We start from the raw sequence: 56,768 nt of genomic DNA, 5'->3' as shown, positions 1-56,768 counted from the left end.
GGCCGCGACGGTGGCGGGCTCCTCGCCGGTGACGGCGGCGATTCGGCCGGTGGGGGAGGCTGAGCTGTCGGCCTGCGCTACGGTGCGGACGAAGGCCGTCAGGAGACCGTCGTGGCGTGCCTTCCAGCGCCAGTTCGCGTACAGGTCGGGTGAGAAGCCGCCCGCCATCACCGCCATGCCGCCGTACCATCCGGCGAACCAGATGAACGAATTCGTGATCAGGCCGCCGCGCAGCAGAGCCGACGCGCAGCCCGGCACGCCTGCCACGCGGGCCGCCGCCGCGTCGGCACTCCGAAACATGCCGTCCACCGCCGCCTCGACCTCGTCCGGCACCGTCCGCCACCGCCACGAGTCCGTGAGCCACCACCTGTGCAGGGCGTAGGCGAGCGGGGACCGGCGCAGGGCGAGCAGCGCGAGTTCAAACGCGACCACGGCACGCAGTTCGTCGCGGTGCATCTCCGTCAGGTACGGCAGCCCAAGGCGTAACTCGTCTCTCCAGGGAGCGACCCGCACGGCCAGCGCGTCGGGACGCGCCCACGCGCACACCCGCCTCGGCCTGCGCACTCCCAGCTCGGCGGCCACCTCGGCGACCAGCCGGTGCAGTTCCTCGTCCGCCAGCGGCGCCAGGGACCCGTCCGGCTCCGCCGTCTGGAGTGCCACGGCCACCCCGCCCGCGACCAGACCGGCCGCCACAGCGGGAAGCACGTCAGGAACGAGCGCGGCCACGACCGCCCCCACGGCGCCCCCGGCCGCGACCGGCACCAGCCACCGCCACACCCACACCGGCACGAGCAGCAGCGGCCGCGCCTTCAGCGCCGTCCAGAGCGCACGCAGCCGCGCAACCGGGATGCGCTCTCCCTCCAACCGGGAGTTCACGAGCTCGATCTCCTTGATCAGACCGACCGACAGCAGCCGCCCCGCACACATCTCCTCGGCCGGCGCCACAGCAGGGTATCCGGATCATGCCGGAACACGATCGTGAGGGTTCGAGCCGCGGGGGCCGGACGACGTCAGCGGGCCCTACGGGATGCTTTCGAGGTCGATGACGACTCGCTCGACGCCCAGTTCGTAGCTCACCAGGCCGCCGCTCGCGACCAGCCCGACGATGACCAGCATTCCGTCGGCGCCGGGACGGATTCCGAAGTCGCCCGCCTCTCCGGTGGCCAGGTCGATCAGCGAGTAGCCGGCGGTGGCGCTCATCGCGACCTGGACTCGACCGGCGAACGGAACGTCCCTCCCCATGCCAGGCGCCTGGATCAGGGCCGACTGGTTCATGGGCCGCTCCTGGGAGCCGTCGCGGCGGCGGACGAACCACCGGCCCTCCCGCGACAGTACGCAGTAGGCGCTGTCGCAGACGACATCCGTCTCACCCGTGCGGACGACGGCGCGGTCCCGCTCGCCGGTCTCCAGGTTGAGGAGGTCGGTGAACCCGCGCGCCGCCGTTCCCACCCAGGGGTAGTCCAGCAGGGAGGCTTGACCCGCGCGGCTGACGGGCTCAGCGGCGCCGCCGGTGAGCGGTGCGGCGAAGAGGCCGCCCCCCGTGACGGAGAGGTAGACCTTTCCACGGGCGATGGCCAGCCGGTCGGGGACGCCGCGGAACGCGGTCACCTTCCTGGCCGCGCCGCCAGCCAGGGGCGCGGCCCAGACCGCCGCTCGGTCCCCGTCGATGACCCACCAGGCCACGTGCTCCTCACCTGTGGTGAGGTTCTCCGGCGACTGGCCGGCCACGGGCGTGAGCTGCCGGGCCGTGCGGGTGTCCAGGTCGTACGTGTGCAGAGCGTACCGTCCGTCGCTGTCCCAGCTCAGGATGAGCATTGTGCGGTCGTCGAGCAGCTCCACCGGCCGGTACCGTCTGCCGTCCGGCAGGTGGGTGGGGACACGGGTGACGGCCTGGGGCCAGACCTCCTCCAGCGGCGGGGGGTGGTCACTCGCCCGAGCCGACGGCGCGCCCCGCTCGGCCGTCAGGCCGGACGGCTCCGTTCGGTTCTGGACGACCACGGCCGTCGCGCCCGTCGCGGCGACCACGGCGGCCACGGTCACGGCCAGCGCCCTCCTGGCCCGCCGCCGGGCGCGATAACGCGTCTCCACGTGCGTGACCAGCGCCTCCGACGTGCGCGGAGCGTACGGGACCGCCCGGGTGAGCGTCTGGCGGAGAGCGTCTTCGAGGTCGGTCACGGGATGCTCCTGTCGGCGGCGGGAAGGACGGAGCGGAGCTTGTCCAGCGCCCTGGACGCCTGGCTGCGTACCGTGCCGCGCGAGATGCCCAGCACGGAGGCGATCTCGGCATCAGTCAGTTGCTCGTAGTAGCGCAGCACCAGCACCGCGCGCTGTTTGCGGGGCAGGTCGGCCAGCGCCAGCCACAGAGGATCGTCGGGGCCGGACTCCGGGACGTCGTGGTACGCGGCTTCCGGCAGGTCCCAGGACGGGCGCTCCCGGCGTCGTAACCGGTGGGCGGCCAGGTGGAGATGGGCGATGGTGGCCCGGGCATAGCCTTCCGGGTTGTCCTTCATACGGACCTTCTCCCACGACGTACGCAGCTTCAGCAGCGCCTCCTGAACCAGGTCGGCCGCGTCGTGCGGGTCACCGGCGAGCAGGTAGGCGTAGCGCAGCAGAGCGTCCCCCCGGTTGGCGACGAAGTCAGCGAAGCGCGGGTCCGTTTTCAACGCTGTCGCCCTTTCACCCCGGTCACCTTTCCTCGTCCATCTCTTCTTAGAGAAGGAGGGCCCGCGAAGTGTTGCATCACGATTCGGCCCGTCGCCGGGGCGCGGTGGCTCGGACGCGGGCCCCTGCTCGGCGGGCATCGGTTACCTTGGCCGCTATGTATTCCCCGATTGAGCCGTACGACCAGGGCATGCTCGACGTGGGCGACGGTAATCAGATCTACTGGGAGGTCAGCGGCGACCCGGCGGGCAAGCCCGCGGTGATCGTGCACGGTGGCCCGGGTGGCGCGGCGTCGGCGAACTGGCGGCGGTATCACGATCCCGAGGCGTACCGGATCGTGCTGTTCCACCAGCGGGGGTGCGGTCGCAGCACGCCGGACGCCGGGCTGCTGGACACGGACCTGTCGGTCAACACCACCCGGCACCTCATCGCCGACATGGAGCTGCTGCGCGAGCGGCTCGGCATCGACAGGTGGCAGGTGCTCGGGGTCTCGTGGGGCTCGACGTTGGGCCTGGCGTACGCGCAGGAGTACCGGCAGCGCGTGAGTGAGCTGATCCTGTTCGCGGTCACGGCGGGACGCCGCAAGGAGATCGAGTGGATCACCCGTGACGTCGGGCGGATCTTCCCGCAAGAATGGGAACGTTTCCGCGACGCCGTGCCCGAGCGGGACCGTGACGGCAGCCTGCCCGCGGCCTACGCCAGGCTCCTGGCCGATCCGCGCACCCGCGAGCAGGCGGCCCGCGACTGGTGCGACTGGGAGGACGCCCACGTGAGCCTCGACCCCCGGCATCGGCCGAGCCCGCTGTTCGAGGATCCCGTGCGCCGTATGACGTTCGCGCGGCTGGTCACGCATTACTGGGCCAATGACTGTTTCCTGGCCGAACGGGGTGACCTGGTGGAGGGGGCTCGCCTGCTCGAGGGTGTGCCGGGGGTGCTGGTGCACGGCAGGCTCGATGTGAGCGGGCCGCTGGAGACCGCTTGGGAGCTGCACAGGAACTGGCCGGGCAGCGAGCTGGTCGTGGTCGATGAGGGGCATGGCGGGGCCGGGATGGCGGCGGAGGTGATCGCTGCTACCGAACGGTTCCGCTGAGCCGTACGGGGAGCCGTGGTTCCGCGCCCGATCCTCGGCCTGGCCCGGAGGGCGGGCCTCGTCCCGGCATGGCCCGGAAGGCGGGCGGGGCGCTCAGATCTGGTCGAGGAGTGGGGCGTAGTAGCCGCCGTCGTCCTCGGCGAAGGCCGTGAGCATGGCGGTGGCGGTGGCGCGGTCGGTCTCGTCGGGGTCGTCGGAGGACAGCTCGTGCTCCAGCACCCACATCTCAAGCATGATCGAGTAGCCGATGAGCACGTCGGGGCCGCCCGCCGCGTCCAGCTCCGCGGCGGCGACGCGGCGGACCACGGGCTGCAGCGGGGTGCGTTCGCCGGGGTCGCCGGGGCCGAAGGCGATCTTGATGAGTTCGTTGAGGTCGATCGCGATGGGGGCGACGACGGCGAACTCGAAGTCGAGCAGCGCGACCACGCGGCCGTCGTGCCACAGGGTGTTGGGCGTGCAGAAGTCGCCGTGGTTGAGCGCCTCGGGCGCGGCGGGCAGCGCGGCCCAGAAGCGGTCGAGCGCCCGGCCGAGCCCCTTGGCCTGGGCCGGGGTGAGCCCACCGGCCGAGACGAGCCGGTCGAGTGCGGCCGTGGCCGCCGCCGGGCTCTCGGGGAAGAACGGCGATCTGGGGCGGGCGAACGGTGCCGCGGCGGCGACGTCGACGCGATGGACGTGGCGGACGCGTTCCCACATCTGCTCGATCGCCCGGGAGCGGGCCGCGTGGTCGAGCGACGGCCAGACCTCCTCCAGGCTCTGCCCGGCGACCCGCCGGGACAGCACCCACTCATGGCCGCGCAGGACACCCGCGTCGATCACGGGGGGATGGCCGACCTCGGCGGGCAGCAGCCGCACCAGGCGTTCCTCGCGGAGCAGGTCGGCGGCTCCTGGCCTGGTCGCCACGCGGACGACGAACTCGCCGGTCAGCCACGTGGCGTTGGTCCAGCCCCGGCCGCGCTCGGCGCCGCCGGGATCGGCCCCGTGCTCGCGCAGGACCTCCTCGGCCACGCGCCGCGGATCTGAGGTGCCGGTGTCGTCATGGGTCACGGCGGCACGTTACCAGCGGCGCGGGCCGCCCATCGAACCGTTATTCGAGCCGGAGGCGTGCCCGTCCCCGTCGGCCGGCTCGGCGCATGCGTCCCGCGAGGGTGGTGGCGTCCATAGTGGACGTCATGACGCTGCCGCCCGTCCCCAAGCTGGACGTTCACCGGGCCCTGCGCGAGTTGCCCGTGCCCCTCGCCTACGACGGGCCCTGCGCCGGAGGGGAGGTGGGCGCCGCCTACGTACGCTGGCCGGACGGCCACCGGTCCGTGCTGACCCGCGGTCCCGACGTGCGCGCCCTGCTGTCGGCGGCCAGGGCGGCGGGCGTCCCCGCGCCGGAGTACGAGCTGGTACACCCCCCGCTGGTCGTTCAGCAGGCGCTGCCCGGCGTGGCCCCGCACGCGCCCACGGCGGAGATCGTCGCGGGCATGGTCGAGATCAACCGGCGTTGCCGCGGCATCCTCGCCGGGCGCCAGGACCTGGAGCCGGTGCGGCTGCACCTGCGTACGGACGGCCCAGGCTTCTGCCTGCACGGATCGCTGCGCGCGTACGACAGCCGGACCCGCCGCCTCCTCGACCAGGTCGAGGAGATCGGCCGCGCGTTCCCCGACACGCTGGAGGGCGACGACCTGGTCCACTACGACTTCCACGCGGGCAACGTCCTGGTGGACGCGGCCGGGACCGTCACGGGCGTGATCGACTGGGACGGCGCCGCGCGCGGCGACGCGGACCTCGATCTCGTCACGCTCCGCTTCGACCTGGCCCGTCGGGCCCCCGGGCTGCGCGCGGGCGCGCCCGGCGCCGTGACCCCGGCCTGCTGGGCGCACATGAGCCTGCGCCTGGTCGACTGGGCCATCCGCCACCACGCCGACTCCGACGTCACCGCCTGGCTGGAGACGGCTCAGCGGCTCAGACCCCGCTGACGAGCAGCGCGGGAGGTCGCGTCAGGCGAGCCGTACCCCCGCGGGACGGGTGATGGACGTGATGAGGCTCTGCACGAAGCGCATGATCAGCGCTTCCAGGAGCATGAAGGCGGCCTTGGCCACCATGGAGGCCAGAAATTCAGACAACTCTCTACCTACCCGGTCAGAACAGCACTTACAGGCATGTTTCTGTCCAAAAGTGTATATATGGTATCAAGTAGTCTATCGATTTGGTGAACAGACGATGACTGTTCACTGCTCAGTCCGTGCTCAGTCCGTGCTCAGTACCTGCTCAGTCTGTGCTCAGTCCGTGTCCGGCCGCTCCAGGATCGCGGTCACCTTCGTCGCCGCAGCCGCGCAGCCCAGCCCGATCCCCCACGCGAACGGCCCGACCGGGCGGCAGCCGAAGAGCTGGCTGAGGCCGGGCACCGAGACGATCAACCCGAGCACGCCCAGCGACGACACCACGGCCGCCACCACCATCCGGTCCCGCCGGCCCATCGCCAAGGTCTGCAGAAGCTGCGCCGACACCAGCCCGATCAGCCCCACCGTATCGGCCCGGCCGCGGGTGCCGGTCACCCGGGCCAGCAGCCACGCCACGCCCGCCGCCGCCCCCGTGGCGACGGCCCGCCGGTAGATGTCGCGGGTCAGGGCGGCGCCCAGCGACGCCTCCGGCCCCTCCGCCAGCAGGCGCTCCGGGCTGGAGGCGCTCGGCGGCCGGATGGCCACCGCCATCGCGGGCAGCATGTCGGTGAGCAGGTTGACCAGCAGGAGCTGGCGGGCGTTCAGCGCGCTGCGGCCGGTCAGGAAGCTGGACCCGAGCGTGAACGCGATCTCCCCGATGTTGCCGCCCAGCAGGATGCCCAGGGCATCGCGTACGGAGGCCCACATGCCCCGGCCCTCCACGATCGCATCGATGATCGTCTCGATGCGGTCGTCGGCCATCACGATGTCGGCCGCGGCCCTGGCGGCGGGGGCGGCGTTCGTGCCGAGGGCGATGCCCACATCGGCGAGCCGGATCGCGGGCACGTCGTTGGCGCCGTCGCCGGTGACGGCCACGACCTTGCCGGCCTTGCGCAGGCAGGTGACGATCCGCGCCTTGTGCTCGGGCGTCACCCGGGCGAAGACCGCCACCTTCGGCAGCGCCTCGGTCAGGGCTTCGTCGTCGAGCCCCTCGAGCTCGGGGCCGGTCATCACGCGCAGGCCGTTCAGCGCGCCGATCTCCGCCCCGATGGCCTCCGCCGTGCTGGGATGGTCGCCGGTGACCATGACGACCCGTACGCCGGCCCCCACGAGCTGCTTCACGCTGCGCTTGGCCGTCGGGCGCACCGGGTCGGCCAGCCCGAGGAACCCACGGAAACACAGGCTCTCGATGCGGGACTCGTCGAGGTCGGCCCGGCTGGAGGCGGGCCGCTCGGCGACGGCGAGCACCCGGTAGCCCCGCAGGGCCAGGCGCTCCACCTCCTGCTCCAGCTCCTGCCTGGTGCGCTCGTCCAGCGGGACGCTGCCCCCGTCCACGGCGATGGAGGTCGAGCGGGTGAGCACGATCTCGGGAGCGCCCTTGACGCTCAGCATCTGCCCCGACTCCGACCGGCCGAGTACGGCGTGGTAGCCGCGGGCCGGCTCGAACGGCAGTTCGTCCACCCGCTGCCAGCTCTCCAGCCCGTCGCTGGGGGTGAGGCCGAGCCGCTCGGCGCCGTTCACGATCGCGCGGTCGGTGGGGTGCGGAACGGTGTGCCCGCGCCCGAACCTGGGCCCCGCGCGCAGCGCGGCCCCGACGATCGCCCTCAGCTCGGGCGTGGCCTCCTCCACGGCCTGCTCGGTACGGCCGTCCGAGACCAGGCGCAGGCTGATGTGCCCCTCGGTGAGCGTGCCGGTCTTGTCGAAGCAGAGCACGTCCACCCGGCCCAGGGCCTCGATCGTGGACGGGTTGCGTACGAGCGTGTTGTGCACGGACAACCGCTTGGCCGAGGCCAGCTCCGCCACGGTGGCGACGAACGGCAGCCCTTCCGGGACCGAGGCCACGATCATGCTGACCGCCGGGGCCAGCGCCTGCGACATCGGCGAGCCGCGCACCAGCTCGACGGCCATCAGCAGCGCCCCGGAGCCCAGCGCGGCCGGCAGGATCCGGCGGCTCAGCGAGCGCAGGCGCAGCTCCACCCCGCTCTGCGGCGGGCCCTCCTGGGCCAGCCTGGCCGTCCTGCCCGTCTCGGTCGCCTCACCCGTCGCCACGATCACGGCCAGGGCGTGCCCCACCGCGACAGTCGTGCCCTGATAGACCATCGAGGCGCGGTCCGCGACGGCCGAAGCCGCCGTCGGCGCGGCCGTCTTGGCGACGAGCTGGGACTCGCCGGTGAGGGTCGACTCATCGACCTCCAGCCCGGCCGCCTGGATCAGGCGCCCGTCGGCCGGTACGGCGTCCCCGGCCTTCAGCTCGATCACGTCCCCGGGCACCAGGGCGTCGGCGTCGCCCTCCACGACGCCGGTGGGGCGGCGCAGCCGTACCGGGACGGCGGTGGTCTCGGTGAGACGGTGCAGCGCCAGGGCCGCGCCCCGGCGCTGCGCGCCGCCGAGCAGCCCGCCCACGGCGGTCACCGTGCTGATCAGCGCCGCGTCGAGCACCGAGCCGAACGCGGCCGACAGGCCCGCCCCCGCGGCCAGCACCGGCGTCAGCGGGTTGACCAGGTCCTCCAGGGACGCCCTGATCAGCGACACCGGCTCGGCGGCGGCCTGCCGGGCGGTTCTGCGGAGTGCGGCCTCCGGCTCGGTCAGCCCGTTGGGGGACGTACGCAGCCGGTCAAGGACGTCGCGGACCGCCATGGCGTGCCAGGGCGTGTGGTCGGCGGGCACCGGAGGAGCCTCGCGGCCCACGTTCCAGCCCGCCCACTCCCCGGAGGCGAGGGCGGCCAGCGCCGTGCAGTCGCGGGCCAGGTTCGCGCGGGCGACCGCGGCCGTGGCGGGGCCGAGCAGCGCCAGCCCGGCTCCGGCGACAGAACCGGCGGCGGCCACGTACACGCCGCGCGTGCTCGCCGTCCTGGCCGAGGCCAGGAAGCGCAGGAGCAGGTGCACGGCGTCGAGTTCGCCGATCACGTCGGCGTCCCAGGGGACCCGCCCCCCTGCGGCGCGTACACCGCCGCCGAGCACGCCGATGCCCAGGTCGGCCTGACGCAGCCCGCGCCGCCCGCGCCGCGACACCACGGCCACGCCGTGCCCCTCCGCCTGAAGGGCCCGCACCGACGCGGCCAGCCTGGCCCCGCCCTCGACCGTACGCTCCACGCCCAGCCGTTCGGCCAGGCCGGGCTCCCCGCCGGCCAGGATCACCGTGCACGCCTCCTTGGGCGCCGCGACCAGGGCCTGGGCGAGGGGGTGCGGCTCGCGGGCCAGCCCGGCCAGGGCGACCGGCGTGCCGTCCCGCGACACCTCGACCGCGCGCAGCCCCAGCCCGCGCCACGGCCCGGGCACGCTGGGATGCGGTCGCACACTCCATCCGTCGCGTTCCCGCCTGGCCGCCGGGTCGGTGAGGTCGAGCAGCGTGTACAGGCGGGCGTGCAGGTCGTCCCTGTCCACCTCGGGGGTGAGCGGGTGCACGGCGTCGATCGTCCAGTCCCCCGTGGCGAGCACGGCGGCGTCCACGACGACGGTGTCGATGCGGTCCATGCGCAGCAGGGCCTCACGGCGCAGCACCATCGTGCCGCCCTCGGCCAGGCGGCGGGCGGCGGAGCTGGTGTAGGCCTCCCTGCCGAGGTTCGCCGCCTTGGGGATGGCGGTGATCAGCATGGACAGGCCCCGATGGTGGTTGCGGCTGATGAGCGTGGTCACGCCCTGCGCGGCCACGCCCGTCGTGGCGGCCGCGTCGCCGTAGCGTTCCACGGGCCCGCGCGCCAGCGGGACCGGCCGCGCCGCCACCGCCGTACCGGCGTGCCGGTACGCCCCGTCCTCCGCGGCGAACTCCTCCTCACGCCGCCGCCACGCCCTGCGCCCGGCGCGCGCCTCGACGTAACGTCCGGCAGCGGCCACCGAGTCGATCATCAGGCCCGCGGGCCGCAGGGCCAGCGTCTGCGAGGCGACCCGCCCGGTCGCGACCACCGCGTCCCCGAGGGACTTGCCGAGCCGACGCTCCAGCTCCACCCGGATGCGCGGGGTGTGCTCGACCAGCGCCATGACGCCGGGCACCAGGGCGGGCAGCCTCGGCAGGCGGGCGAGCCGGCCGGTCGTCGCCAGCCCGGTGCCGGCGATCTGCAGGCCCAGGCAGACGGCGGCTCTGGCCTGCTGCTCCACGCCGTCGAACACGCGGGCCTGGCCGGGCCGCCGTTTGCCGGCCTCGTCCTGCTCGTCGTACTCCTCGACGATGGTCACGAGCTTGTCGAGGTCGGCGGTCTCGTCGCAGGCCACGTACACGCAGCCGAGCGTGCCGTTCACCTCCGCGCGTACCACGCCGACCGCGAGCAGCCGGTCCTCCAACGTACGGGCGGGCCCCTCCGTCCGGGGCCCGCCGATGTAGCGCAGCTCGATGCGATAGCCGCCCGGGCACGGCGTGACCCGGCGGGAGCGCGGGAGGACGCCCCTCACCGGCTCGGGGAGCATGTCGAACAAGACGTCGGCGGAGAGCAGGCCGAACAACGCCATGGGTCCTCCCGTCTAAGGCGGCGTCGCTGATCACCTGCTCGGCGAGGTGCTCTTGCGTCTGCTGGTGCCTGTGGTGGTCGTGGTCTTCCTCGGGCTCGTGGCCGTGACGGCCCTCCGCCGGGCGGTACCCGAGGTCTTCGCGGTCGTGGTCTTCCTCGGGCTCGTGGCCGTGACGGCCCTCCGCCGGGCGGTACCCGAGGTCTTCGCGGTCGTGGTGGTCCTGCGGCGGCCGGTGCTCGAAGTCGCGGCGGCCGTGGTGGTCCTGCGGCGGGCGGTGGCCGAGGTGGTGGCTGTCTTGCGCCGCCCGTTGCCTGAGGTCGTGGTCGTCTTGCGACCGCCTGAGGCGGTGGTGGCGGCCTTGCGGGCGCCCGCGGTCGTGGCCGTCCTACGGGTGCCCGAGGTGGCGGCGGTCTTGCGGGTGCCCGACGTAGTAGCGGCCTTGCGGGTGCCCGAGGTGGCAGTGGTCCTGCGGGTGCCCGACGTGGCGGTCGCCGTGCGGGTGCCCGAAGTGGCGGCCTTGCGGGTGCCCGACGTAGTAGCGGCCTTGCGGGTGCCCGACGTGGTGCCTGGCGTGGTGGCGGCCTTGCGGGTGCCCGCGGTCGTGGTGGTCTTGCGGCGGGTGGTGGCGCGCGCGGTCGTGGCGGTCCTGCCTCGGCCGGTGGTGCCCGAGGTCGCCGCTGTCCGGCGCCGCGTGGCGGTGGTGGCCGGCTTCTCCGAGTCGCCGGTCTCCACCGACGCCGGAGTCTGGCGCCGTCCACCGGGCCAGGACGGCGGCTCCTGCCGCCGCCGCTGCGCGATGACCATTCCCGCCCCGATGGCGGCGGCGACGGGCCACTCGACGAGCCCGAGCGCCGCCAGCGCGCCGAGCGCGCCGTAGTAGGCGATGCGTTCGGGCGGCGGGACGAACGTCCGGGCGACATCGACGTAGTGGCCGATCTCCTGCCTGCTGATGTGCGGCATCTCGACGTGCGGCAGCTCAACTTGCGGCAGCCGGACCTCGGGCCGGCGGACCTCGATGCTGAGCATCGGCAGGTCAAGCGTGAACCGCTTGGGCACCTTGCCGTTGGATGCGGTGGCTCGGCGCCCTCGCGGCTGGGTGGCGGCCATGATCCCTCCTCCTTGATGAGGAAAACCTCATATCCCCCTTTCCGTAACCGCTCGGCTTAATTCCGGACAGCACAGATTTGGGCAACTTTGCACGCCTTATACCGGCTCGGCGAGTCGGGCCGGTACCGGCTTGCGTACCTGGAGGGTCAGGTGGCGCCGGGCCGATCGCGACTACGCCTTGGGCTCCTGGGAGATCCGCACCATGTTCCCCGAAGGGTCACGGAACGCGCAGTCACGCGGCCCCCACGGCTGGTCGATGGGCTCCTGCAGCACCTCGGCGCCGGACACCCGCACCCTCTCGAAGGTCGCGTCGAGGTCGTCGGTACGGAAGACGATCATCGGCAGGACGCCCTTGGTGAGCAGTTCCTGCAGGGCGTCGCCGTCGGACCGGGACCGGCCGGCGTGCGGATCGGAGAGCACGATCTCGAGGCCCGGCTGGGTCGAGCTGCCCAGCGTGACCCAGCGGTGGTCACCGGACGCCACGTCGTTGCGCACCTCGAGGCCGAGCGCGTCACGGTAGAAGCCGAGCGATTCGTCCACGTCGTTGACGGTGACGTGGCAGTACTGGAGTGCGATGGTCATGCCGCCAACGCTAGGCGGCGGCCTCGCGGCGCGCTTCTCCGATCCTGCTCGACGCGTCTCTCGTCGGACGGGTGTGCGCCTTCGCCACGCAGGCCGGCATCGCCGTCACGGCGACGTGCTCCCTGGCGCGATAGGCGCTCGGGGTCTCCCCCACCAACTCGGTGAACCGCGAGCTGAACGAGCCCAGCGACGTACAGCCGACCGCCATGCACGCGTCAGTCACGCTCGCGCCCGCCCGCAACAGCGCCATCGCCCGCTCGATGCGGCGGGTCATGAGATAGCTGTACGGCGTCTCCCCGTAGGCCGCACGGAACTGCCGCGAGAAGTGCGACGGCGACATCAGCGCGTGCCGGGCCATCGTCGGCACGTCGAGCGGACGCGCGTATTCGCGGTCGATCAGGTCCCGCGCCCGCCGCAGGTGCGCGAGGTTGGCGAGGTCTTGCGGGCTCATGGCGGCAGGCTACCACCGCGAGCCGACAAAGGCCGCTGACCTGTATAAACGCGATCTTCGCTACGGCGGGACAGACGCCCGGACTCGTCAGGAATCGAGAAGCGCCCGTCTCCCGGCCCTGCCTAGCGTGACAACCCGGGCCTCACCCCCAACCGCCGCGAGGCCCCCGACGCCCAAGGAGACGACCATGCCCCTCGCCCTCGACGTGATCACCCTCGGCGTGCCGGAGGTCCCGGCCGCGCACGCGTTCTACACCTCCGCGCTCTCCCCCACCACCGGCGGCCACGGCCAGGACGCGAACCTCGACCTCCACGGAACCGCACGGATCGCCCTGCACGCCACCGGCACGCTCGCCGCCGACGCGGGCACGGGCCCCGAGACCTCCGGCTTCCGCGGCTACGTCCTGTCCTACGTGGTCAGCCAGCCCAGCGAGGTCGAATCCCTCCTGCACGCCGCCGTCCGCGGCGGGGCGAAGGTGCTCAAGCCCGCGAAGAGATCCCTGTTCGCCGGATTCTCGGCCGTCTACCAGGCACCCGACGGCGCCGTCTGGAAGCTGGCCGCGCCCACCAGGAAGGACACCGGTCCCGCCGGCGAGCCCCCGGTGCCGACCGAGACCGGCGCCCTCCTCGGCGTGGCCGAGCCGACGGCGTCCAAGACCTTCTACGCGGCCCTGGGCATGACGGTCGACAGGGACTACGGCAACAAGTACGTCGACTTCCACCTGACCCCTGGATGCTCCCGGCTGGGCCTGCTGCCCCGCGCCACCCTCGCCAAGGACGCCGGCATCGGCGGGGACGGCGCCGGCTTCCGCGCGGTCGTCCTCCACCACCGAGCCGGGTCGCGCGCGGAGGTCGACGCCATCCTCGCCGCCGCGCACTCCGCCGGGGGCCGCATCGCGGTCGCGGCCGGGGAGGGCGCGCGGGGCGGCTACTCCGGGCACTTCGCCGACCCCGACGGCCACCTGTGGCGGGTGAGCGCCGCGTGACGGCGGCGAGCACCGCGCCCGGCGCCTTTACATTGTAGATCAACAGGTCGAGCAGGATTCGAGAAGCGCAGGTCACGGGGCCGCCACTAGCGTGGCACCACCTCGCCGACGACGGCGGGCGTGCCGGACCGCGATCGGGCTCCCCCAGCCGTCGTCACACCCGGCGATCCCGTCAGACCCACGAACACTCAAGGAGCGACCATGACCGCCACCCAGGGAATCAAGACCGTGCTGCACCCCGTCTCCGACCTCGCGAAGTCCAAGGCCGTGTACGCCGCCCTGCTAGGCATCGAGCCGCAGGCCGACGGCTCCTACTACGTCGGGTTCGACGCCGAGGGCCAGCACATCGGGCTGGTGCCCGGCGGCGGGCCGCAGGGCATGACCTCGCCGGTGGCCTACTGGCACGTGGCCGACATCGAGGCGAAGCTGGCCGAGGTGACCGCGGCCGGCGCCACCGTGAAGGAGCCCGCGCACGACGTCGGCGGCGGCCGCCTGGTGGCCACGATCACCGACCCCGACGGCAACGTCCTCGGGCTGCTCCAGGACCGGTGAGCCCGGGGCCAGGGCCGCAGCAACGGAGCGCGGGACGTACTCTGCTCGAAGCCGGGCGGCACGGGTCGGACGGCACGGGCGGCCACACCGAGGGTGGCCGCGGACCGCGCGGCCCAGCCCGGCAGACTGCGCCCGGCTCCCACCCGACACACTCCGCCCAGCGGATTCCGCCCAACAGATGGAGAGATGATGAGCACGGCCTCGAGGACGGACACGCAACAGCCCGCGCCGCACGTCGCCGACAACCACGATCGGATCCGCGTGCACGGCGCGCGCGTGAACAACCTCAAGGACGTCAGCGTCGAGCTGCCGAAGCGCCGGTTGACGGTGTTCACCGGAGTCTCGGGCTCGGGCAAGAGCTCGCTGGTGTTCGGCACGATCGCCGCGGAGTCGCAGCGGATGATCAACGAGACCTACAGCGCCTTCGTGCAGGGTTTCATGCCGACGCTGGCGCGGCCCGAGGTCGACGTGCTCGAAGGGCTGACGACCGCGATCATCGTCGACCAGCAGCGGATGGGCGCCGACCCCCGTTCGACCGTCGGCACCGCCACCGACGCCAACGCGATGCTGCGCATCCTCTTCAGCCGGATCGGGCAGCCCCATCTCGGCTCGCCCAACGCGTTCTCCTTCAACGTCCCCTCGGTCCGGGCGAGCGGCGCGATGACGGTCGAACGCGGCGGCGGCAGCAAGACCACGAAACAGACCTTCACCCGCCTCGGCGGCATGTGCCCGCGCTGCGAGGGCCGGGGCGCGGTCTCCGACATCGACCTGACCCAGCTCTACGACGACACCAAGTCGATCGCCGAGGGCGCGTTCACCATCCCGGGCTGGAAGTCGGACAGTTGGTGGACGGTGCGGACCTACGCGGAGTCGGGTTTCCTCGACCCGGACAAGCCGATCCGCGAGTTCACCGAGCAGGAGATGCGGGACTTCCTCTACCGCGAGCCGACCAAGGTCAAGGTCGAGGGCGTGAACCTCACGTACGAGGGGCTGATCCCCAAGATCCAGAAGTCGTTCCTGTCGAAGGACAAGGAGGCGATGCAGCCGCACATCCGCGCGTTCGTGGACCGGGCGGTCACCTTCACCGCCTGTCCCGACTGCGGCGGCACCCGGCTCAGCGAGGCGGCCCGCTCGTCGAAGGTCGGCGGGCTCAACATCGCCGACGCGTGCGCCATGCAGATCAGCGACCTGGCCGACTGGGTGCGCGAGCTCGACGAGCCGTCGATGGCGCCGCTGCTGGCCACGCTGCTGCGCACGCTCGACTCGTTCGTGGAGATCGGGCTGGGCTACCTCTCACTCGAACGGCCGTCCGGCACGCTGTCGGGGGGCGAGGCGCAGCGCGTCAAGATGATCCGCCACCTCGGCTCCTCGCTCACCGACACCACCTACGTCTTCGACGAGCCCACCACCGGCCTGCACCCCCACGACATCCAGCGGATGAACGAGCTGCTGCTCCGCCTGCGCGACAAGGGCAACACCGTGCTCGTCGTGGAGCACAAGCCGGACGTGATCGCCATCGCCGACCACGTCGTCGACCTCGGCCCCGGCGCGGGCACGGCGGGCGGCGAGGTCTGCTTCGAGGGCACCGTCGCGGGGCTGCGGTCGGCCGGCACGCTCACCGGCCGCCACCTCGACGACCGGGCCGCCGTCAAGAAGACGGTGCGCACCCCCACCGGCACCCTCGAGATCCGCGGCGCGACCAGGCACAACCTGCGTGACGTCGACGTCGACATCCCGCTCGGCGTGCTGGTCGTCGTCACCGGTGTGGCCGGTTCAGGCAAGAGCTCGCTCATCCACGGCTCGATCCCGTCCCGGGCCGGGGTGGTGGCGATCGACCAGGGCGCCATCCGCGGCTCGCGGCGCAGCAACCCGGCGACCTACACAGGGCTGCTCGACCCGATCCGCAAGGCGTTCGCGAAGGCCAACGGCGTCAAGCCGGCGCTGTTCAGCGCCAACTCCGAGGGCGCCTGCCCTGCCTGCAACGGCGCCGGAGTCCTGTACACCGACCTGGCCATGATGGCGGGCGTCGCCACCCCGTGCGAGGAGTGCGACGGCAAGCGGTTCCAGGCCGCCGTGCTGGAGCACCACCTCGGCGGCCGTGACATCAGCGAGGTGCTCGCGATGCCGGTGGCCGAGGCCAGGGAGTTCTTCGGCGCGGGCCCGGCGCGTACGCCCGCCGCGCACGCCATCCTCGAACGGCTCGCCGACGTCGGGCTCGGCTACCTCAGCCTCGGCCAGCCGCTCACCACGCTGTCCGGCGGCGAGCGGCAGCGGCTCAAGCTGGCCACCCACATGGCCGAGCAGGGCGGCGTCTACGTCCTCGACGAGCCGACCACCGGCCTGCACCTCGCCGACGTCGAACACCTGCTCGCCCTGCTCGACCGGCTCATCGACACCGGCAAGTCGGTCATCGTCATCGAGCACCACCAGGCCGTCATGGCGCACGCCGACTGGATCATCGACCTGGGGCCCGGCGCCGGTCACGACGGCGGCCGGGTCGTCTTCGAAGGCACCCCCGCCGACCTGGTCGCCGCCCGCTCCACCCTCACCGGCCGGCATCTCGCGGACTACGTCGGCGCCTGAACCGCGCCCCTGCCCACCATTCTCGTGACATGCTACCGTTCTACTATCACGAGAAAGGTGGAGGGCGATGGATGCGGAACCGGCGGCGGTCGCCGCGAGGGTGGTCGAGCTGTTAAGGGACGGGCGGTTCGCGGACGTCGAGCGGATGCTGGCGCCGCCGCTGCGCGCGGTGGCGTCCGCAAAGACGCTGCGCGCCGGATGGGAGGGAGGGCTCTCTGAGACGGGCCCGGTCTCCGCGGTCGGCGCACCGGTCTGCGAGACGCCCGCGGGCGGGCTGGTCCGGGTGGGCGTGCCGGTGACCGGCGAGCGGGGCGGGCTGACGGTGGTCATGTCGGTCGACGCGACGGGCCTGCTGCACGGGCTGCGGCTCGCCCACGGGCCCGACGCCGAATGGACGCCGCCCCCGTACGCCCCGCCCGGCACGTTCGACGAGGAGGAGGTCGTCGTGGGCTCCGGGCCACTGGCCGTCCCGGGGACGTTGAGCCTGCCGCGCGGGCCCGGCGCGGGCCCGGGGGTGGTGCTGCTCAGCGGGGGCGGGCCGTTCGACCGGGACGCCACCTTCGGCCCGAACAAGCCGCTCAAGGATCTGGCCTGGGGGCTGGCCTGCGGGGGTGTGGCGGTGCTGCGCTTCGACAAGGTGACGTACGCCCACGCCGAGCAGGTGGCCGCCCGGGGCGATCTCACCATGAGCGCGGAGTACGTGCCGCACGCCGTCGCCGCCGTACGCCTCCTCCAGGGCCATCCGGCCGTGGACGCCCGGCGGGTGTACGTCGCCGGGCACAGCATGGGCGGCAAGGTCGCGCCCATGGTCGCCGCCGCCGAGCCGTCCGTGGCCGGGCTGGCGCTGCTGGCGGGTGACGCCGAGCCGATGCACCGGGCCGCCGTACGCGTCGTGCGCCATCTGGCCTCGATCGGCGCGCTCCCCGCCGACGCCGTCGAGACGATACGGCGGCAGGCCGCCCTGATCGACGGCCCCGGCCTGTCGGCCGACACGCCCGCCGCCGAACTGCCGTTCGGGTACCCGGCGGCGTACTGGCTGGAACTGCGCGACTACGACTCCGTGGCCGCCGCCGCGGCGCTGGGCAAGCCGATGCTCATCCTCCAGGGAGCACGCGACTACCAGGTCACCGTGGCCGACGACCTGGCCCTGTGGCGCAAGGGCCTGGCCGGCCGCCCCGGCGTCACCATCCGCGTGTACGACGCCGACGACCACCTGTTCTTCCCCGGCTCAGGACCGTCCACCCCCTCCGGCTACCAGGCGCCGCAACACGTCGACCCGGCCGTGGTCGGCGACCTCACCGACTGGCTGACGTCGCCCCGCGGGGAGGCTCAGAGGGCCGGGGAGCGGGGCTGACGTAGCGGTGCAGCAGGGCGGGCTCGCCGGCCGCGTTCAGCCAGGTGGCGCGGGTGCTGCCGATCCTGCGCCAGCCGGAGCGTTCGTAGAACCTGATGGCGTCGGTCCCCTCGGACGAGACCTCCAGCCTGAGCGGGGCTCCGGCCGCCGCGCGAACGGTGTCCAGCAGCCGGGCGGCCACACCGCGCCCCCGGGCGGCGGGGACGACGAAGAGGCGGGTGACCTCCATGTCACGGGTCAGCGCCACATGACCGAGCACGGCCACCGCACTGCCCACCACCTCATCCGGACCCTGGCCGGTGGCCTCGCCCGTGGACCAGGCCCGCGCCGGGCCCGTCACCTCGGGCGTCGGCTCGACCGCGACCCATGCCCCGACCAGGTCGTCGGGGGTCAGCCAGCCGCCGGGGTCGTCCGGCCAGTGCACGGGGTAACGGTCGACGGCCTGGACCTGCGCGAGGGCCTCGACACAGGCGTCGAGGTCCATTTGCGCCCTGTCGCGAATGTGCACGCCGGCAAGCCTATGCGCCCGCCCCGAGCGCCTGGCCGACGGCCCGGGGCGACCGACAAAAGCGGATCAGGGGGATGCTCGTCACCATCGAGAGCCGAGCGCTCGCTTGAAACCGGGGAAATGGGCGCGGGCCGCGGCGGCTCCGCGTCGCACCGCCAACGGGTGTGAATCATGCGTGCGAAGCGAAGAACACCGCGACCCGCAGCTTCGTCGGGGTCGTCACCATCAACCCCAGCCGCCTCCCCAGGGGCCGCCCCACCACCGCCTGCGCCGGCGACAGCGGCCGCGACGCCAGCGTCGACGTCCGCAGCCCCCACTTTCCTGGAAACCAAGCGCTCCGTTCATGGGTTCCCCCCATCAATAGCGCCGTCGATTCAGACATTAACGCATAAATCCACTCGAAATAGGACATATCCGTAGATATCGATAGTTTTTGACGGTGAATTCACTACGTAAAACCCGCCGGACGCGGGATGCCCGCAGCGGCGCCGGGATTCGGGCGCAGCGGCATGGAGATTCGGGCGTGCCGCCGCCCTGCGCGCCTCGCCGGGGACACGCCGCCGGGTCGCGTTCATGGCCGTGGGCAGGCGTCGCGGCCACGGGGGTCCGGTTTCCTGCGGTCGGTTGCGCGGGAGTCCGGTTTCCTGCGGTCGGTTGGGCGGCCGTCCGGTTTCCCGGGCTCAGCGTTCCGCGAGGTTCTTGACCCAGGTGCTCACGCCGCCCAGCAGGGTGTCCAGTTCCCTGCGCAGTTCGGCGTTCTCCTGGCGTAGTGCGGTGTTCTCCTGGCGGAGCCGGAGCAGTTCTCGCCCTTCGGCCCCGGGCTGGCCGGTCGGAGTCTGGTGGGTGGCGGGGGGTTGGTGGTCGTGGGGGCGGAAGGCGTCCTCCCAGGGCCCCAGCTCCTCGTGGCCGATGGCGCGCACGTGTACGGTCGCCGGAACGCCGGGACGGGCCGTCTCGGCGCGCTCCCCCACGGGAGGCCAGACCCGCGCGGGCTCGGGGGCCCGGACGGCAGCGGCCGAGGCGACAGCAGCCGGGGCGACAGCGACCGGGGCGGCGAGGGCCGGGGCCGGTGCGGGCTCGGGGCGTTCCGGTTCGGCGGCCGCCTGGGTTCTGGGCAGGGCCAGTGTCACCAGGGCCGCCAGCAGGGCGACGCCGCATCCGATCAACAGGGCCGTACGGAAGCCGGACTCCGACGGGAGCGCGTGCCCGCCCACCGTCACCGTCATCTGGGACAGCACGACACCGATCACCGCGGCCGACATGGAGGTGCCGATGGAGCGCATCAGCGTGTTGAAGCTGTTGGCGGAGGCGGTCACGGTACGCGGCACGGCGCCCATGATCAGCGCGGGCATGGCGCCGTACGCGAGGCCGACGCCGACGTTCGCGACGCAGGTGGCGATCGCCAGGCCCCAGGCCCAGTCCATCAGGCCCAGTGAGGCCCCGTAGCCCAGCGCGATGATCAGCGCGCCCAGGAACAGGCTCGTCCTGGGCCCGCGGGCGGCCGACAGCCGGGCGCCGACGGAGGAGACGGCCATCATCGTCAGCCCGGCCGGGGCCAGCCACAGCCCGGCGGCCAGCATCGACTGGCCCAGCCCGTACCCGGTGGCCTCGGGCAGTTGCAGGAGCTGGATGACGACCAGCGACTGGGCGTACATGGAGAAGCCGACGAGGATCGAGGCCAGGTTGGTGAAGAGCACCTGGGGCCGGGCGGTGGTGCGCAGGTCGACCAGCGGGTCGCGGACGCGCAGCTCGTACAGGGCCCACAGCAGCGCGATGACCACGGCGGCGCCGAGCAGTCCCAGGGTGGTGCCGCTCCCCCAGCCCCACTCGCCGCCCTTGGACACGCCCAGCAGCAGGCAGACCAGCGCCACGCCCAGGCCGATCGCGCCGATGACGTCCAGACGGCCACGGGCCGCGGCGGGCGTGGCGGGCACCAGCAGCCAGATCAGCAGGCCGACGAGCAGGCTGAGGGCGGCCGAGCCCCAGAAGAGCACCCGCCAGTCCGCGTGTTCGGCGACGGCGGCCGAGAGCGGCAGCCCGAGCGCGCCGCCGATCCCCAGGGACGAGCTCATCAGGGCGATCGCCGGTCCGACCCGGCCGGGGGGCAGCAGGTCGCGCAGCGCGCTCACACCGAGGGGGATCATGCCCACGCCCAGCCCCTGCAGGCCGCGTCCGACGATCATCGGGAGCAGCGAACCGGCCAGCGCGCACACGACCGAGCCCGCGACCAGCGGGACGGCGCAGGCGAGCATCATGCGGCGCTTGCCGTAGAGGTCGCCGAGCTTGCCGACGACCGGCGTGGCGACCGCGCCCACCAGCAGCGTCACGGTGATCACCCACGAGGTGTCGGCGGCGTCGGCGTCGAGCAGCCGGGGCAGCTCGCCGACCAGCGGCACGACGAGGGTCTGCATGAGTGCGGCGACGATGCCGGCCACGGCCAGCACACCGGCGATCCCGCGGCCGGAGCCCTCACGGGGCGCGGAATGCACCATTTATCCCCCAATTTTATTAAAAGTCCGAATGCACCATACTCCCGTTGTGCTTCATGCACAACATGTGCATCATGCACACTCGCGGCCGGGATGAGGGGACCCGCACGAGGCGTCTGCTCCGCGTGCTCGGTCAGGCGCGGCCCGGAGCGGCTGCTGTCGGAGTGGGCTCGCCGTCCCGGCCGACGTACTCGTCCAGCCAGGCGACGATGTGCTCGACGTAGCTGTCCACGGAGGACAGGGGCTCGCCGCCGAGGATGAAGACCGCGCCCAGGAGGTTGATGCCGAACAACCGGTCCCAGACGCGGGCCCGCCGGTAGGTGTCCGCGTCCACGGCAGCCCGTAGGTTGTGCCAGCCGTGCCAGCCCATCATGGCGGCGTCGACCGCCGGGTCGAACAGGTGGGCCCGGTCCCAGTCGAGCACGCCGATGAGTTCGCCGTCCTCGCCCCAGTGCACGTTGTCGGCGACGAGGTCGCCGTGGACGAGCACGTCGGGCACCGTCTCCAGGGCCATCGCCGCCTCCAGCCGCCGTTCGGCCTCGGGCCGCCACTCGTCCGGCAGCCGGGGCAGGACGTCGTCGGCCAGCACGCGAGCCCAGTGCCCGTCGTGGGCACGGGGGGTGGGCAGCAGGGCGCGCAGCTCAGGAGTGACGGGCAGCTCGCGGAGGGCGGCGAGCAGACCGGCGATCCGGTCGGGGTCGCCCTCGCCCTCGGGCAGCCCCGCGCCGTCGATCCAGGAGACGGCCACGGCCGTACGCTCCCCGAACGTCGTCACGGGCGTCAGCGGCTCGGGCACCGCGAACGGCGGACCGGCCGCGCCGACCGCCCGCAGGATCTCGATCCGCCCGGGCATGGCCCGCGCTCCGGACGGTCGCCGCGCCACCCGTACGGCCGCCACGCCCGGAAGCAGCACGACATCGTGAATCCCGCCGTGAGCCAGCCGCGCCCGGTCCAGCGACGCGCCGGGCACGAGCGCGTCGGCGATCTCCAGCAGCTCCGCGGGAACGCCGTCGGGCGCGCCCGTGGGGACTTCGGCGGGCACGAGGGTGGACTCGCGGTCGTTCATGCGGAGGTGACTCCAGGTCGCGGGAGAAAGGGCGGAGATCGTGAGGGTATCCGGTCCGCGGAGCACCCGATGCCTCAGGCCGCCCTGCCGTCGAGCCGACCGGGGCGACGGGCGAACGGCGGAAGGTCAAAGGCTCCATCACGAGGCGCGTGTCAGCCACCGTGCTCCGGCAGCGGCAGCCGCAGCGCGAACGTGGCGCCGCGCGGCGCGTCCTCCATGGTGAGCGTGCCGTGGTGGGCATGGGCGATCGCCCGGGAGATGGCCAGGCCCAGCCCGCTCCCGCCGGGGTCGCGATCGCGCGCCTCGTCCAGCCGGACGAACGCCTCGAACACCCGCTCGCGGTCCTGCGGCGCGACGCCCTTCCCGTCGTCCGCCACGGTGACCACGGCCTGGCCGTCCGAGTGCCGTACGGTGACCTCGACGCGGGTGCGGGCGTGCCGCTGGGCGTTGACCAGCAGGTTCGTCAGCACCTCCGCGAGCTGGACCCGGTTGCCCATGACCTGGAGGTCGTCCTCGACCCGGGCCCGGATCATCGGCTCGGCCCCGCGGCACGCCACCTCGTCGCGTACGAGCGCGCTCAGGTCCACCCGCTCCCGGCACTCCGGGGTGGCGGTGCGCACCTGGGCGAGCATGAGCATCGCGTCGATGATCGTCTGGAAGCGTTCCGCGCTGGCCAGCGCGTCCTGGACGGTGGCGCGGAGATCGACGTCGGGGTACGCAAGCGCCTCCTCCAGCCGGGTGAGCAGGCCGGTCAGCGGCGTACGCAGCTCGTGCGAGACCATCGAGGCATAGTGGCGCTGCTGCTCGACCGCCTCCTCCAGGCGTGACAGGGTGTCGTTGGCGGTGTGGGCCAGCAGCGCGATCGAGTCCCGGCCGGGCGGGGCCCGCACCCGCAGGCCCAGGTCGGTGAGCGTGATCTCGGCGATCCTCGTCCGCATCTCCTCCACCGGGCGCAGCGTCCGCCGGATGAGGAACGTGGCCGTGCCGCTCACCAGGGCGGTGGCGGCGAGCACTCCGGCGGCCAGGCCCAGCTCCAGCCGCCCCGTGCCCAGGACGGCGGGCTCGGTCCGGCCCGAGTACACCACGTGGGAGGCGCCGCCCCACAGCAGCTCCTCCTCCTCGGGCGACGGCCTGGTGGCGGTGAACAGCACGCACTCGCCCACGCTGCACGACCTCCCGTGCTGGATCCGGTTGTCGGACGAGGGCCACAGCGTGCTGATGGGCGGACGGCCGGCGGCGGCGGGGTTGGCCGCGACCACGTTCCCCATGGCGTCGACGAGCTGGAGGAAGTCGACCTCCGACGTGGTCGCGGTCGTCGGCATCGCTGTCCCCATGGCGCCGATCCACTCGATCGCCGCCTTCTCCGTACTCCGGTAGGTCTCTTGCCTGACTCTGTCGCGGACCAGCACGTCCACGACGACTGCGACCGCCGTCAGAACGATCAGCGACAGGATCGCGGTAGCCAGCGTGAGGCGCCCATGGACCGAGAGCCGGCGGGGATACAGAGGCATCATCACCTCCCCGACCGGTCACGCCAGTCGTCACACTTGCTTCAGTTCATATGCTTCCAACCACGGGTTCACGAGGAACCCATGAGCCCGCAAGGAATCCATTGCGGTGCGATGACCGAGGTCACGCAGAAATTCCTAGTTTTCCTATTGCATTTGTAGGGAATTCTGCGGAAGATCTGAGCTGTGAAGAGCAGCGAACTTCTGGTCGCTCGGCTCCACGTCGATCTCAGACGGCAGGCGAGCGCGCTGTGTGCCGGGCGGTGACCTGACCGGTCCCGCCCCCCGTGTCTCCCCTATTCACACTCCTCGACCTCAGGAGCGCTTCAGCATGCCCACGACCAGCATTCTGACCGTCAACCGCGTGGCCGGGCACATCGGCGCCGAGATCACCGGCATCGACCTCGCCCACCCGCTCGACCCCACGACCGTGGCGGAGATCCGCCAGGCCCTGCTCGTCCACAAGGTGGTCTTCTTCCGCGGCCAGACCCTCGACCACGGCGCCCAGATCGCCTTCGCCCGCCAGTTCGGCGAGCTGACCCACGCCCACCCGCACGAGGACGCCCCGCCGGAGGACCACCCGCAGATCCTCACCATCGACCCGCGCCGCTACGAGCAGCGCTACGGCGCCGACTACCGGCAGCTCCAGCGCAGGCGGCGCTACTCCTACAACTCCGGCTGGCACACCGACGTCACCGCGGCCGTCAACCCTCCGGCGGCCTCGATCCTGCGGGCCGAGACCGTGCCGGAGTTCGGCGGCGACACGACGTGGACCAACCTGGTCGCCGCGTACGAGGGGCTGTCGGCGCCGCTGCGGTCCTTCGTGGACGGCCTGCGCGCCGAGCACCGCTTCCTCGCCGGATACCAGCCCGGCCAGGACGACGACAAGCTCGTCAAGCGGGTCAACGACAACCTGCTGGTCTCCGTGCACCCCGTGGTGCGGGTGCACCCCGAGACCGGCGAGCGCGCGCTGTTCGTCAACCCCGGCTTCACCGACCGCGTCGTCGGGCTGTCCGCCCCAGAGAGCAGGCGCCTGCTCGACCTGCTGTACGAGCAGATCACCCGCCCCGAGTACACCGTCCGCTTCCGGTGGCAGCCCGGCAGCGTCGCCTTCTGGGACAACCGGGCCACCGCTCACCTGGCCCCGTCGGACCTCGACCACCTCGACGTCCAGCGGACCCTGCACCGGGTCACCCTGATCGGTGACCGCCCGGTCGGCCCCGACGGCTTCGTCTCCGAGATCGTGGCCGGCCGCGAGTTCAGGGCCGAGTCGCTCGTCGTCGCCTGACGAGCCCCGAGAACGTGCGGGCGGGACTGGGGGTGCCCGCCCGCACACCCTGCGAACGTCCCACCCGGGACAGAAGGGTCAAATGGAGGAGATGGCGTACTGGGCCGTTCCGTGGCCGAAGGACCAGTCGATCGACTCGTTCTCGGTCAGGAAGACGAACACGTTGCGCGGTTCGGTGCCGGCGTAGTCGAGGGCCAGCTCCGCGATGCGCCGGTAGAGCGCCTGCTTCTGCGCCGGGGTGCGGCCCCTGCGCAGGGTGATCGCGACGTACACGAGGTCGTCGTCACGGTCCACGCCGGGGAAGGTTCCGTACCTCAGGGTGCCGTGGGTGCCGTCGTGGGCGGTGAGGACCTGGAAGAGGTCGTCGGGCGGGATGCCGACGGTCTCGACCAGGGCGTCGTGCACGGCGCGGCCGAGCGCGGCGAGCCGGTCGGCGTCGGCCCTGAGGGCGTCGATGCGGACGAAGGGCATGTCAGTTCCTCTCGGACGTACGGGTCAGCAGGGCGAGTGCGCCCTCGACGGCCCTGGCGTAAGCCTCGGGGTCGCCGGCGGCGCGAGCCAGGACGTAGCCGCCCTGCACCATCGCGACCAGCGCGGCGGCGGTCGCGGCGGGGTCGAGCCGGGCGTCGAGCTCACCTGCGGCGCGGCCCTGGGCCAGCAGCCCGGCCAGCCGGCCGGTCAGCCAGGCGAACGTCTCCTCGACCGGCCGCCGCAGGCCGGGATCGGCCATCACGTCGGGGTCCTGGGTGAGGCGGCCGACCGGGCAGCCCTTCAGCGCGTCGCGTTCGCGCCGCAGGTAGGCGGCCACCCGCTCGGCCGCGCCGCCGGGACCGGTGAACGCGGCCTCCGCCCGGTCGCGCAGCTCCTCCGCGCTGCGGGTGATCGCGGCCAGCGCCAGATCGGGTTTGCCGTGGAAGTGGTGGTACATGCTGCCCTGCCCGGCGCCCGCGCGCCGCTGGATGGCCTTCGGGCTCGTGCCCACGTAGCCGCGTTCCCACAGCAGCTCGCGGGTGCTCTCGATGAGCCGCTCCCTCGCGTCCATTCTGGACATACTAGACATACTAGTAGGTACAGAATCGGGAGCCCGGCGCGGGTCACAGCTCGCCGCGGTACCACGCCTCGGCCTCGGCCGCGAGCGCGTCCAGGTCGGGGCGCGGCGGGCGGGCCCGTTCGGCCCAGCGGCGCAGCAGCCGGGCGAGCGGAGCCAGGTGCTCCGGCCGCGCCGACCCGTGCACCGCGAAGTACGCCACGATCGGCCCGGTGACGGGGTCGCCCGCGTCGCACCGGCCGCACACGGCGATCTCGCTCATGACCCGGACCCGCCGGCCCGCGGCGTTCGACCAGGTGTACGGCAGGCGCAGCACGGCGAGCACCTCACCGGTACGGCAGCGCGGACACGGCTCGATCATGCCCCGCCGATCGCGTCCGCGCCGAGCAGGGCCTTGACGTCGCCGTAGAAGGCCGCCTCCGGGGTGACCTGGAAGGGCACCAGGTCCACCAGCAGGCTCCTGGCGCCGCGCCGGTACAGGCGCAGGTGCACGGGCGCGCGTCCGGGGTGGGTGGTCAGGATGTGCTTGAACTCCCGCACCAGGCGCGCGTTCACCTGGCTCTCCCTGACCGAGATCACCACGGGCGGCTCGGCGTCGCCCCGCAGCACGTCGAGCACGGTGATCTCCTCGCCGTAGACGCTCATCGTCTCGTCGCGGACGTTGACCCGCCCCCGTACCGAGATCACCCGGTCCTCCGCCAGCGCCTCGCCGCACAGCGCGTACGTCTTGGGGAAGATCAGGCACTCCACCGAGGCGTCGTGGTCCTCCAGCGTGACGATCGCCCAGGGGCTGCCCTGCTTGGTGACCTTGCGTTGCAGGCCGGAGACGATGCCGCTGACGCGGGCCGGGCCGTCCTGCCGCCCGGAGGCCAGCAGTTCGGCGATCGTGGTGTCGCGGTGGGCGTCGAGGACGCGCTCCGCGCCGTCGAGCGGGTGGCCGGAGACGTACAGGCCGAGCATCTCGCGCTCGAAGGTCAGCAGGGTGGCCTTGTCCCACTCCCCCTCCGGGATCGTGATCGACGGCTCCGCGCCGTGGCCCGCCTCCCCGAACAACGAGTCCTGGCCGTACGCCTCGTTGCGCTTGACGTCGACGACCGCGTCCACGGCCGGCTCGTGCACCGTCACCAGGGCCTTGCGGTGGTGGCCCAGCCCGTCGAACGCGCCCGACTTGGCCAGCGACTCGATGACCCGCTTGTTGCAGACGACGGTCGGCACCTTGGCCAGGAAGTCGTGGAAGCTCGTGTAGGCGCCCCTGGCCTCCCGGGCGGCCACGATCGCCTCGACCACCCCGCCCCCGACATTGCGTACGGCGCCCAGGCCGAAGCGGATGTCGGAGCCGACGGCGGCGAAGTCCTTCTGGCTGGCGTTGACGTCGGGCGGCAGCACCTTGATGCCCAGCCGCCGGCAGTCGGACAGGTAGACGGCCATCTTGTCCTTGTCGTCCCGCACCGAGGTGAGCAGCGCCGCCAGGTATTCGCAGGGGTGGTTGGCCTTGAGGTAGGCCGTCCAGTACGAGACCAGGCCGTACCCGGCCGTGTGCGACTTGTTGAAGCCGTAGCCGCTGAAGGGCACGAGCACGTCCCAGACGGCCTTGATCGCCTCGCCGGAGAAGCCGCCCTCGCGCATGCCCGCCTCGAACCGGTCCCACTCGGCGTCCAGCACCTCCTTCTTCTTCTTGCCCATGGCCCGGCGCAGCATGTCGGCGGCGCCGAGCGAGTAGCCCGCCAGGTGCTGGGCGATGGCCATGACCTGCTCCTGGAAGACGACCAGGTGGTAGGTGTCGCCCAGGATGGGCTCCAGGACCGCGGCCAGCTCGGGGTGGATCGGCTCGACCGGCTGCTTGCCGGTCTTGCGCAGCGCGTAGTTGGTGTGGGCGTTCATCTCCATCGGGCCTGGCCGGTAGAGCGCGTTCACGGCCGCGATGTCGGTGAACGTGGTGGGCTGCATGAGCCGCAGCAGGGTGCGCATGCCGCCGCCGTCGAGCTGGAAGACGCCGAGCGTGTCGCCGCGCGCCAGCAGTTCGTACGTGGTGGCGTCGTCCAGCGGCACGTCGAGGATGTCGATCTCGACGCCCTTGTTGGCGCGGACGTTGGCGACGGCGTCGCCGATGACGGTCAGGTTGCGCAGCCCCAGGAAGTCCATCTTGAGCAGGCCCATGTCCTCGGCCTGGGTGAAGGGGAAACCGGTCACCACCGGGCCGTCGGCCTTGGGCCTGGCCAGCGGGATCACGTCGATCAGCGGCGCGCTGGACAGGATCACGCCGGCGGCGTGGATGCCGGTGCCCCGGGTCAGGCCCTCGATGCCGACCGCGGTGTCGATCACCCGTTTGACGTCGGGGTCCTGCTCGTACATGGCGCGCAGCTCGGCGGCCTCGCCGTGGCGCGGATGGCCGGGGTCGTGGATGGCCGACAGCGGGATCTCCTTGCCGCCGGCCGCCGCGGGGAACGCCTTGGTGATGCGGTCGCCGAGCGCGTACGGCAGGCCGAGCACCCGGCAGGAGTCCTTGACCGCGGCCTTGGCCTTGATCGTGCTGAACGTGACGATCTGGCAGACGCGGTCGTCGCCGTACTTGCGGGTGACGTAGTCGATCATCTCGTCGCGCCGCCGGTCGTCGAAGTCGAGGTCCACGTCGGGCATGGTGATGCGCTCGGGGTTGAGGAAGCGTTCGAAGATGAGCTTGTGCTCGATCGGGTCGAGCTGGGTGATGCCCGTGCAGTACGCGACGATCGAGCCGGTGGCCGAGCCGCGGCCGGGGCCGAGCCCGATGCCGCGCTCGCGGGCGTGGCGGCAGATGTCGGCGACGACCAGGAAGTAACCGGGGAAGCCCATGGCGTCGATGACCGACAGCTCGTAGTCGATGCGGTCGAGCACCTCGCGCGGCGGCGGGGCGCCGTAGCGGTGGCGGGCGCCGTCGAGGGTCTCCTTGCGCAGCCAGCTCGACTCGCTCTCCCCTTCCGGCACGGGGAAGCGCGGCGTCAGGTCGCGGTGGGCGAACACCTCGCCGTAGTCGCCGACGCGCTCGGCGATGAGCAGGGTGTTGTCGCAGGCGCCGGGCACCTCGGCGTCCCACAGGGCGCGCATCTCCCCGGCGGGCTTGACGTAGTAGCCGCTGCCGCTGAAGCGGAACCGGTCGGCGTCGGCCAGGCGCTTGCCGGTGCCCACGCACAGCAGCGCGTCGTGGGCCTGGGCCTGGCCCTCGGTGACGTAGTGGGAGTCGTTGGTGGCCAGCGGCGGCAGCCCGAGGTGCCGGCCCAGCCTGAGCAGGTCCTCGCGGACGCGGCGCTCGATGGCCAGGCCGTGGTCCATCAGCTCCAGGTAGTAGTTGCCGGGGCCGAACAGGTCGCGGTAGCGGGCGGCGGCCTCGACGGCGCGGTCGTACTGGCCGAGGCGGAGCCGGGTCTGCACCTCGCCGGAGGGGCAGCCGGTGGTGGCGATGATCCCCCGGCCGTGCTCGGCGAACAACTCATCGTCCATGCGCGGATATTTCTGGACGTGTCCCTCCAGCCAGGCCCGCGACTGCAGCCGGAACAGGTTCCGCAGCCCCTCGGCGTCGGCCGCCCACATGGTCATGTGCGTGTACAGCCCGCGTCCCGAGACGTCGCCGCCCTCGCCGGTGTCGTCGTTGGAGCGGCGCAGGGCCAGGTTGTCGCTGTAGAACACGGGCCGGCGGTGGTGGCGGGAGGCCGGGGCGACGTAGCTCTCGATGCCGATGATCGGCTTCACCCCGGCCTTGCGCGCCGTCTGGTAGAACTCGTACGCCCCGTGCACGTTGCCGTGGTCGCTCATCGCCACGGCCGGCATGCCCTGCCGCGACACCTCGTCCATGAGGCGGCCCACCTTGGCGGCGCCGTCGAGCATGCTGTACTCGGTGTGCACGTGCAGGTGCACGAAGGACCCCACCTGATCACTCCCCCTGGTTGTAGGCTCTGGGACCGGCCCGCGTAATTCGACCCGAGAGCAGGTGGGGTTGTCCAACAATCGACACGCCGCCACGGCACAACCATCGGATGTGACCGCAGATCTGGACCTCGGCGCGGTCCGGGCCTTCGTGGCCGTCACGGAAGACCGATACTTCAGCGAGGCTGCGGCCCGGCTGGGGATCAGCCAGCAGGCCGTCTCCAAGCGCGTCGCGAAGCTGGAGTCCGACCTCGGCCTGCGGCTGTTCTTCCGCACCCGCAACGGGGCCGACCTCACCTCCGACGGCCGGGCGTTCCTGCACTACGCGCGCGCCCTCGTCGGCCTGGGCGACCAGGCGCTCGAGGCGCTGCGCGGGCGGCGCCGCTCGCTGCGGGTCGACGTGCTGGACACCCGGCTGGTCGCCGTCGACCTGGTGCGGGCCTTCCACCAGGGCGCGACCGACGCGGACGTCGAGGTCGTCACCTCCAACGGGCTCAGGTCCGCCCTCGGCACGCTCTCCGGCGGCTCGGTCGACGCCGCCTTCGCCCGCGTGCGCGGCGCGCTGGACGAGGACCTCCGGCACGTGCCCGCCTACCTCGAACCGGTGCACCTGCTGGTCGGCCGCGACCACCCCCTCGCCGGGCTGGCGCAGGTGGAGCTCGAACGCCTGTCGGGCGCGACGATCTGGATGCCGGGCAACGCCCCGGGCAGCGAGTGGCGCGACTACTACCGGCTCCTCGGGGCCGCCTTCGACCTGCGGATCGACGACTCCGGGCCCGACTTCGGCTGGGAGTGGTTCGTGTCCGAGGTCGGCTCCGGCGGCCGCATCGGGTTCGTGGGCGAACGGTGCCGGGTGCCCTGGCATCCGCGTACGGTGCAGATCCCCGTCGTCGCGCCCGTCCCCGTCTACCCGTGCTCGCTGCTGTGCCACCGCCAGAACCACCACCCGGTGCTGGCGCGGCTCGTCCAGTTCATCGCCGACGGGTTCCGCCCGTACGACCCGCGGCTGCAGTGGCTACCGGAGCCCGACCGCGCCGCCTTCCTGACTCCCGCCGCCTGAGACCTCGCGCTCGACGAGACGAGGCTCTCGGCGTCCTGCGTAACCACCTGGCCCGCATCGCCCGCTGACCGCGCTTGTACTCTGGCCGGTTTTCGGGTGGACGCTCCCGGATCGACGCTCTCGGTTTGACCTGGAGCACACTCCAGCGGTCAAGCTGGCTCCATGCAGAACGCCATGACAACGCGCACGATCGGAAACCGCAGGGTCGGGGCCATCGGACTCGGGGCCATGCCCATGTCGGTGGCCGACCACATGCCGGACGAGGCACAGTCGATCCGCACGATCCACGCGGCCCTCGACGCCGGTGTGACCCTGATCGACACCGCCGACGCGTATTCGCCCTCCCACCAGGACGTCGGCCACAACGAGCGGATCGTGGCCCGGGCCCTGTCCCTGTGGTCCGGCGACGTCGGCGCCGTGCTCGTCGCGACCAAGGGCGGGCACACCCGCACGCCCGGCGGCGGCTGGGACCGGGACGGCAGGCCCGCGTACCTGAAGAGCGCGTGCGACCGGTCGCTGAAGGCGCTCGGCGTCGACAGCATCGGCCTCTACCAGCACCACCGTCCCGACCCGGACGTGCCCTACGAGGAGACGATCGGGGCGCTGAAGGACCTGCACGACGCCGGCAAGATCCAGATGGCCGGCATCTCGAACGCCAATCCCGAGCAGATCAGGCTCGCCCACGGCATCCTGGGCGACCGCCTGGTCAGCGTCCAGAACGAGTACTCCCCGCGCTTCCGCTCCAGCGAGCCGGAGATCGACGTCTGCGCCGAGCTGGGGCTGGCGTTCCTGCCGTGGTCGCCGCTGGGCGGCATCGGGCGTACCGGGGAGCTGAGCGGGCACAACGCGGCCTTCGCCGAGATCGCGGCGGCTCGCGGGGTCTCGCCGCAGCAGGTGTGCCTGGCCTGGGAGCTGGCCCGCAGCCCGGTGGTCGTACCGATCCCGGGCGCCAGCCGTCCCGAGACCATCCTCGACTCCGTCGCCGCGGCCGGTCTCGAACTGACCGAGGAGGAGCTGGCCCGCCTCGGCTGAGGCACGCGGGTCGCACGACGGGCCGGGCTGACAATCCCGGCTGACGGGCTGACAAGGTCGCGCGCGTGGACGACGATGAGGGACCGGATCTCCCACACGAAAGGCAGTTGCCATGCGCTTACGTACCCGGCTGGCACTGGGCGCCGTCCTCACCGCGGGTCTGATGGCCGCCCAGCCCGTCGTGGCGGCCCAGGCGGCGGCGGTGGACTTCGCCGCCGACTCCGGCGACCAGTGCCGCCGCGGCGTCACGGAGGGAACGCTCGACTGGGTGGAAGGGCCCGTCATCCGCCCCGCCGTCCAGGTCAAGGGCACCCTCGCCGACGACCCCGCCACCTCCGTCTGCGCGCCCGACCAGATGCACTCCCAGGCGGTCTTCCACGCCTACCACGGCGCGTCCCTCGTCGACTCCGAGGTGGCCAAGGCGGACGACGGGACGGTCGAGCTGGCCTTCGACCTGTCGGACGCGAGCGGGGTCAGGACGATCGACCGGGTGGTCGTCCAGGTGTGCCGGTACAGCAACACCCCGGTCGGGATCGGCTACTGCGGCAAGGCGGTCGAGTACAAGTCGCCCTGAGGCCGGACGGGAACGCGTGACGGCACGGCGAGGCCCGCCCGGCCTCGCCACCGCGCGAGGATCCACGCCGCCGGATCGGGGATCCTGGAGCCCGGCCAGGCCGAACGGCCGGGCCGGGCCGGGCCGGGTCAGGTCGCGGTCTTGGACTGGGCGGCCTTGGGCTGAACCGTCCTGGACTGGGCCGTCTTGGGGCGGGCCGCCCGGTCGCGGATGAGTTCGGTGGCGGTGGCGGCCCGCAACATCTGCGGATCCAGCAGTTCGGCCCGCCGCCGGGGCAGGCCGCCGGCCAGGGCGGCCTGCGTGAGCGCGGCGCCGAGCCAGCGCGCGTCCACGGGCTGACCGTCAGGCCGCCTGATCAGCGGCTCTCCGGCGGTCCCCGCGCCGTACCTCTCCACCAGCAGGGGGCGGGCCAGCGGCGGTATCGGAAAGGCGACGAGGTCGCCGCGGCTGTTGTGCACGGTGACGATGGCGGGCTCGCCGTCCACCACCGCGCGCAGGTCTTGCAGGGTCAGCCCGGCCAGGGACGCCGGGGGCGCGCCGGTGGCGTCCAGCAGCGCGACGGCGGCGGCCTCGGCGGCCCTGCCGTCGGCGGCCAGCCGGGCGATGCCCCGGCGCAGCAGCAGCCGTTCCTTCCGGGTGAGGGCGGCCGGGCCGGGGTCGGTGAGGTCGTGCCGTACCGCGCCGCTACGCCAGGCGAAGGTGTAGAAGGACGACAGGACGGCGCGTTTCCTGGACACGGTCGTCTTGGCGAGTGGCCTGCCGGGGGTGCGTACTCCGGTGATGAGGGTCCCGGCGAGCGCCCCGTCGCAGTAGGCGTCGAGGTGGGCGCCGGTGACGGCGAGCAGGTCGAGCGCCGGTTCGGTGGCCCGCAGCCAGCGCAGGAACGCGGCCAGCACCTGCAGCCGCGCCTGCCGGGTGGCCGCCGACGACCTCTCGGCCAGCCAGTCGGCCACCGTGCGGTGGGTCGTCGGGGCCAGGGCGTCGACCAGGTCGACATCGTCCCCCGACGCCTCCCCTCCGTCACCGGGCCGCCGACGCGGCAGCAACCCGCCGATCCGCCCCACGCTCCCGGCCCCGGGCCCGCCGCCCTCAGGGTCGCCGCCCTCCGGCTCGCCGATCGCCGACCCTGCCGCCTTCACCGCACCCTCCGGCCCACCCGCGACGACCCCGTCCACCTTCACACCATCCGCGTTCGCACCGCTCGCCTGCACACTGGTGGACTTCACCCCTGCCGCCGTCACCCCGGCCGCCTCCGCTCGGGTGGGCGCCTGGTCGGCGGTCGCCGTCCGGGAGGTGATCGTGCGAGAGGTGGACCTGTGGGCGGGCGCTCTGCCTGCGCCCTCGCCCGGGTGGCCGTCGGCCGGGTGACTCCCGGCCGCGTCGCGCTCGGCCTGGAAGGCTCCAACCGGATCGCCGTGAACCGGGTTCGCCTCGGCCGGGTCGCCGTGTCCCAGGGCGGGAAGAACCTGGTCGGACAGGACGTCCTCGGGGGTCGCCGGGATGAGCCGATCCGGGGCCTGGCGTTCGTCGGCCACTAAGGACGCGCCCCGAGCCCTCACGGCGGAATCCGGAGCGGAGGCGTCGTCGGTTCGGGGCATGCTCAGCACTCGACCCTACCCGCCCCCACCGTAGCCGCAGCCGTGCCCGTCACAGGCATGGGCGTCACAGAGGTGCAGGTGGCCGTCGTGCGGGCGGGAGCGCCCCGGCGGCTTGAGCCAGGCAGTCCAATCATGATCTCGATCTTCTCACGGAGCGGCCCTTCACTCCCCGTTCATGCGCGAATCCCACCCAAGCGCCCACTCTGCCACGAACGAACGGCTGACGCGCGACCACCTACCACGGTGGTGGCGACGCGCTCGACCCGGCGCTCGTCAGGAGGGGACCGCGCGGATCTCCGTCACGGTGAACGCGTCAACGACGTGCCGGTTGTCCAGGAGGAACCCGACCAGCCCCGCGACCGCTTCGGTGCCCGTGGCGGCCCGCGCCTGTCCGCTGAGGAGGTACACCAGAGGTGTGGACGGCTGGTCGAGCGCGAGGTGGCGGCCATGGCGGCGGACGTCCTTCAGTGCCCTGATCGGCATCGGCCGCTCCGAGGTGAACCACACCGCGATCCTCCACAACGGCAACGCCGGGTCTGCGTCGGCGCAGGCGTGGTAGCAGGCGACGCAGCCCTTGCCGGCCTGCAGTCCGTGTGGGCAGGTCCACCGGACGACGTCCTCGGTCAGTTGGCCGCGCGCGTTCAGCTTCGCCTCGCTGACGTGGCGGCGTACTGGTCGTGCCGGCTGCTCGGACGGGGTGATGATGCGGGGAACGATGATCTCTTTCCTTCGGTGAGGTGCTGCGGCGGCAGGTACGGACGGCCGTGGCCGGAACTCGCGACCTCCGGGTCTCGCACGAAAGGGCCGCAGAGGCACAGAGTTCGGGCGAGGTCAGTCGGCGGAGGCATACAGCCGGGTGAAGGAGACGAGATGGTCGATCTTCGCGAAACCGGCGGCCTCGAACAGCTCCCAGGATGGTTCCGGGTCGCCGGCGGCGTACAGGACCGTCTCCGAGGCCGCGTGTTCGCGTAGCAGGGCGTCCGCCTGGAACAGCAGCGCCCGTTCGAGCTCCTCGTCGGCGTGGCCGGCGGCGGCGCCGAACCACCACAGGACGCCGAGGCCGTCGTTCGGTTCCTGGGCGACCAGTTCGGCCGAGGCGTCGTCGTCCCGGGCCTTCAGCCACCAGCCCGGCGGGGCGGTGCTGGCGACGACCTCAACCATCGGGCACCCGGGAGCACGGGGATCGCTAGGCGTCGTACGGCGCAGGTAACGCCAGGAGTCCCGCGCGACGAAGCCCGCGTTCTCGAGGACCTTTCTGGTCACGGGCCGGCGTCCCGTCGGCAGGCCGGCCAGTCCGAGGCCCGGCGCGAGGGCAGTGGCGAAGGCGTGCACGGGTGCGCCGCCGCCCAGCCGGTGGAGCGCGTGGCGGACGAGGGCCGCCACGACGTCCAGCATCTCGTGCCCGTGCAGCCAGAGGATCTGCCCGGCGCGGCGATCGCGGTGTGTCGCGTACGACACGGCTCCCGCAACGTGGCCGTACGGATTCACCAGCACGTCGGTTCGCGGATGTTCGATGTCGTCGCAGGGACCGGGACCGGGACCGGGAAGAGACGTGCCGGTCATCGCCTGGTCGAGCATGTGGGACGTGCACGACGGCTGGCCGGGCAGTCGATCGGCGTCGACGAGGGCGAGTACCGCCTCTCTGTCGGAGTCCTGATAGCGGCGCATTCTCATCCCCGACACGGATGGATGCGCGAGCAGGTCGAAAGGGGCGAGGATCTCGTTCGCGGACAGGGAGTTGCCCGTGCGCGCGGCGGTGCTCATCGCGGCGGACGCGATGGGGCCGGCGGTGTGCGGCGGGATCACCAGGAGCATGAAGCCGTCCTGGCTGCCGCGAATCACCCTGATGGTGTTCGGCGTTGCCGAGAAGCCGCTGACGCGGACGAAACGGCCGTCGACGAGCAGGTGGGCCGGGACGTCGTACCAGGCGGCGGTGTCGAGTCTGACCCGCAGGATGGGACCGAGCCGGTGCTCCAGGAAGCGGACGAGGACGGGCAGCTCATGGTGAAGGTCGGAGGAGTGCGGCCACCAGGCCCCGTCGAGGGCTCCGTCGCGGGTCAGCGTGGGTTCGAGGGACACCCGGGCCGGACGCAGGGTGATAGGCGTGACTGAGGGATCTCGGTTCGGCATCGGTGTGCCGCCTGTCTCCGGCGTTGCGGGCCGGGCGTATCCGGGGCGACGCCGACGCGGTTGCCGACATGCGAAATGTCCCAGGCAACTCACCATACGCCGCCCCGGCCCCGCTCCCCCGTCAACCCACACGGGGATACGAAGGTACGGCCCGAAGCTGATCCGGGCCCGCATCCGGTCATGGGCGCGGGCCGGGCTCAGGACCGCGCCAGGTCAGGCGGCGACGATGTTCTCCGCCTGCGGGCCCTTCTGCCCCTGGGTGATGTCGAAGGACACCTTCTGACCCTCGCGCAGCTCACGGTAGCCGCCGTTGGCGACGATGTTGGAGTAGTGCGCGAAGACGTCGGGGCCGCCGCCGTCCTGCTCGATGAAGCCGAAGCCCTTTTCGGCATTGAACCACTTGACGGTTCCGGATGCTATGACGATCTCCTTCAGAGATTACCGGGACGCAATTCGCACCGCGCGAATCGCCGGGTCGCCGCAATGAGAGCCCATCCGGAGATGACCGGATACAAAAACGCACCTGGAAATAAACTCTGCCAGGTGCGTACAAAGTCATTTTATGGGTAGACTATTGCAACGGCTTCGAGGTTACCACAGCTTTTCGGAGCGCCGGACCGGTCCCGTCCGCAGGCGACCACGCAGCACTCGAACGCTGTGCCGCAGGGGCGGCCGATCCGCTGCCCACGGGCCATCCGGGCCGCTCGGCAGCCAGCGGGGCGCCGTTGACGCCACCCGCCTACTCCTCCTTGTGGATCGTGACAGCTTGCACCGCTGTCAGGAGAACCGTGTGCACGGGCGATTCGTGCCGCGTCGCGGCGGAGCCATGCGCGTACTCGTCGAGCACGACGGTGTTGCGGGATCGATCCAGCTCGACGACAGCCCCTTTGAGCGACTGCCCGCCGTACAGGTGAAGTGTCACCCGCTGCTCCTTGCCTTCCACGCTGGACAGCGCGTACACCCACACGTCCACGTTCGCCATCTCGTCCTCCACGACTCTCCAGCCAATCCCCCCGCGCCACCGCGCACACCCCGATCTCCCTGGACTCCCCGGACAAGCCGTGACCCGAGCATGGCAGGCCCGTCCTACCCAAAGCAGGACTTCCATCTACAGAGACGACCTTAAATGAGGAATCAAAACCGGAGACTATCAGCAGAAATCATGCCCTTGGCTTTAGGCTCAGTTGGGGTTGAGCGTCCGCACAAGGATGTTCAGGTGCGAGCAGGAACCATCGTGCAGCGTCCCGGCCTGGAGAGCCGGACGCGTTTTTCCTGAAGCTGGTCCGGCCGGCTCCGTGATCCCTGAGCCGAGGGCGGTGTTTCCGGAAGTCGCCTATACACCTACTTCCGGAATTAGGGAATTCCGGGAAGTACAAGGTAGAGTGAAAACACCGAGGACTTTTCGAGCGTTGGCATTCAGGTCGGCGTCGCCCCCGGCGAACCATCACCGGCCCCTTCAAGTGGGGCCCGGACAGGTCAACGACCATGACGCCGGCACTTCTTTCTCAGTCCGCACCGCTCAGTCCCGTCTCGTCGGCGATTCCTCGGGTCGATTCCGTGCTACGGCTCAGTCTCCACCCGGTGCTGGATCGGCGAGCCGCGGTGGACGGCGCCTGGTGGCCCTTCTCCCGCGACGCGGCCACCGAGTTGCCCGGCCTCATCGCCGCCGTCGACCAGCGGCTGGGGAGGACCACGCTACTGGTAGGCGTGTGCCGGGACGCGTGGCAGCACATCCCGCGCCGGATCCCGGCACGCGGGCGGCCGGTACGCATCAGCTGGTTCCGCCACGCCGACCCGCGCCTGGTCGCTCTGTTCTTCGCCACCGGCGAGCCCGTCGTCCTGCTGGTCATCCCACCGGACACCGCCGCCGGCCCTGCCGAGGCCGCGCTCAAGCTCACCGCCCAGAACACCGCCGACCTGACAGCCGATGACATCGTCACCTTCGCACGCTTGCCGCCCGGCCCCGCTCCGCCTCTGCGCGGGACGGCCACCGAGAGCGCGGCCTGCTGGGAGAACGAGTGCGGGTCGGTCACCGACCAGGAGACCCCTCCTTCAGCGGACAGCCCTTGGCCGGTGTGACCCGTGTGCCGTCTGCCGGCCGGATCGAACAGTTCAAGGACCGCCCGATCCAGGCGGACCGACGTTCTGGTCAGCAGGCATCTCATCCCATCTCAGCTTCTCCAAAAAGGAGATATTCCATGACTGTGACCGACACCGCCCCTTTCGGCGTGGCCGACTCCTCGCGGCCGACCACCGTCCGCCTGTCGGGCGAGATCGACATCTTCACCACCGCAGCGCTTCGCCAGCAATTGCTGAACACGCTGAAATACAGCACGAGCCTGCTTGTCATCGACCTGTCGCAGGTGTCGTTCTGCGACGCCGGCGGCTTGGCCGTCCTGGTCGGCATCCGGCACCGCGCCCGGACGATGGGAATCACCTTGGTCCTGAGCGGGCCCCGCCCGTTCATGTCCCGACTGCTTCGCCTCACCGGCCTGGGCCGCAGCTTGCCGGTGGTGGTGGCCTGATCCGGGTGCGCGCCCAGACCCCGCTGGCCCGGGTGGGATCGCCGTTCCCGCACGCCCAGGAGCGCCACTGACGATCCACTCCGGAGCTGAATGCTCGTCGGCACCCGATAACGGCATATGAGGCACCTCAGACCACACGTCCACTTGCTCATCGGCGGTCAAGAACGCGCCGAACTCCCCAGTACAGCCCCCTCCCCCGGCCTGGGCCACCGGCTCGCCGACCTGCTGCCCGGTGCCGCGTCTGAATTCCTGCGCGGACAGCTCGTTCCTGGTTGACGCCGTCGTGCTGCGCTCGGTGGCTCAGCCTTGGGCGCGGCCGGATCGAGCGGCTTGGCGACACGGCAACCCCAGATCAAAGGCGACGACACCGTCAAGCGCCGGCCGGGTCGCGGGCCATGGCGAGGACCGTCCCCCGGTAGAGCGATCCCGGGTCGCGGCCCAGCGCGGCCCAGGCTTCGGTGGCCTCGGCGAGCCGGTGGTGCAGGCGCAGCCCCTCGCGGTCCTCGTCCAGCCAGTCGTGCAGGCGGGGCCAGGACCGGATGAGGGCCTCGTGGCCGATCTCGACGCCGTCGCGGTCGAGGGTGATCAGGCGGGCGCGGGCGAGGTGCTCCAGGACGGCGCCGGTGTCCGGGTCGTCGTCGAGCTGGTGGCGGCCGATGCGGCGCTTGGTGTCCTGGGTGCCCTCGCCGAGGGCGGTCAGGCGCGGGAAGACCTGCCGGGCCAGCCGCCGCCGCCCGGGGCCGAGCGCGGTGTAGGTGTCCTCGGCCGTCCTCGCGACGGCCTGGCTGAGGCCGCCCGCCGCCTCGTACGCGGCCGGCGTCAGAGCGACGCCGCAGCGCCTGAGCCAGGTCTCCAGCAGGGCGTGGGAGACCAGCGGCAGGGCGCCGGGCTGCCCCGCCGCGTCGGCGACGATCCGCGCTGCCGGCGCGCCCTCCACGATGTGCCCGGCGCGCACGCCGGGCTGCATGACGGCCTCGCGCAGCTCGTCGGCGGTCATCGGGCCGAGCGGCAGATGAGCCTCGGGCAGTGCCGCCAGCAGGGCAGGATGGCCGGTGCAGTGGGCGTAGAAGTCGGCCCGCACCCCGATGACGAGCCGGCATCGGCTGTTGCCGCCGGTGGCCGCGGTGAGGAGCAGGTCCAGGAAGCGGGCGCGTTCCCCCTCGTCGCGGCAGAGGGTGAAGACCTCTTCGAACTGGTCCACGATCAGCAGGATCTCGGCCTCGGCCGGCTCGCCGTCGAGGGCCTGCCCGGCCAGGCGGTACAGCGCCCGGGGGTCGCCTGCCGGCTCGTCGCGCAGCGGGCCAGGGGTGCCGCCGACGACGCCCGCGAGCCGGATGGCGCACTCCTCCAGCGGGTGCGTCCCCGGCGTGAACAGCAGAGCCCGCCAGGACGGCCGCCCGGCACGGACCCCGGCCAGCAACCCGGCGCGCAGCAGCGACGACTTGCCCGCGCCCGAGGCGCCGAAGAGCATGACGATCCGGCGTTCGGCGACACGGGCCAGCAGCTCGTCGTCATGCGTTCGCGACCGAAGAACCGCGCCGCGTCCTCCTCCTGGAAGGCGGCCAGGCCCACGTACGGGGAGGCGGCGTACGGAGAAGCGGTGTCGTCATCGCCGGGCTTCGCCGCTTCCTCGCTGATACGCCGCCAGCGGGCCTCCAACTCGGCCTCGTCACCGCCGCAGGCGCCCACAGAGGCCAGCGTCACCGCCAGCGTGGGCGGCTTTCGGCCCGAGGCGGCCTCCGACAGCGTCGCGGCGGAGTAGTGGGCACGCTGGGCGAGCACCCGGTAGGTGGGATCGCCGGCCTTCCTGCGCAGGGCGCGCAGGTCGGCCGCGAAACGTGACGACGAGCTGTCTCCCGTGTCCAGCGGACGCTCTGGCCGAGGCACCTGCGCTGTCCCTCCTCCGGGTCCGCCGCCACGCCGACGAGGTGATCAGCTCGATCTAACAAGCGCCGCTTACCTCGCGCAAGTGACTCAGTGGAATCCGGTGCGGGGTTCGCATGGGCCGCCGGGTCCGCGTCTGGCCGGGACGTCTCGATTCCGTTGTGGCCTGGCATTCCCGGTAAAGTGCGCGTTCCATGAGAGAAACCGCACAGGACGACATCGGCCAGGCGCTGCTGCGCGCGTTCGCCGAGCAGGGGTACGAAGCGGCGCTGCCCGACCTGCACACCATCAGCGTGCGACTGCCCGACGGCACCACCGCGAACGCCGACATCAGCGCCTGGCGCGACCACGCCGCGAATGCGGGCCCCGGTGCGCTCCAGGAGGCCGCGGCCGGGTACGCCGCCCAGGCCGCCGCGGCGTTCGGCCGCGGCTCGGAGCGGATCCGGGACCAGGACCTGCGCATGCGCCTGTACACCGACGACGCCCTCGGCGAGATGCGCGACTCGCTGGTGACCAGGCGGCTCGCCCCCGGGCTGATCGAGACCGTGGTCGTCGACTACCCGGACTCGATCATGCCGCTCGACCGGGCCCGGCTCGGCGACGCGCCGCAGGACGCCGCCTTCGGGGCCGCCGTGGCGCATTCGCTGGCCGAGGAGCACTACGCGAGCACCAGCAGCGTCGGGGGCGTGCCGGTGACGCACATCGGCGGCACGCACCGGTACGTCGGCGCGCACGCGCACGTCCTGCGCCGCCACACCGGCCAGGCCCCGTACGGCGCGCTGGTCTCCTTCCCGTTGCCCGAGTACGTGCTGGTCCACGAGATCGGCGGCGAGGCGCACCTGTTCGCCGCGATGGAGGCCGTGCAGGACCTGTCGCGGCGACTGTACGACACGGGCGACAAGGCGCTCTCCCCGCAGGTCTACTGGTGGCGTCCCGGCCGCCACGAAGAGCTGCCCGAGGCCGAGGCCCTGCGCAGCGGCCTGGTGCCGGACCTGCGCCCGGTCGGCGTCCAGGTGGACCACCAGGAACGGAGCGTGGCGTTCCAGAGCGCGGACACCGGCGAACTGGCCGAGCTCTGGATGCGCGACCACGGCTGAGCACCCTGCCGGGCGCCCGCCGTGGTTCGTTCCCGTCAGGAGGGGAGCGGCGAGCCTGGGCAGGTGCCGGTGCGCCGCCCGGTCTCGAAATAGTCGACGATCTTGGTGATGCAGCCGGGCACCCGGGCCGCGGAGCCGTGCACGTCGTCGTCGATGGTCGCCAGGGTCCCGCCGATGGTGTCGTGCATGTCCAGCGTCCCCTCGTACGGGGCCAGGGTCTCGTACCGGTGGCCGGACAACATCAGCGAGCCGCTCCCGCGCCTGACCGAGGTCTCGTCCGCCACCGGCGGCCAGCCCGCGCACGTCGGCACGTAGGCGCTGGATCGGCCGGTCACCGGGTAGAGCCGCACGCGCCGCTGGTACGCCTGCCACGCCGGCTCGAACGCGCGCGAGCCCGAGTCCTCGTTGCAGACGTAGGCCAGGTTGGCCGTCCTGTCGGACCCGTCGCCGCGCGAGCCGCCGCCGAACACCTTCTTGACGGCCGGCGGCGCCGTCGGCCCCTTCGCGTCCGCCAGTTCCCTGACCGCCTGCGCGACGTCGGGCCAGCTCGTGCTGGAGCGGCCCGCGGCCTCGGCGAGCCGGCCCCCGTCCACGGTGAGGCCGGGGTCGGTGAACGTCAGCGGCTCGGCGTCGAGCGACTTCCGCAGCGCCGTCAGCGCCGACACCACCTCCTCACGGGACGCGCCCAGCCCGTAGGCGGCGTCGCGCTCGGCGATCCAGGCGGCCATCCGCTGGAAGACGCGGTCGCTCGCCATGGCGCGCAGTTCGGCCGCGTGGTCCCGGCCGCGATCGGGCGGCGCGACGCTGTCGAGCCACATCCGGTGCACCTTGTCGCCGTACAGGCTGCGCAGGACGGCCCCGAGCCAGGTCCCCCAGGAGACGCCGTAGAAGCTGATCTTCGGCTCGCCGAGCGCGGCACGGATGCGGTCGAGGTCGCGGGCCGCGTTGGCGGCGGTGAGCTGCCTCAGGAAGGCGGGGTTCGAGCGGGCGCACGCCTGGTTCCTGGCGGCCGTCTCGTCGTAGACCCTTCTGGCCCGCTCCTCGGTGACCGGTCCTGGCTGGCTCTCGCCCGGGCTCAGGGCGCAGGCGGTCTTGGTGCTGCGGCCGACGCCCCTGGGGTCGAACCCGATCAGGTCATGGCGTTCGTCCAGCGGCACGCCCTTCGTGACGAGCTCGATCGGCATCAGGTAGCCGCTGCCGCCCGGCCCGCCCGGGTTGACCGCCAGGCTCCCGATCCTGCGCTTCTGGTCGGTGGCCTTCAGCCTGGTCAGGGCGACGGTGATCGGCGTGCCGCCCGGGTCGGCGTAGTCCTGGGGAACGTTCAGGGTGCCGCACTCCGCGCGGCCGAGCACCCGCCTGAACGTCGCGAACTGCTCCTCCGTCAGCCCTCGTGAGCGCAACTCCTCGTCGGAGTACGCCGGGCACTGTCGCCACACGATGGAAGCCGGCCTGACCTCGGCGCCGGCCGGGGCGGGCGGCGCAGCGACCAGGGAACTCGTCAGCAGAGCGCCCAGCGCCACGCCGGTCGCGGTCGCACGGTTCACGAATGGAGTCCTTTCCTCGGCGAAAGGACCAGTCATGCGCCATCGGCCGTTTCCTCGGCGTTTCCGTTCGAGGCCGTGCCGGTCCCGCGCGCGTCCGCCGGAGTCCGTGTGGCTCAGGGTGAGCGGGCCGGGTTGTCGTCGGAGTCGTGGGTCATCCATTGCACGAGCCTGGCGAGCCCGGCGCCCACGTCATGGGCGGGCTCGTCGGCGGCTGCCTGCTGCCGCGCCTGCCGGTACACCTGCGCGGGCGAGACGGGGGTGGTGTCACGCCGCACCACGAAGCCCGGCGTCCGACGCTCCGTACGGCTTCCCGGGCGGCGTCCGACGTCGGTCCCCGCTCGGACGGAGGCGAGCACCCGCGCCTGCGGACCCGAGCGTGCAGGTTCGGGACCGAGGTCGAGAACCTCGTCGATCTCCGCTTCGGTCAACGGCCTGTCGAACGTGGCCACCGCCGCGAGGAGCCGCCCGTAGAGCTCCATCTCATCGAGAAGCACGCGATCATTGATCCGAGGATCAAAGTTCCCCCCCACTACCCCTCCTTCCTGTGATCGTTTCCACTGCCCGCGCTGTCTTCCTGATCGTCCAGGAAGGGGACGTCGGCACCTATCTGTTCGACCAGTTGATCTCGCGCGACCTTGATGTACCCGCGCACTGTTCCGGGGGCGACTCCCAGCCAGTCGGCTATCTCGCGAGTGGTCCACTGCTCGTTCCAGCGTAGGAAGGCGACGCGCTGCCGCATCGGCGGCATCTGCTCGACGGCCGACCAGCACCTCCGCAACGCCAGCGTGGACAGGACCTGGTCGAAGGCTCCGCCGCCGGGTGGACGGGCTCGGGGAGGTCGGCGCAGGGCTGCTGACGCCGGTTCCTGCGCCACTCGTCGATCGCCTTGTTCCGCAACACGGCGAACAACCACCTGCGCCGGCCCTCCAGATCCCGGGCGGCGAGTTCGTCCCAGCACAGCGCGGCCTCCTGGAACGCGATGTGCACCAGGTCCTCTGCGTGTGCCCGGTCCACCTGGGGGAGCTTGCAGGCGTATCGGAACAGTGCCGATGCGGCCTGGACATACAGCCTTCCCACTTGGTCGGCGATCTCCGGGGGGATCCGGGCGGTCACCCGCCGTCCTCGGCTCGTGGCCGAGTGCGCTGCCTGCCCAGGGTGATCCTCATCATCTGGCCTCCGGGGCCATCCTGCTGTACGACCACGGTGCCCGGGGGAGCGTCGGTCACCAGTGCCACGAAGGTCCGGCGCCGCTGCCGTTCGATGATGATCCGAAAGGCCCCGCTCAAGGCCATGATCGCCAGCAGCGTCGCAACGGCCCGCCAGGAGATGAGCCCGAAGATCGCGCCACCCGTCACCGTCACCCCCCACGCCCCGCCGAGGTTCTTGTCTGCCGTCACACTCCTACATCGGACGAAACCACGAAACCGTTCGGCCCGGCGTGCCGAACATGGAAACAGGCCCGCTCAGGGGCGCTGCGGCTGGTAGTGCAGGGCGGTGATCCCGCACTCGAACGGACGGGCCGTGACGAGGCTGAAGCGCTGGGCGGCGGCCAGGTCGGGGAAGACGGGCATGCCGGTGCCGATCGTGGCCGGGTTCACGAACAGGTGGAGCTCGTCGAGCAGTTCGTGGGTGATCAGGCTCGACACCAGGGTGCCGCCGCCGTAGGCGATGAGATCGCCGCCGGGCTGGGACTTGAGCCGGTTGACGGTCTCGACCAGGTCTCCCCCGGCCACGGTGGCGTTGGGCCAGGGCGACTCGGCCAGGCTGTCGGAGATGACGACCTTGGGGGTGTCGTTCATCCAGGCGATGCCCTCCTTGGTCTCGCCCTCAGGCCCGGCCGCCCAGGCGGGGATGAACCCCTCGGCGAGCCTGCGGCCCAGCACGATGTGGTCGACCGACTCCATCAGGGCCTCGACGTAGGTGTTGAGGTCGTCGCTCCAGGAGGACGTCACCCAGTCCATCTCGCCCTTGGGACCGGCCATGTAGCCGTCGATGGTGGTCTGGACCTGGAGCTTGAACGTACGCATGAGGTGTTTCCTTCTGGTCGGCGCTTCATGTGCCCCCCAGCGTGGCGCACACCCCTTACGAAAGGGTTACCGTGTGCCGCTCCCCGACCGTAAGCCGGAGCCGTCCGTGGCGCGACGGTCAGGAGCGTGGCGCGTACATGATGACCGCCACCCCGGCCAGGCAGATCAGCGCGCCGATCACGTCCCACCGGTCGGGGCGGAACCCGTCGGCCACCATGCCCCAGGCCAGCGACCCGGCCACGAAGACGCCGCCGTACGCGGCCAGGATGCGGCCGAAGTTCTGGTCGGGCTGGAAGGTGGCCACGAACCCGTACGCGCCCAGCGCCAGCACCCCCGCGCCGATCCACCACACGCCGCGCCCTTCGCGCCAGCCCTGCCAGACGAGCCACGCGCCGCCGATCTCGGCCAGGGCCGCCAGGACGAACAGGGCGATGGACCGCAAAACGGTCATAGAACCTCACCTCGGGTCAGACGCCGACGGGCAGCCCGTGCCGCTCGCCGACACGGCGGATCTCCTCCAGCGGGTACGGCGCCTGCCTGCTCTCGCGCTGCAACCTGCGGTAGAAGCCCCTCATCACCGCGGCCAGCGGGCTGTACCTGGTCAGGATCGCCGCCACCCCGGCCGGCACCCCGCCGGGCCGTTCACCGTCGGCCCAGGCCCGCACCAGCGCGTCGCGCTCGTCGGTGTCGGTCGTGTGGAGCGCCCAGGCCAGCCAGCCCACGAACTGGCTCATCGTGTACGTGCGGTCGTAGGAGGCGTGCACCCGCAGGAAGGCGCTCTCCTGCGGCGACAGGGCGAAGCGCGAGGAGGTGGCGAGCCCGAAGTCGGTGAAGTAGAGGCTGTGGCCGTCGGTGAGGATGTTCTCGAAGTGGGCGTCGAAGTGCAGCAGCCCCCGCGCGTTCATGAACGTCACCCCCTCGCGCAGGCCCCGGTCCACCATGGCGCAGGCCCGTTCGGCACCGTCGGAGCGCACCTGGGCGGCCAGCCAGGTGTGCAGGTCGTGCGGGAAGTGTTCGAGGAACAACGTGAGGCTCGCCGAGGAGGTGCGCAGCGCGTGGAGCCGGCGGCGCACCTCCTCGCCGCCGCCCCAGTAGGCGACGGTCCGTTCCTCGTCGGCCAGCTCTTCGGGCAGGGCGGGCGCGGGTTGCGGCAGCACGCGCCAGTGGTACATGAGCGGGAATCCGGTGAACTGCCCGGACAGCACCCAGTCCGTGGTCATCGTGTGCGCCGCGAGCTCCCGCCAGGCGCCGAAGCCGGGTGAGCCGATGCCGTACTGGCAGAAGGGCGGCAGGCCGAACACGTTGGCCGTGGAGCGCGCGTGGACGGGCTGCCGTTCGAGGTCGGTGAGGGTGACACGCTTGACGAAGACGGGGGTGCCCTCGACCTCCAGCAGCGCGGAGGTGCCGCCGATGCCGCTGCCGAGCGGGACCGCCCGCTCGGCCAGCAGTTCGGCCAGCTCGTGGTCGCCGCGCAGGGCCAGGGACGTGGAGACGGCGGCGTAGCCGCTCAGGCGACGCTCGCGTGACCTGGGCTGGTCGTCGTCCACCGGAGTCCTCCGTGATCTGCTGGCTCGGCCGGGCGGCCAGCCTAGCGGCCACGCCGCCCGGGCGCGTCAGCAGGAGACGACCAGCAATGTCATGATCACGCACAGGAGCACGACCATGGCCAGCACCCCGGCCACCTCCCAGCCGCTGACGTGCGCCGCGAAGCGCTGGGGCCCCTGCCGGGCGGCCTGGGCGTTGAACGCGTCCAGCCGGTGGGCCAGCCCCGGCCCGCTGTTCTTCAGCTCCACCTCGATCGCCTCCAGGATGAGTCGCTCCTGGGGTGACAGGCCCTCCACGGCCGTCACTCCGCCTCGATCGCACGTCCGCCGACGTGGGGATGGTGCAGGTCGAAGGCGGGCCGTTCGGAACGGATGCGGGGCAGGCTGGTGAAGTTGTGCCGGGGCGGCGGGCACGAGGTGGCCCACTCCAGCGAGTTGCCGAACCCCCAGGGGTCGTCGAGGGTGACCCTCTTCCCCTTCCGATGCGTGTACCAGACGTTGTAGAGGAACGGCAGCACCGAGGCGCCCAGGAGGAACGATCCGATCGAGGAGATCCGGTGCAGGTCGGTGAAGCCGTCGACGGCGCTGTAGTCGGCGTAGCGGCGCGGCATGCCGAGCATGCCCAGCCAGTGCTGTACGAGGAAGGTGGCGTGGAAGCCGATGAACAGCATCCAGAACTGCACCCTGCCGAGCCCGTCGTGCAGCATCTTGCCGGTCATCTTCGGCCACCAGAAGTAGAACCCGGCGAACATGGCGAACACGACGGTCCCGAAGACCACGTAGTGGAAGTGCGCCACGACGAAGTAGCTGTCGGTGACGTGGAAGTCGAGCGGCGGTGAGCCCAGGATCACCCCGGTCAGCCCGCCCAGCAGGAAGGTGACCAGGAAGCCGACCGAGAACAGCATCGGCGACTCGAAGCTCAGGTGCCCGCGCCACATCGTGCCCGTCCAGTTGAAGAACTTCACGCCGGTCGGCACCGCGATGAGGAAGGTGAAGAAGGAGAAGAACGGCAGCAGCACCTGCCCGGTGGGGAACATGTGGTGCGCCCATACGGTCATCGACAGCCCGGAGATGGCGATGGTGGCGCCGACCAGGCCGATGTAGCCGAAGATGGGCTTGCGGCTGAAGACGGGCAGGATCTCGGTGATGATGCCGAAGAACGGCAGCGCGATGATGTAGACCTCGGGGTGGCCGAAGAACCAGAACAGGTGCTGCCAGAGGATGGGGCCGCCGTTGGCGGGGTCGTACACGTGGGTGCCGAGCTTGCGGTCGGCCTCCAGCGCGAGCAGGGCGGCGGCCAGCACGGGGAACGCCATCAGCACGAGCATGCTGGTCAGCAGCACGTTCCAGGTGAAGATCGGCATCCGGAACATGGTCAGGCCGGGCGCGCGCATGCAGATGATCGTGGTGATGAAGTTGACCGAGCCGAGGATCGTGCCCAGGCCCGCCAGCGCCAGCCCCATGATCCACAGGTCGCCGCCCGGGCCGTGCGAGAAGACCCCGTCCGACAGCGGCGTGTACGCGAACCAGCCGAAGCTGGCCGCGCCCGAGAAGGTGAAGAAGCCGCTGACCGCGATCAGCCCGCCGAACAGGAACAACCAGAAGCTGACGGCGTTGAGGCGGGGGAAGGCCACGTCGGGCGCGCCGATCTGCAGGGGCATGACGACGTTGGCGAACCCGGCGAACAACGGGGTGGCGAACAACAGCATCATGATCGTGCCGTGCATGGTGAAGAGCTGGTTGTACTGCTCGTTGGTCACCAGCGCCAGGTCAGGGCTGAACAGCTCGGCACGCAGGATCATCGCCATGACGCCCGCCCCCAGGAAGAACGCGAACGAGGCGATCAGGTACAGGTAGCCGATGATCTTGTGATCGGTGGTGGACAGCCAGCTCGCCAGGCGCCGCCCGAGGCCCTTGGACGGGTCGGGCGGCGAGGTCGACGGTTCTTCGGTACGCGCTTCGTCTATAGCCACCGAGACCCCCCATTTGCCCCGTTGTGCTCGCGACGCCCGACCTGAATGGCGTTTTTCCAGGTCAGAACCGCTATGACGGGCTTACCCCCTGCACTGGGACCTATGCTCGGCCCTCATCCCGCCGCCCCTCATCCCCGGCGGAAGCCCGGGAGAGCCCAGGGGGGAGGCGCCGCACCGGCCGCCCCCCGCCGGAGGGCCTCCGATAACCTCCTGAACGTCCAGTTTTGGAGGAAACGACTTGTCGGGGGTTGTCGCGGCGTTCGCCGCCTTGGTGTCGGTCGCCGTACTCGGCTACGTCATCGGCGTCGTCGGGCTGCTGCGGCCCAGCGACGAGCTGGTGCTGTCGCGGCTGGCGTTCTTCGTGGCGACACCGGCGCTGATGTTCGCCACGGTGTCGCGGGCCGACCTGGGCGCGCTGGTGTCGCCGGTGCTGCTGACCGAGGTCATCGCGGTGGCGTTCACGCAGCTCGTGTTCGTGCTGGTGGCCACGCTCGCGTGGCGGCGCACCGCGCGGCAGGCCACGATCGGCGCGCTGGCCTCCTCCTACGTCAACGCCGGCAACCTGGGCGTGCCCATCTCCCTGTACGTGCTGGGCGACGCCGCCCTCATCGCCCCCATCCTGCTCTTCCAACTCCTCGTCCTGACGCCCGTCTCCTTCCTGATCCTCGACAAGGGCTCGCGCTCGCCGCGCGCCGCCCTGCTGCTGCCGCTGCGCAACCCGCTCACGGTCGCCTCCCTGCTCGGGCTCGCACTCGCGCTCAGCGGGATCTCCCTGCCGGTCCCGGTGATGCGCCCGATCGACCTGCTCAGCGGCGCGGCCGTCCCCGTCGCGCTGCTGGCGTACGGACTGAGCCTGTACGGCTCGCGCCACGCGGCCCCCACCCCCGAGGAGGACGGCGTCGGCAAGGACCTCGGCCTGGCCGTGGCGCTCAAGGCCGTCGCGCAACCCGCCGTCGCGTACGTCACCGCCCGCTTCGCCCTCGGCCTCGACGGCACGCACCTGCTGGCCGCCACCCTGTTCGCGGCCCTGCCCACCGCCCAGAACATCTACGTGTACGCCGTCACGTACGACACCGGCAGGCGTCTGGCCCGCGGCGCCGTGCTGGTGACGACGGGCCTGTCCATCCCGATCATGACCGCGATCGGGGCGGTCCTGGGCTGAGCGGAGTCCGCCGGGAAAAATTTCCCGGAATCCGGGTCGATCCGTGTCGATCCACGCCCGGCCCGTTCGACGCCTGGGTGACGGACAACGACAACCCCGATGAAGGGACCGGTCATGCAGAAGATCACCACGTACCTCTGGTTCGACAACCAGGCCGAGGAGGCCGCCACGTTCTACAGCTCGCTGTTCGCCGACTCGCGGATCCTGGAGGTCCAGCGCTACGGCGAGGCCGGGCCGGGCCCGGCCGGCACGGCGATGACGGTCTCCTTCGAGCTGTCCGGTCAGCGGTTCGTGGCGCTGAACGGCGGGCCGGAGTTCACCTTCACCGAGGCCATCTCCCTCTACGTGGACTGCGAGACGCAGGAGGAGGTGGACGAGCTGTGGGCCAGGCTCACCGCGGACGGCGGCCAGGAGTCGCAGTGCGGCTGGCTGAAGGACCGGTGGGGGCTGTCCTGGCAGATCATCCCCCGCCAGTTGCCCGAGCTGCTGGGCCACCCCGACCCGGCCAAGGCGCAGCAGGTCATGAAGGCCATGCTGGGCATGCACAAGATCGACCTCCAGGCGCTGCGCGAGGCGGCCGGGTCGGCGTAGCGGTCCTCGGCGCCGCCCGGCGGCGCCGCGACGGGCCGGTGTGCGCCGCGCCGGGGTCACGGCTCAAGCGTGTCCAGGAACTCCCGTACGGCGGCGGCGAAGGCGGCCGGGTCGTCGTCGTGCGCCCAGTGGCCGCAGCCGGGCAGCTCGCGCAGCACGGTGCCGGGGCGGCGCGCGGCCATCTCGCGGGCCATCGCGGTGGGCAGGACGAAGCTGTCCAGACCGTGCACGAGCAGCGCCGGGCAGCGCGAGCCGAGCCAGTCGGCCCACCAGTCGCCGACGAGGGCCTGCTGCGAGGCCATCATGTCGTCGTGGTCGAACAGCAGCCCCCAGCCGTCGGGGTGCTCGACGGCGCTCTCCAGGAAGTAGCCGGCGTCGGGGATGCCCTGGGCCTCGATGGCGCGGCGCAGCGCGGCCAGGGTGGGGGCGCGGCGCGGCCAGCCCCGTACGTCGAGGACGGGGTGCGGGATGTCGGGCCGCCGGTTGAACGCGCCGCCGTCCTCGACGATCAGGGCCCGGACGAGGTCGGGGTGGCGGGCGGCCAGCCGGAACGCGGTCACGCCGCCCATGGAGTGCCCCAGCACGACGACCGGTCCCAGCCCGAGCCCGCGCAGGAAGTCGGCGGCGTCGGCCACGTAGGCGTCGGGGCTGAAGTCGCCGTCACCCCGTCCGCTGTGCCCGTGACCGCGCTGCTCAAGAGCGATCACGCGGTGACGCGGGGCCAGCGACTCGGCCAGCGCCGCGAACGCCCGCCCCCTCCCGAAGTGCCCGTGCAGCGCCAGCACCGGCACTCCGGTCTGCCGGGCCTCGAACCAGGCCAGGCGAACACCGCGAACGTTCGCGAAATGCTCCGTCAGCACCGTCTCCCCGTGGGTCTCCGCGCTCGTCACCGCCGCCGCCTCCGTGATCGTTGGAAGCCGTTAGCATAACGATCGTCATGTCTATTCGGCAAAACAGTCGTCATGCAAATAGGCTGTGCACTCTTGCCCACCCGTCCGGCCGACGGGCCCGCCGCCGGTCGTCGCGGGAGGAAGGAGCCGAGGTGGCCAGGCCCCGCGACCCGCGACGCCGTACCGAACTGCTCGACGCGATCGTCGCCTATCTCGCCGAGCACGGCATCGCCCAGCTCTCCCTGCGCCCCCTCGCCAAGGCGCTCGGCCACAGCACGTACGTCCTCACCCATCACTTCGCCGGGAAGGACGAGCTCATCAGCGCCGTCCTGGCCCACCTCGACCGGCGGCAGAAGGCCCGGTTGGCCGCCCTGCCCGCCCCGGAGACCGGTCTCGGCGACGTCGTCCGCGCATCCTGGGCCTGGCACGTCGGCGAGGACCTGCCCATGGTGCGGCTGCTGCACGAGATCGAGGGCCTGTCCGCCGCCGGCCGGCTCACCGGCCCGTACGTGCCCAAGATGCTCGGTGACCGCGCCGAGTACGTGGCGGAGGTGCTGCGCGCCCACGGGGTGCCCGAGCAGGACGCGTTGCGCAAGGCCACCCTGCTCAACGCCGCCTACGCGGGCCTGCAGATCGACTACCTGACCACCGGCGACGAGGAGCGCGTGCGGGCGGCGCTGGACGAGCTGGCCGACACCGCCGACACCTGGACCCGCCGCTCCTGACCACCGTTCGGCCCTTGGATGCCACCGTTCGGCTCAGGCGCGCAAGAGCCTGCGAGCGCACGTCACCCAACTGCGCTCAAGGCGCCCGCCACGATGGGGGGTGGGAAGGATGTCCCTGGGCCGGATGGTCAGGGGGTGCCGACGAGTCGCAGCAGCCGCCGCGCCTCCTGTACCAGCCTGGTCGACCCCTTCCTGGCCGCGACCGCCGCCACCTCGGGCAGCTCCGCCTTCGCCCCCGCGATCCTGGCCGCCCGCGCCCCCGCCGCCAGCAGGTCGGCCGCTCCGGCTCGGGGGCGTTCGCCGTCGCCGGGCAGCAGCCCCGCCAGCGTACGGGCGATGATCGCCCACACGGCCTCGTGCGCCCCCGCCTGCGTGGCGTCGTCGAGGACGGACACCACCCGGTTCAGCTTGACGAAGTCCGCCGTGACCAGCTCCGTCACCGCCTGCGCCAGCTCCGGCACCGGCACCTCGCCGCGCGCCGCCAGGGTGAGGAAGGCGTCGGTGGCGATGCCTCGGTCGGCGGGGTTCACGTGGCCCATGCCGCAGACCAGGGCGGCGGCGGTGGCGGCGCCGAGCGGGCCGTCGCCGTGGACCAGCGCGGCCAGCGCGCGGGTCTGGCCGTCACTGGAGTCCATGGACCACTGCACGTAACCGGACAGGTGGGCCGCGGCGAACTCCCGGTGGGCGGGCATCGCCAGGGGCCACCACGTCAGCGTGTAGGTGTGACCGGACTTCGTCTCGTACAGCGCGCGAAACTCCTCAAGCAGCCGCGGATCGGACGGGCCAGGGCCGGAGCCACTCGTTCCCGGCAGGCCGGAGTCGGGCGGGGTGAGCTGGGCGCTGAGTTCCGGCCAGTCCGAGCCCTCATGGCCACGGCGGCGGTGCACGGACACGCGCACGCCGGGGTCGGCCGGCCCGCCGCCGCGCATCCACCCCGCGCACACGCGCCCCGCCTCCGACGGCACCCGGACCGCCCGCTCGACGTCGTCAGGCGCGAACGCGCGCGGCAGCCGCAGCAGCGCCTGGGCCAGGTCGGCGGGCAGGGCGGGGACGCCCGCGGCCGCCAGCCGCTCCAGACGGTCGAGCAGGACGCCCGGGTCGAGGTGACCGGTGCCGGACGTGGGCGTGGCCAGCAGCACCGGACAGCCCGTGCCCTCCTCGAACGGCGTCACCAGCTCCAACGCCCGCCGCAGGTAGAGCCGGTCGATCGGGCCCGGCTCGACGGGACGCCGCCGCCGCTTGACCGACTCGCGCGTCACCTCCCTGCTGTGCTCGGGGGCGGCGAAGGCGAGGAAGGCACGGTTGACGGCCTCGATGAGACCCTCGTGGATCTCGCTGCCGTAGAGGCCGTACTGATAGGGCTCGAACGGCTGCCACCACGGGCGCAACGCCGCACGAAGCCTGTCGGGCTCCCGGTGCGACCACTCGGCCAGGCCGGAGAGCAGGCGTTCGTAGGCGTAGACGTCGGACCGCCAGCCGAGGGCCGTCAACTCGTGGGCCAGCTCCTCCGGCGAGGCGATGGGCGGCGGCATCGACGGGCCCTGGGCGACCGCCAGCACGGGCGCCTCGGGTGACGGAGCCGCGAGGATGCCGCCGCCGTACGCCTCTGACACCCGCTCCCGCAGCTCGTCGGGCAGCTCAGTCGCCGCCTGCCGGACCGCTTCGCGGCCCACCGGCCCCGCCTGCGGCGCCAGCTTGACGGCCAGCCGTACGGCGCGCTGCTGGAGGGCGAGCGTGTCCTGCGTGAAGATCGGCGACAGCGCCTCCAGCACGGTGTCCACCCGCCCCGAGACGCGCAGCACCGCGTCGCCCGCCCACGACACCGCCGCCCGCTGCAGCTTCTTCTCCGGACGGAACGCCAGCGCCGCCAGCGCCTCGGCGAACAGCTCCTCCTCCAGCCGCCCCGCCTCCTCCAGCCGCCGTAACTGCGCCAGCGCCAGATCGGCCACCGCGACCGGCCCCGCGGGCAGCAGCCGCGCGTAGTCTCGGGCATGCCCCGCGGACTCGTCGAGGTCGAGGTCGAGCCGGTCGTGCAGGCCCGCGAGCTGGACCGGCGCCCCTGGGCCGTCGCGCAGCAGGCGTCGGACGAGCGCGTCGACGACGGCAACGCGATCGAGCCGGCCGTCGCCGAGCAGCCCCATCACCGTCTCGGCGAGCTCCCACAGGTTCGCCTCGGGCAGGCCGTCGATGTCGAAGAGCCTGTCTCGGTAGGCGGCGAACAGCGGGTCACCGGCGGCCGTGCTCGGGCGCAGCGCCTGCAGCCAGCCCACCATGAACGCCGCGTCGCCCGGCGCCTCGATGCCCGTCTCGCGGACGAGCTCGGCCGCCACCTGCCAGTGCCGCAGCTCCGGCAGCCGCATACGGGCGGCCAGGCGGCGGGCCACGTCGGCCTGCCACTCCACGGGCCGCCGCCGCAGCAGGCCGAGCACCTGCCCGCTCTCGCGCCCACCACTCCCCCAGCGGAACTCGCGCCTGCACAGCCACGCGGTGACCGCCGCCGCGCCGCTCATGACGCCCACGCCCGCCAGCAGCAGCGGCCTCGCCTCCCGGCTCCACTCCGTCCAGTCGGCCGCGCGGCCCCGCCGGGTGACGTGACCGGGCAGCTCCGCCGCGACCGCCTTGCGGCCGGACGCGTCCAGCTCGGTGATGAACCGCACCGTCCCCGGCACATCGCCCGCCTGGACCAGCTTGAGCAGGTCTTCCCACACGTTCACGCGCACGCCTCCCGGCCAATTCACCTGGAACCACCACAGACGGCGACCACGGCGGGCTCGGGCAACCATGCGCGTGAGCGCACGCGCGCCCGCCGCCACCGCATCGACCATGGCCGGGACCCTAACGAAGGCCCACGACAATTCCGGGATCATGCCCTGACCCCATAGAACGTGTTATGATCATTTTGTCATGGATAGTCATGACTCATCAGCGCCTCGCATGATCCTCACCGGTGACCCCGACAGCGCCGCCGCCCTCTTCGTCGCGGCCATGAACACCGGCGATCCCCGCGCACTCGACCACGCCTACGAGGACGCCGCCGTCCTCGTCCCCGTGCCCGGCCACCCCGTCACCGGGCAGGCCCGGCTGGCCGCCAACCGGCACTTGCAGAGCTTCGGCCTGCCGATCGAGGCGCGCCCGCGCCACGCGTACGTGGCCGGTGACATCGCCCTGCTCATCGTCGACTGGTCGACGCGCGGCACCGAGATCGACATGAGCGGCACCGCCTAACCCCGGCGGGTGTTCCCGGGGTGGCGGGCCCGCCCGCTCGACCTCGATCGCGCTCCCCGCAGGACGGCGCTACAGTGGCGTGCCTTCCCGTCCCCGTCCCCCGGTCCGGAGCCGCCGCCGATGACGTACGCCCCGCTCGCCGCCGCCTACGACGCCGTGGCCGCCCGCTACGCCGAGTGCATCCCGGGCCGCTACCACGAGACCCCGCTGCACCACGCGATGATCCCCGCCTTCGCGGCCATGGTCCTGGCGGGCGGCGGCGGCCCGGTGGCGGACGCCGGCTGCGGGCCCGGCCACGTCACCGCGCACCTGAGCGCTCTCGGCGTGGACGCGTTCGGCGTGGACGTGTCGCCGGAGATGGTCGCCCGCGCCCGCGCCGACCATCCGGGGCTGCGCTTCGAGGTCGGCCTGATGGGCGCGCTCGACGTGCCCGCCGCGGCCCTGGCCGGGGTGGTCGCCAACCACTCGATCATCCACACGCCGCCCGAGCTGCTGCCGGAGACATTCGCCGAGTTCGGCCGGGTGCTCGCCTCCGGCGGTCTGCTGCTGCTCGGCTTCCCCGGGTACGAGGGGCCGGAAGGGCTGGCGGAGCCGTTCGACCACATGGCGTACCCGGCCCACCGCTACGCGCTCGACGGGGTGGCCGGGTTGCTGCTGGAGGCGGGGTTCGCCGAGGTCGCGCGCCTGGTCGTCGCGCCCGGGGAGGACGCCAGGCGCGGGTTCCCCACGGCGTACCTGCTGGCCCGCCGCACCACGGGCTGAGCCCCGGCCCGCGCGCTCAGGCCGCGGGCGCGGGGTCCACGTCGAGGACCGCCTTGCCCGCGACGCGCCGGTCCAGCAGCGCGCGGGCGGCCTCCTCGACGCGGTCCCAGGTGCCGCGCCAGTCCACCTCCGGCGACAGCCTGCCCTGCGCGACGAACGCCAGCAGCGTCGCCAGGTCGGGCCCGAGCCCGTGGACGTCGCCGAAGGTGCTCATCGTCTTGGCGGGCCCCACCGAGAACAGCGAGTACGGCTCGAACACCGCCGGCTCGCCGGAGGCCCACCCGATGTTCTGCACGCCTCCGCCCGGCGCGAGCAGCTCCCAGGCGGCGGCGAGCTGGGGCCCGCCCACGTTGTCGAGGACGAGGTCGACGGGCCGGTCGACGCCCTCCAGCCCGACGACCACCGCGTGGGCGCCCAGCTCGGCCAGCCCTTCCGCGCGGGCCGGAGAGCCCACGGAGGCGATGACGTGGGCGCCGCCCAGGGCCGCGAGCTGGACCGCGTACCGGCCGACGCCGCCGGCCGCGCCCGTGACCAGCACCGTGCGGCCCAGGATCGGGCGGGAGCGCAGGGTGCGCAGAGCGGTCACCCCGGCCATCGGCAGCGCGGCGGCCTGCGCCAGCCCGACCTCGCCGGGGACCTCGGCGACCGCCGTGGTGTCCACGGCCATGC

At 72.3% G+C, this 56,768-nt stretch carries 55 protein-coding genes and 2 pseudogenes (1 of these 57 running past the window's edge); 19 read left to right on the top strand and 38 right to left on the bottom strand.

Translation table 11 applies throughout. The features are described 5' to 3' along the window. From ABD844_RS35135 to ABD844_RS35125, 3 genes are all read right to left on the bottom strand, one after another. Positions 1–927 carry the 5' portion of a hypothetical protein gene (locus ABD844_RS35135; protein ID WP_344887572.1) on the bottom strand. The gene continues 561 nt to the left of window position 1, outside the view, so 927 of the gene's 1,488 nt are visible here — the first part of the coding sequence; the start codon lies at positions 925–927; the stop codon falls past the left edge of the window. A 93-nt stretch (positions 928–1,020) separates the two neighbouring features. Then, entirely contained in the window at positions 1,021–2,175 is a 1,155-nt protein-coding gene (locus ABD844_RS35130) for a TolB family protein (protein ID WP_344887569.1), read from the bottom strand. Next, on the bottom strand, positions 2,172–2,663 hold the full coding sequence (locus tag ABD844_RS35125; RefSeq protein ID WP_344887566.1) for a SigE family RNA polymerase sigma factor: 492 nt from the start codon (positions 2,661–2,663) through the stop codon (positions 2,172–2,174). Before ABD844_RS35125 ends, ABD844_RS35130 begins: the two co-directional genes overlap by 4 nt. A gap of 155 nt (positions 2,664–2,818) precedes the next feature. Here ABD844_RS35125 and pip point away from each other — a divergent pair, with 155 nt between their 5' ends. Continuing rightward, the gene (pip, locus tag ABD844_RS35120; RefSeq protein WP_344887563.1) at positions 2,819–3,751 is read left to right on the top strand and encodes a prolyl aminopeptidase; all 933 of its coding nucleotides are present in this window, start codon (positions 2,819–2,821) and stop codon (positions 3,749–3,751) included. 93 nt (positions 3,752–3,844) lie between these two features. Here pip and ABD844_RS35115 read toward each other — a convergent pair whose 3' ends face one another. After that, positions 3,845–4,795 carry a phosphotransferase family protein gene (locus tag ABD844_RS35115; RefSeq protein ID WP_344887560.1) on the bottom strand — a complete coding sequence of 317 codons (951 nt, stop codon included), beginning with the start codon at positions 4,793–4,795 and terminating at the stop codon, positions 3,845–3,847. A gap of 125 nt (positions 4,796–4,920) precedes the next feature. On the opposite strand from ABD844_RS35115, the gene ABD844_RS35110 reads away from it, so the two are divergent. Further along, a complete protein-coding gene (locus tag ABD844_RS35110; protein ID WP_344887557.1) occupies positions 4,921–5,712 on the top strand; it encodes a phosphotransferase in 792 nt (263 codons plus the stop codon). 21 nt (positions 5,713–5,733) lie between these two features. On the opposite strand, the gene ABD844_RS35105 is transcribed toward ABD844_RS35110, so the two are convergent. The 5 genes from ABD844_RS35105 to ABD844_RS35085 form a co-directional block, all read right to left on the bottom strand. After that, complete coding sequence (locus ABD844_RS35105; RefSeq protein ID WP_344887554.1) at positions 5,734–5,859, bottom strand: hypothetical protein; 126 nt, start codon at positions 5,857–5,859, stop codon at positions 5,734–5,736. A gap of 156 nt (positions 5,860–6,015) precedes the next feature. Next, on the bottom strand, positions 6,016–10,338 hold the full coding sequence (locus ABD844_RS35100) for an HAD-IC family P-type ATPase (RefSeq protein WP_344887552.1): 4,323 nt from the start codon (positions 10,336–10,338) through the stop codon (positions 6,016–6,018). Between the two features lie 30 nt (positions 10,339–10,368). Further along, complete coding sequence (locus ABD844_RS35095; protein WP_344887550.1) at positions 10,369–11,445, bottom strand: hypothetical protein; 1,077 nt, start codon at positions 11,443–11,445, stop codon at positions 10,369–10,371. 171 nt (positions 11,446–11,616) lie between these two features. After that, on the bottom strand, positions 11,617–12,027 hold the full coding sequence (locus ABD844_RS35090) for a VOC family protein (RefSeq protein WP_344887547.1): 411 nt from the start codon (positions 12,025–12,027) through the stop codon (positions 11,617–11,619). Positions 12,028–12,037: 10 nt separating this feature from the next. Next, complete coding sequence (locus tag ABD844_RS35085; protein WP_344887544.1) at positions 12,038–12,478, bottom strand: helix-turn-helix transcriptional regulator; 441 nt, start codon at positions 12,476–12,478, stop codon at positions 12,038–12,040. A gap of 187 nt (positions 12,479–12,665) precedes the next feature. Between ABD844_RS35085 and ABD844_RS35080 the strand changes: the two genes are divergently transcribed. The 4 genes from ABD844_RS35080 to ABD844_RS35065 all read left to right on the top strand — a co-directional run bounded on the left by ABD844_RS35080 (position 12,666) and on the right by ABD844_RS35065 (position 17,952). Beyond that, positions 12,666–13,463 (top strand): VOC family protein, encoded by a 798-nt coding sequence (locus tag ABD844_RS35080; protein ID WP_344887541.1) that lies wholly within the window; start codon positions 12,666–12,668, stop codon positions 13,461–13,463. A 201-nt stretch (positions 13,464–13,664) separates the two neighbouring features. Next, complete coding sequence (locus ABD844_RS35075; RefSeq protein WP_344887538.1) at positions 13,665–14,015, top strand: VOC family protein; 351 nt, start codon at positions 13,665–13,667, stop codon at positions 14,013–14,015. 189 nt (positions 14,016–14,204) lie between these two features. Continuing rightward, the gene (locus ABD844_RS35070) at positions 14,205–16,598 is read left to right on the top strand and encodes an ATP-binding cassette domain-containing protein (RefSeq protein ID WP_344887535.1); all 2,394 of its coding nucleotides are present in this window, start codon (positions 14,205–14,207) and stop codon (positions 16,596–16,598) included. A 67-nt stretch (positions 16,599–16,665) separates the two neighbouring features. Beyond that, positions 16,666–17,952 carry an alpha/beta hydrolase family protein gene (locus tag ABD844_RS35065; protein WP_344887532.1) on the top strand — a complete coding sequence of 429 codons (1,287 nt, stop codon included), beginning with the start codon at positions 16,666–16,668 and terminating at the stop codon, positions 17,950–17,952. On the opposite strand, the gene ABD844_RS35060 is transcribed toward ABD844_RS35065, so the two are convergent. From ABD844_RS35060 to ABD844_RS35040, 5 genes are all read right to left on the bottom strand, one after another. Further along, on the bottom strand, positions 17,894–18,460 hold the full coding sequence (locus ABD844_RS35060; RefSeq protein WP_344887529.1) for a GNAT family N-acetyltransferase: 567 nt from the start codon (positions 18,458–18,460) through the stop codon (positions 17,894–17,896). The genes ABD844_RS35065 and ABD844_RS35060 overlap by 59 nt on opposite strands. Before the next feature lie 169 nt (positions 18,461–18,629). Next, positions 18,630–18,872 (bottom strand): hypothetical protein, encoded by a 243-nt coding sequence (locus tag ABD844_RS35055; RefSeq protein WP_344887526.1) that lies wholly within the window; start codon positions 18,870–18,872, stop codon positions 18,630–18,632. A gap of 268 nt (positions 18,873–19,140) precedes the next feature. Beyond that, positions 19,141–20,952 (bottom strand): MFS transporter, encoded by a 1,812-nt coding sequence (locus ABD844_RS35050; RefSeq protein ID WP_344887523.1) that lies wholly within the window; start codon positions 20,950–20,952, stop codon positions 19,141–19,143. A 130-nt stretch (positions 20,953–21,082) separates the two neighbouring features. Beyond that, complete coding sequence (locus ABD844_RS35045; RefSeq protein ID WP_344887518.1) at positions 21,083–22,015, bottom strand: aminoglycoside phosphotransferase family protein; 933 nt, start codon at positions 22,013–22,015, stop codon at positions 21,083–21,085. A 152-nt stretch (positions 22,016–22,167) separates the two neighbouring features. Continuing rightward, positions 22,168–23,526 carry a sensor histidine kinase gene (locus ABD844_RS35040; RefSeq protein ID WP_344887515.1) on the bottom strand — a complete coding sequence of 453 codons (1,359 nt, stop codon included), beginning with the start codon at positions 23,524–23,526 and terminating at the stop codon, positions 22,168–22,170. A 183-nt stretch (positions 23,527–23,709) separates the two neighbouring features. On the opposite strand from ABD844_RS35040, the gene ABD844_RS53380 reads away from it, so the two are divergent. Both ABD844_RS53380 and ABD844_RS35035 read left to right on the top strand, forming a co-directional pair. Then, complete coding sequence (locus ABD844_RS53380; protein ID WP_425568713.1) at positions 23,710–23,790, top strand: putative leader peptide; 81 nt, start codon at positions 23,710–23,712, stop codon at positions 23,788–23,790. Positions 23,791–23,854: 64 nt separating this feature from the next. Further along, positions 23,855–24,811, top strand: coding sequence for a TauD/TfdA dioxygenase family protein (locus ABD844_RS35035; RefSeq protein WP_344887512.1), 957 nt, complete (start codon positions 23,855–23,857; stop codon positions 24,809–24,811). Positions 24,812–24,889: 78 nt separating this feature from the next. On the opposite strand, the gene ABD844_RS35030 is transcribed toward ABD844_RS35035, so the two are convergent. From ABD844_RS35030 to dnaE, 4 genes are read right to left on the bottom strand one after another with little or no spacing between them, the layout of a single operon-like run. Then, the gene (locus tag ABD844_RS35030; RefSeq protein WP_344887509.1) at positions 24,890–25,282 is read right to left on the bottom strand and encodes a tautomerase family protein; all 393 of its coding nucleotides are present in this window, start codon (positions 25,280–25,282) and stop codon (positions 24,890–24,892) included. Position 25,283: 1 nt separating this feature from the next. Continuing rightward, complete coding sequence (locus ABD844_RS35025; protein ID WP_344887506.1) at positions 25,284–25,862, bottom strand: TetR/AcrR family transcriptional regulator; 579 nt, start codon at positions 25,860–25,862, stop codon at positions 25,284–25,286. Positions 25,863–25,905: 43 nt separating this feature from the next. Next, on the bottom strand, positions 25,906–26,220 hold the full coding sequence (locus ABD844_RS35020) for a DUF6300 family protein (protein ID WP_344887503.1): 315 nt from the start codon (positions 26,218–26,220) through the stop codon (positions 25,906–25,908). After that, positions 26,217–29,759 (bottom strand): DNA polymerase III subunit alpha, encoded by a 3,543-nt coding sequence (gene dnaE / locus ABD844_RS35015; protein WP_344887500.1) that lies wholly within the window; start codon positions 29,757–29,759, stop codon positions 26,217–26,219. The genes ABD844_RS35020 and dnaE overlap by 4 nt, the downstream gene beginning before the upstream one ends. Positions 29,760–29,868: 109 nt before the next feature. Here dnaE and ABD844_RS35010 point away from each other — a divergent pair, with 109 nt between their 5' ends. From ABD844_RS35010 to ABD844_RS35000, 3 genes are all read left to right on the top strand, one after another. Next, positions 29,869–30,816, top strand: coding sequence for a LysR family transcriptional regulator (locus ABD844_RS35010; protein ID WP_344887497.1), 948 nt, complete (start codon positions 29,869–29,871; stop codon positions 30,814–30,816). A gap of 174 nt (positions 30,817–30,990) precedes the next feature. Beyond that, the gene (locus tag ABD844_RS35005) at positions 30,991–31,848 is read left to right on the top strand and encodes an aldo/keto reductase (RefSeq protein WP_344887494.1); all 858 of its coding nucleotides are present in this window, start codon (positions 30,991–30,993) and stop codon (positions 31,846–31,848) included. Positions 31,849–31,960: 112 nt separating this feature from the next. After that, a complete protein-coding gene (locus ABD844_RS35000; protein ID WP_344887491.1) occupies positions 31,961–32,422 on the top strand; it encodes a hypothetical protein in 462 nt (153 codons plus the stop codon). A gap of 128 nt (positions 32,423–32,550) precedes the next feature. Here the strand turns inward: ABD844_RS35000 and ABD844_RS34995 are convergent, their stop codons facing one another. The 5 genes from ABD844_RS34995 to ABD844_RS34975 all read right to left on the bottom strand — a co-directional run bounded on the left by ABD844_RS34995 (position 32,551) and on the right by ABD844_RS34975 (position 37,132). Further along, positions 32,551–34,020, bottom strand: a complete 1,470-nt coding sequence (locus ABD844_RS34995) for a hypothetical protein (protein ID WP_344887488.1) — start codon at positions 34,018–34,020, stop codon at positions 32,551–32,553. Between the two features lie 273 nt (positions 34,021–34,293). Then, positions 34,294–34,527 carry a hypothetical protein gene (locus tag ABD844_RS34990; protein WP_344887485.1) on the bottom strand — a complete coding sequence of 78 codons (234 nt, stop codon included), beginning with the start codon at positions 34,525–34,527 and terminating at the stop codon, positions 34,294–34,296. A gap of 324 nt (positions 34,528–34,851) precedes the next feature. Further along, positions 34,852–36,099, bottom strand: coding sequence for a DUF5994 family protein (locus ABD844_RS34985; RefSeq protein WP_344887482.1), 1,248 nt, complete (start codon positions 36,097–36,099; stop codon positions 34,852–34,854). A gap of 264 nt (positions 36,100–36,363) precedes the next feature. Further along, positions 36,364–36,570 (bottom strand): cold-shock protein, encoded by a 207-nt coding sequence (locus ABD844_RS34980; RefSeq protein ID WP_344887594.1) that lies wholly within the window; start codon positions 36,568–36,570, stop codon positions 36,364–36,366. Between the two features lie 319 nt (positions 36,571–36,889). After that, positions 36,890–37,132 (bottom strand): hypothetical protein, encoded by a 243-nt coding sequence (locus ABD844_RS34975; RefSeq protein ID WP_344887479.1) that lies wholly within the window; start codon positions 37,130–37,132, stop codon positions 36,890–36,892. 503 nt (positions 37,133–37,635) lie between these two features. Between ABD844_RS34975 and ABD844_RS34970 the strand changes: the two genes are divergently transcribed. Next, positions 37,636–38,229 (top strand): DUF5994 family protein, encoded by a 594-nt coding sequence (locus ABD844_RS34970; RefSeq protein ID WP_344887476.1) that lies wholly within the window; start codon positions 37,636–37,638, stop codon positions 38,227–38,229. Between the two features lie 119 nt (positions 38,230–38,348). Continuing rightward, positions 38,349–38,675, top strand: coding sequence for an STAS domain-containing protein (locus ABD844_RS34965; protein ID WP_344887473.1), 327 nt, complete (start codon positions 38,349–38,351; stop codon positions 38,673–38,675). A 370-nt stretch (positions 38,676–39,045) separates the two neighbouring features. On the opposite strand, the gene ABD844_RS34960 is transcribed toward ABD844_RS34965, so the two are convergent. Both ABD844_RS34960 and ABD844_RS53375 read right to left on the bottom strand, forming a co-directional pair. Then, the gene (locus tag ABD844_RS34960) at positions 39,046–40,176 is read right to left on the bottom strand and encodes an nSTAND1 domain-containing NTPase (protein ID WP_344887591.1); all 1,131 of its coding nucleotides are present in this window, start codon (positions 40,174–40,176) and stop codon (positions 39,046–39,048) included. A gap of 209 nt (positions 40,177–40,385) precedes the next feature. Then, positions 40,386–40,457, bottom strand: a pseudogene (locus tag ABD844_RS53375) (hypothetical protein); the annotation flags it as partial. A 296-nt stretch (positions 40,458–40,753) separates the two neighbouring features. Between ABD844_RS53375 and ABD844_RS34950 the strand changes: the two are divergent. Further along, positions 40,754–41,656, top strand: coding sequence for a hypothetical protein (locus ABD844_RS34950; RefSeq protein ID WP_344887467.1), 903 nt, complete (start codon positions 40,754–40,756; stop codon positions 41,654–41,656). 35 nt (positions 41,657–41,691) lie between these two features. Here the strand turns inward: ABD844_RS34950 and ABD844_RS34945 are convergent, their stop codons facing one another. The 10 genes and pseudogenes from ABD844_RS34945 to ctaD form a co-directional block, all read right to left on the bottom strand. Then, positions 41,692–43,200, bottom strand: a complete 1,509-nt coding sequence (locus tag ABD844_RS34945) for an alpha/beta fold hydrolase (RefSeq protein WP_344887464.1) — start codon at positions 43,198–43,200, stop codon at positions 41,692–41,694. Between the two features lie 113 nt (positions 43,201–43,313). Next, positions 43,314–43,694, bottom strand: coding sequence for a hypothetical protein (locus ABD844_RS34940; RefSeq protein ID WP_344887462.1), 381 nt, complete (start codon positions 43,692–43,694; stop codon positions 43,314–43,316). Between the two features lie 35 nt (positions 43,695–43,729). Next, positions 43,730–44,074, bottom strand: coding sequence for an RNA polymerase sigma factor (locus ABD844_RS34935; RefSeq protein WP_344887459.1), 345 nt, complete (start codon positions 44,072–44,074; stop codon positions 43,730–43,732). 41 nt (positions 44,075–44,115) lie between these two features. After that, positions 44,116–44,214 (bottom strand): annotated as a pseudogene (locus tag ABD844_RS53370) (hypothetical protein); the annotation flags it as partial. A 95-nt stretch (positions 44,215–44,309) separates the two neighbouring features. After that, entirely contained in the window at positions 44,310–44,597 is a 288-nt protein-coding gene (locus ABD844_RS34930; RefSeq protein WP_344887457.1) for a hypothetical protein, read from the bottom strand. Between the two features lie 66 nt (positions 44,598–44,663). Then, positions 44,664–45,227 carry a dihydrofolate reductase family protein gene (locus tag ABD844_RS34925; protein ID WP_344887455.1) on the bottom strand — a complete coding sequence of 188 codons (564 nt, stop codon included), beginning with the start codon at positions 45,225–45,227 and terminating at the stop codon, positions 44,664–44,666. Between the two features lie 118 nt (positions 45,228–45,345). Next, positions 45,346–45,678 carry a YnfA family protein gene (locus ABD844_RS34920; RefSeq protein WP_344887453.1) on the bottom strand — a complete coding sequence of 111 codons (333 nt, stop codon included), beginning with the start codon at positions 45,676–45,678 and terminating at the stop codon, positions 45,346–45,348. A gap of 16 nt (positions 45,679–45,694) precedes the next feature. After that, positions 45,695–46,774, bottom strand: coding sequence for a protein kinase family protein (locus ABD844_RS34915; RefSeq protein WP_344887451.1), 1,080 nt, complete (start codon positions 46,772–46,774; stop codon positions 45,695–45,697). Positions 46,775–46,840: 66 nt separating this feature from the next. After that, positions 46,841–47,077 carry a DUF3040 domain-containing protein gene (locus ABD844_RS34910; protein WP_344887449.1) on the bottom strand — a complete coding sequence of 79 codons (237 nt, stop codon included), beginning with the start codon at positions 47,075–47,077 and terminating at the stop codon, positions 46,841–46,843. Then, positions 47,074–48,738, bottom strand: a complete 1,665-nt coding sequence (gene ctaD / locus ABD844_RS34905; protein WP_344887588.1) for an aa3-type cytochrome oxidase subunit I — start codon at positions 48,736–48,738, stop codon at positions 47,074–47,076. The genes ABD844_RS34910 and ctaD overlap by 4 nt, the downstream gene beginning before the upstream one ends. 244 nt (positions 48,739–48,982) lie before the next feature. On the opposite strand from ctaD, the gene ABD844_RS34900 reads away from it, so the two are divergent. Together ABD844_RS34900 and ABD844_RS34895 are read left to right on the top strand one after the other, a co-directional pair. Then, complete coding sequence (locus ABD844_RS34900) at positions 48,983–49,906, top strand: AEC family transporter (protein ID WP_344887447.1); 924 nt, start codon at positions 48,983–48,985, stop codon at positions 49,904–49,906. A gap of 114 nt (positions 49,907–50,020) precedes the next feature. Beyond that, entirely contained in the window at positions 50,021–50,497 is a 477-nt protein-coding gene (locus tag ABD844_RS34895) for a VOC family protein (RefSeq protein ID WP_344887445.1), read from the top strand. A gap of 56 nt (positions 50,498–50,553) precedes the next feature. On the opposite strand, the gene ABD844_RS34890 is transcribed toward ABD844_RS34895, so the two are convergent. Further along, a complete protein-coding gene (locus ABD844_RS34890; RefSeq protein WP_344887443.1) occupies positions 50,554–51,387 on the bottom strand; it encodes an alpha/beta fold hydrolase in 834 nt (277 codons plus the stop codon). Between the two features lie 152 nt (positions 51,388–51,539). Here ABD844_RS34890 and ABD844_RS34885 point away from each other — a divergent pair, with 152 nt between their 5' ends. After that, complete coding sequence (locus ABD844_RS34885) at positions 51,540–52,112, top strand: TetR/AcrR family transcriptional regulator (protein ID WP_344887441.1); 573 nt, start codon at positions 51,540–51,542, stop codon at positions 52,110–52,112. A gap of 128 nt (positions 52,113–52,240) precedes the next feature. Here the strand turns inward: ABD844_RS34885 and ABD844_RS34880 are convergent, their stop codons facing one another. Then, on the bottom strand, positions 52,241–54,826 hold the full coding sequence (locus ABD844_RS34880; protein ID WP_344887439.1) for a DUF6493 family protein: 2,586 nt from the start codon (positions 54,824–54,826) through the stop codon (positions 52,241–52,243). A 220-nt stretch (positions 54,827–55,046) separates the two neighbouring features. Between ABD844_RS34880 and ABD844_RS34875 the strand changes: the two genes are divergently transcribed. Further along, on the top strand, positions 55,047–55,337 hold the full coding sequence (locus ABD844_RS34875) for a YybH family protein (RefSeq protein ID WP_344887437.1): 291 nt from the start codon (positions 55,047–55,049) through the stop codon (positions 55,335–55,337). A 120-nt stretch (positions 55,338–55,457) separates the two neighbouring features. Beyond that, positions 55,458–56,099, top strand: a complete 642-nt coding sequence (locus tag ABD844_RS34870; RefSeq protein WP_344887435.1) for a class I SAM-dependent methyltransferase — start codon at positions 55,458–55,460, stop codon at positions 56,097–56,099. Between the two features lie 16 nt (positions 56,100–56,115). Here the strand turns inward: ABD844_RS34870 and ABD844_RS34865 are convergent. Continuing rightward, positions 56,116–56,768, bottom strand: a 653-nt coding sequence (locus ABD844_RS34865; protein ID WP_344887433.1) for a zinc-binding dehydrogenase, incomplete at its 5' end; no start/stop codon positions are given.

Origin of the sequence: Nonomuraea antimicrobica, from assembly GCF_039536965.1 — a bacterium.
In the GTDB taxonomy this organism is placed as follows: domain Bacteria; phylum Actinomycetota; class Actinomycetes; order Streptosporangiales; family Streptosporangiaceae; genus Nonomuraea; species Nonomuraea antimicrobica.
This window is presented reverse-complemented; position numbering and strand designations above follow the sequence as displayed.

Coding starts and splice junctions, on each gene's coding strand:
- ABD844_RS35050 (WP_344887523.1), bottom strand. CDS start 20,952: ATGGTGCATTCCGCGCCCCGTGAGGGCTCCGGCCGCGGGATCGCCGGT.
- ABD844_RS34920 (WP_344887453.1), bottom strand. CDS start 45,678: ATGACCGTTTTGCGGTCCATCGCCCTGTTCGTCCTGGCGGCCCTGGCC.
- ABD844_RS35100 (WP_344887552.1), bottom strand. CDS start 10,338: ATGGCGTTGTTCGGCCTGCTCTCCGCCGACGTCTTGTTCGACATGCTC.
- ABD844_RS34870 (WP_344887435.1), top strand. CDS start 55,458: ATGACGTACGCCCCGCTCGCCGCCGCCTACGACGCCGTGGCCGCCCGC.
- ABD844_RS34965 (WP_344887473.1), top strand. CDS start 38,349: ATGACTGTGACCGACACCGCCCCTTTCGGCGTGGCCGACTCCTCGCGG.
- ABD844_RS35110 (WP_344887557.1), top strand. CDS start 4,921: ATGACGCTGCCGCCCGTCCCCAAGCTGGACGTTCACCGGGCCCTGCGC.
- ABD844_RS35020 (WP_344887503.1), bottom strand. CDS start 26,220: ATGATCGAGCCGTGTCCGCGCTGCCGTACCGGTGAGGTGCTCGCCGTG.
- pip (WP_344887563.1), top strand. CDS start 2,819: ATGTATTCCCCGATTGAGCCGTACGACCAGGGCATGCTCGACGTGGGC.
- ABD844_RS35085 (WP_344887544.1), bottom strand. CDS start 12,478: ATGAGCCCGCAAGACCTCGCCAACCTCGCGCACCTGCGGCGGGCGCGG.
- ABD844_RS35005 (WP_344887494.1), top strand. CDS start 30,991: ATGACAACGCGCACGATCGGAAACCGCAGGGTCGGGGCCATCGGACTC.
- ABD844_RS34925 (WP_344887455.1), bottom strand. CDS start 45,227: ATGCGTACGTTCAAGCTCCAGGTCCAGACCACCATCGACGGCTACATG.
- ABD844_RS35035 (WP_344887512.1), top strand. CDS start 23,855: ATGCCCACGACCAGCATTCTGACCGTCAACCGCGTGGCCGGGCACATC.
- ABD844_RS34975 (WP_344887479.1), bottom strand. CDS start 37,132: ATGGCGAACGTGGACGTGTGGGTGTACGCGCTGTCCAGCGTGGAAGGC.
- ABD844_RS35090 (WP_344887547.1), bottom strand. CDS start 12,027: ATGACCATCGCACTCCAGTACTGCCACGTCACCGTCAACGACGTGGAC.
- ABD844_RS35045 (WP_344887518.1), bottom strand. CDS start 22,015: ATGAACGACCGCGAGTCCACCCTCGTGCCCGCCGAAGTCCCCACGGGC.
- ABD844_RS35055 (WP_344887526.1), bottom strand. CDS start 18,872: ATGTCCTATTTCGAGTGGATTTATGCGTTAATGTCTGAATCGACGGCG.
- ABD844_RS35040 (WP_344887515.1), bottom strand. CDS start 23,526: ATGCCTCTGTATCCCCGCCGGCTCTCGGTCCATGGGCGCCTCACGCTG.
- ABD844_RS34875 (WP_344887437.1), top strand. CDS start 55,047: ATGATCCTCACCGGTGACCCCGACAGCGCCGCCGCCCTCTTCGTCGCG.
- ABD844_RS35000 (WP_344887491.1), top strand. CDS start 31,961: ATGCGCTTACGTACCCGGCTGGCACTGGGCGCCGTCCTCACCGCGGGT.
- ABD844_RS34995 (WP_344887488.1), bottom strand. CDS start 34,020: ATGCCCCGAACCGACGACGCCTCCGCTCCGGATTCCGCCGTGAGGGCT.
- ABD844_RS35025 (WP_344887506.1), bottom strand. CDS start 25,862: ATGTCCAGAATGGACGCGAGGGAGCGGCTCATCGAGAGCACCCGCGAG.
- ABD844_RS35065 (WP_344887532.1), top strand. CDS start 16,666: ATGGATGCGGAACCGGCGGCGGTCGCCGCGAGGGTGGTCGAGCTGTTA.
- ABD844_RS35030 (WP_344887509.1), bottom strand. CDS start 25,282: ATGCCCTTCGTCCGCATCGACGCCCTCAGGGCCGACGCCGACCGGCTC.
- ABD844_RS34970 (WP_344887476.1), top strand. CDS start 37,636: ATGACGCCGGCACTTCTTTCTCAGTCCGCACCGCTCAGTCCCGTCTCG.
- ABD844_RS35070 (WP_344887535.1), top strand. CDS start 14,205: ATGAGCACGGCCTCGAGGACGGACACGCAACAGCCCGCGCCGCACGTC.
- ABD844_RS34950 (WP_344887467.1), top strand. CDS start 40,754: ATGAGAGAAACCGCACAGGACGACATCGGCCAGGCGCTGCTGCGCGCG.
- ABD844_RS35095 (WP_344887550.1), bottom strand. CDS start 11,445: ATGGCCGCCACCCAGCCGCGAGGGCGCCGAGCCACCGCATCCAACGGC.
- ABD844_RS35075 (WP_344887538.1), top strand. CDS start 13,665: ATGACCGCCACCCAGGGAATCAAGACCGTGCTGCACCCCGTCTCCGAC.
- ABD844_RS35080 (WP_344887541.1), top strand. CDS start 12,666: ATGCCCCTCGCCCTCGACGTGATCACCCTCGGCGTGCCGGAGGTCCCG.
- ABD844_RS34895 (WP_344887445.1), top strand. CDS start 50,021: ATGCAGAAGATCACCACGTACCTCTGGTTCGACAACCAGGCCGAGGAG.